Here is a 57,671-nt window from a genome sequence, read left to right on the forward strand (position 1 = left end):
GGTTGATATCTTTAGCCTTTCTACTATCCGTGGCAAGTAGTCTGTACAGTAGTTATCAACGGAGTATTGATTTATTAGAAGAACAATCCCTGGAAAAAAATCGGGTTTATGCTTTAAAGCTTTCCCAAACCGCCAATTTATTTTTGGATCATTCAATCAAGATACTTGATTATAGTGCTTCGCAAATTGCGGATCAGATGGATGATGAAGAGGCATTGAATAATGAGGTGAATCGTCTTTTCCATCAACAAAGTTCTTTTAATTCCGTCGTTATTGCCAATTCGGAAGGATTAATGCTGGCAGGAGCACCTGGTCAATACAGGCTTAAGGGAAAGACAATTACTTCCAAAGAAGGAATCGAGCAATTAAAAAAGCAACAATTAACTATTTCCGACCCTTATAGAGCTTCAACGGGAAAATTGCTTATCACGGTCAGTTACCCTGTATTTTCCAGCGATGGACAGTATAAAGGGAGTGTTATTGGCAGTATTTATATTCATGAATCCAATTTCTTTGAAGCTATATTAGGTGAACATCAATATCAGGATGGTACATATGTCTATGTAGTTGATTCAAAAGGGCGATTGATTTATCACTTTGATAAATCACGTCTAGGTGAGGACGTTTCAAAAAATAAAGTTGTACAAAGAATCGGTCAAGGGGAGAGCGGAGCACAGCCTGTCACAAATATGTTAAATGAGGAAATGCTTGCGGGTTTCAGTCCATTGGAAAAGGTGAAATGGGGAGTTGTCGTACAAACTCCGCGAGAGATAGCGATTCATTCGGTTGGTAAACAAGTGCTGACAATCTTCTACTTCGAGATACCACTTTTACTTATTTCTATTATTATCGTAATAGTGTTAGCAACAAAGATTACAAAACCTTTGCAGCAGATTGCCACACTTACAGAAAATAGTATTAAGGACAGCGAAATGGGGAATCTCAAAGGATTGAATGCTTGGTACTATGAAGCTTCTCAAATTAAAAAGGCGCTGATTCAAAGCTTGTCGTTTTTACACGGACAGGTTAGTACTTTAAAGGACGAAAATTCAACCGATCCTCTTACGAAATTGATGAATCGACGATCTTTGGATACCATATTGCAATCTTGGACTAATCAAGGGAAAATGTATGCTGTTATTATGTTGGATATAGATTATTTTAAATCGATTAATGATACTTATGGACATGCTATGGGAGATGAAGTGTTAAGATTCCTATCCCTCCAAATGAGGAATACAGTAAGAGAGCAGGATATTTGTTGTCGCTATGGTGGGGAAGAGTTTATTATCTTGCTGCCAGATACAGGTGTTAAGGATGCTTACGAGATTGCGGAGCAATTAAGAAGGAAGGTTGAAGGTACAATAAGTCCTTCAGGTAAACCTGTTACATTTTCTGGCGGAACTGCAGGATTCCCGAAACAGGCTGCAAATCCGGAAGACCTAATCGAGCTAGCGGACCGCGCTCTTTATGAAGCGAAGAGTCTAGGGCGAAATCAGGTGGTAATAGCTAATTCGAATAATCTTCTGTAGTTATATAAGAAGATAAAACAAAAATGCAATTTGCGAAGGTGCAAATTGCATTTTCATTTTGCCAAAAGACAGGTCCTTTATTGGATAAGTGCTTTAATATCTTCAATGAGCTCAATACAAACTTCTTTAGTAGTGGCCCATGAAGTTACAAATCGTATCGCGATTTTGTCTTCCATTGGTTCCCAAATCTCAAAAGCATAAAGTTCCTGCAGCTTCTTCACCTGCTCCTTACTAAAAATGGGGAAGATTTGGTTGGTAGGCGATTCACTCAAAAGGGGAATCCCTAATTCTTTTAGTTCGTTACTTAGAAAGCCTGCCAACTCATTCTCGTGCCGACCCATTTTGAAATAGAGGTCATCTTTAAAGGCCGCTTCAAATTGAATACCTACTACATATCCTTTTGCCAGCATGGCCCCTTTGTTTTTAATATGGTATCTGAAATAGGATTTTAACTGATCATTGAAGAAGACAATTGCTTCACCGCTCAACATGCCAATTTTTGTCCCGCCGATGTACATGACATCACAAAGGTCCTTCAATTGATTGAAATCCACATCACTTGCTGCCAGACCGCTTGAGAGGCGAGCTCCATCAATATATAAATATAGATGATTTTCTTTACAAAAATCATATAAAGCTTTTAATTCGGCCTTATTATAAACTGTACCTATTTCTGTAGATTGAGAAATATAAACCATCCCGATTTTTACCATATGCTCATCCTGGTGATACTTTAGAGCTGCTTCTATTTCTGCTACAGTCAACTTTCCATCTATTCCAGGAAGAGTATAGACCTTATGGCCAGTAGCTTCTATTGCGCCGGTTTCATGAACATTGATATGGCCGGTACTGCATGACAGCACCGCTTCATATGGCCGGAGAATGTGAGAAATGACAGAAGCATTCGCCTGGGTACCACCCGTTACAAAATGGATATCACATTGATCGCATTCCAGCTTTTCTTTTATTAGGTTCTTTGCAGCATCTGAATGCTTGTCCAGTCCATATCCAGCATTTTGTTCATTACTTGCTTTTTGTAAGGCATCCAGAAGTTCGGGATGGCAAAGTTCGCTATAATCATTTTTAAAACTATATTTCATTTATTGACCTTCTTTGCTGTTTTTTACTATAGTATAACATTAATTTATATTTTCGAGATGTTTAGAATATTAGATAAAAAAGAGATAGGGAAAATGAGAAGAGTTTGTATTGAAGTATTAATGGGAATCTCGAATGCTATCCCACTAGTTAATGTATGTAATATTAGAGGCAGGGTTAGGCATGAATACAATGAACAGTGTTCATGCCATCTTATTATATTGTTTTATTGAAATTAAAAGAAAAGGTTTTTCAAATTAATTGCTTTTGAGAATAATCTAGCATCTCTTCCAAGCTTATTGTCCATGGAGCTATATTGGCTTAGGCATTGTTTAAATAAATCATCACAATATCTCCTAGCACCTTTATTCCTATTATATAAATAGCATTCATCATGAAATCTACAGCAAGCGTCTACTGGGTTTATAGGGGAGCCGGGACCCGTACAGCCAGGTCCACAATAACGATATCCAGGATAGCAAAAACCAATTCTCCTATTTCTCATAAGTGAGACCTCTTTTCTGGCTTCTAGTTTTTACTATCATATGTAAGTTCAATTATTCTAGTAAGGGCTTTTCATCTTGTTTCCATAACGATGAAGTAAAAGTTTTGCAAATAAAAAAACACCTTGAATTCCTGAATAAAAGGAATCTTGGTGCTATCAGCCTAAACTTAATTTAATTACGTTGGCGAGATTAATCACCGCCACCGCCACCACCGTCGCCGCCACCGCCGTCAGCACTGCCCCCTGCGTCGGAACCAAAATCCCACCAATCAAATGCATTGCCGGAACTGGATTTTTTTCCTCTGATACGTTTTTCATAGGCACGTTCCGCGGGTGTCATCTTGCGCCATTTGAAGAAGTAAAGGATACTGGCGATGATTCGAACAACCACGAATATGGCAAAATAAATGAGAAAACAAAAGACTGCAATGGCTACGACAATTCCGAAAATATTCCCCAGTGTATCTAGCATTTTTCCACCAGCCTTTTTTGTAGAGAAGTAGGTGTAAAACTTCTATTCGCAATCAGTTCAACTTTTGGCTGATCGGAATCGATTAGAAGAAAGTAAACTTTTAAATAATTGTACCAATTTTTTACTTCTCAATACCAATGCAGAAGGACTTAAAACGATATGGTAAATAATAACCAAATTCGCCTAACGGAATGTATTTTGGAAGCTTCGAAATTATGTTCAAAAAAAGAAGAGCACATGAAGTGCCCTCCTTTTACTAACGACGATGTTCTACCAGGTCGATTGCACCTAATACAATGTGTGCCAAACCGAAACCGAAAATGGTGTTAGCCAACATCTGGTTCGATCCTTTTTGTTTCATGGCATACCCTGCAGCGGTTACAGCTGAACCAAGTACAGTAGGAATTAAGCCTTCACGAAAATTGTTCATAAAAGTTCCCTCCGCATCGAATGTTAGTAGGTGTTAAATCACCACTCCTATTATGACTTATAAACACAATGAATATTCGACAATTATCCTAGAATCTTCGGCAAGGGTTGAAGCCATGGATATTAGAAAAAATATTTATGCTTAAGAGGTTGTTCCTGTGAAGGAGATAACCCAGATTTGTGGAAGTATACTAATTAAATCCTATTTAATGGTAGGAAATCAGTTTTGGTTCAAGAATTACATAGATAAGAAAACTATAGGGAGTGTACATATGAGCAATAAAGCACGAAATTTAGGTATTGATATTGGAAAGCTTCCAACAGGCAAAAAAAATTGTATTACCGATGTAGCAGGAGTGAAGGTTGGTCATGTAACATTGGACTATGAATTGGAAAGTGAAGGGGAATATGCCTGCACCGGCGTAACTGCTATACTGCCGCATGGTGAAAACCTATTTCAAAATAAGGTCACCGCAGCAAGTTATGTAATAAATGGCTTTGGGAAATCTGCCGGGCTCGTTCAAGTAAATGAACTAGGTGTAATTGAATCACCGATTATGCTTACAAATACCTTTGGTGTGCCTCAAGTGATGCAAGGAACCCTCCAGTATATGCTAGACTCGAATGATGATATTGGCATCAAAACAGGAACCATTAATATTGTTGTGGGTGAATGTAATGATGGTTACCTGAATTCGATTAGGGCATGTCCGGTAAGGCCTGAACATGCAATAGAGGCTATTCAAAAAGCAAATAGCGATAAAGCGGAAGAGGGAGCAATTGGTGCAGGAAAAGGGATGGTTTGCTTTGGTTATAAAGGCGGGATTGGCTCCTCGTCCCGGGTGGTGAAGGTGGAGAGAGATGGAGGAGATGATATTTCCTACACTGTAGGATGCATGGTTTTAAGTAATTTTGGCACCAGTACTGAATTCTTGAAAGAACATTATAAGATATCGAGCTCGCAGAAAGAATCGATCCATAAGCCTAATGACGGTTCAATCATTATCGTTCTTGCTACAGATGCACCACTAAGCAGCAGACAATTAGCCCGTGTGATTAGACGCTGTGGTATTGGACTGGGACGCATCGGAAGTCATTTTTCTCATGGGAGTGGGGATATTGTGATTGGCTTTACAACTGCCCATAACATACCTCATACAACAAGTGAATTACTTGAAAGTCGAACACAGCTGCGTGAGGATCACCCAATAATGAACCAATTGTTTGCAGCAGCTGCAGAGACAACAGAAGAAGCAATTATTAATTCACTTTCACAGGCACGAACAACTACGGGACGTAATGGAAATACAGTTCATGCATTTGACTTTACACAATAACAATAGTAATACTCCAGTTATTTGAGGAATTAAAAAACCTTGAATAACTTTTTTTAAAATATGAATCCTCTGAAAGCCGCTCTTCAAAAGGGGCACATACAACAAACAATTGAGACAAAAAATAGTAAAAATAAATTATTACATAATAATGTTAAGGAAATAATTAATTCCCATAAATATTATTTAATACCTAGTAAAAAAATGTAAAGTATGATAGATTTGATTTTAAATACGAAATAGTCTAAATATTCATATTCTTATACTGTTTTTTTACGGAGGTGATTTCTATACAAGAAAAGATTTTTTCTTCAATACCCATGCTTGAGCTTCCTAAGGTGCAGCTCCACCCAATCATTCGCGAAAACCAGGAGCCATTGCTCAACTTAACCGATAGCCATTCAAGGATATATTCAAGATCCATATATTTTGAACAGCAAATTCCGAATAGTTTACAATCAATCTATTTAAGACAAAACGCATATGAAAGGTTGGTAGAGGCTTTAACTTTACTCCCTGTAGAATATAGTTTCATCGTGTATGATGGCTATCGTCCAATTCAGGTGCAGCAGCATTTATTCCAATTATTTTCTGAAGAGATTAAGGGGAACCATCCAGATTTTTCGGAAGAGGAAATTTTAGAAGAAACCCTGAAATATGTTGCGTTTCCAAGTGTGGATCCAACTAAAACCTCCCCCCATTTAACCGGAGGTGCTATTGATTTAACTTTGGGAGATTTGGAAGGGAACCCACTGGATCTCGGAAGTGTATTTGATGAAATGAGTGTGAAATCGGCTACCCGCTATTACGAACACCATCCTTTTGAAAATGAAGAAGCATTAAAAAATAGACGTCTTCTCTATAACTGTATGACCACTGTTGGTTTTACGAATTATTCCGAGGAGTGGTGGCATTTTGACTATGGAAATGCGACTTGGGCGAGGCGTGTAAATTCGGGGGAAGCAAAATATGGTGCTGTAGAATCGAAGATTAAGGCACATCAACTAAAGGAGTATCGATATTATGAAAGTGTATATTAGTGCAGATTTAGAAGGAATTACAGGTACAACCGCTTGGATTGAAACTGAGCTTAATACCCAGGATATCCAGCCTTTTTTGAAGCAAATGACGAAGGAAGTTGAAGCTGCAATAGAAGGTGCCATAGCAGGTGGGGCTACAGAAATATTGCTGAAGGATGCCCATGATTCTGCCCGCAATCTTGACATTTCAAACTTACCGGTAAATTGCAAGGTTATTCGAGGGTGGACTGGCGACCCGATGTGCATGGTTGCAGGACTTGATGAGAGCTTCGATCGAGCAATTTTCATTGGCTACCATAGTAAAGGGGGGAGTCATCGAAATCCATTAGCCCACACATTGGTTGTAAATGCAGATGTAAAGATAAACGGCGAATATGCAAGTGAATTTTTAATTAATACTTATGCCGCTGGTCTACATGGAGTGCCGGTTGCTTTTGTCAGTGGAGATGTAGGCCTTACAGAAGAAATACAAACAATCAATGAGAATATCATCACTTTCGCTACTAAAGAAGGTATTGGTAGTGCGACTGTGAATGTGAGTCCGAATCTTACGATAAAAGAGACGAAGATACTTGTAGAAGAAGCAATGAGGGTTGATAGAGAAGCGCTTCAAGTAAAACTGCCCGAACAGTTTGTTGTAGAAATCGTTTACCGTGACCATGCACGTGCATACCGCAACTCCTTCTACCCTGGTGCTACTTTTAAAGCACATAACACTGTAGAGTTTGTTACGGATGATTATTATGAAGTTTTACGTATCTTACAGTTTTTGACATAAATAGGTGATGGAATGAAAATAACGGATATCACGGTAGGGGTCGTGGAAGCACCCCTTATTACACCATTTAAAACAGCACTAAGGACTGTGGAAAAGATTCAGAATGTTGCAATTTATATCCATACAGATGTCGGTAAAGTGGGGGTTGGCGAAGCTGCTCCGACCGCTGTCATAACGGGTGAAACAAATGCATCCATATCCTTTGCAATCACTGAATATATAAAACCCGCGATTATGGGAATGGAAATTGAAGATTTTGCTCAAATAATGGAGCGCATCGATAAGAGTATCTATAAAAATACAAGTGCCAAAGCTGCTGTTGATATGGCGCTATATGACTTGCTGGCAAAACGTTATGAGGCTCCGCTTTATAAGCTGTTAGGCGGCTATAGAAATGAATTGATCACAGACATCACGATAAGTGTGAATGATGTGGATGAGATGGTCAAGGACAGCCTGGCAGCAGTAGCGAGAGGCTTCACCATTCTAAAGGTGAAAGTTGGTAAAGATCCTTTAGGTGATGTAGAACGTGTTACAGCGATTCGTGACGCAGTGGGACCAAATGTCACTTTGCGTGTAGACGCTAATCAAGGCTGGACACCTAAGCAAGCAGTACGAATTATCGGCGCTCTTGAGGATGCCAACACGAATATTGAGCTAGTCGAACAACCTGTTCACTATAGCGACATCGAAGGAATGCGTTATGTAACAGCCAATACGCTAACAAGTATTTTAGCTGATGAGAGTGTCTTTTCTCCTAAGGAGGCAATCACACTTATTGAAAAGCGTGCTGCTGATTTAATAAATATTAAGTTGATGAAGACGGGCGGAATTTATCAAGCCCTGAAAATCGTCCATATTGCAGAAGCAAACGGAATTGAGTGTATGGTTGGCTGCATGCTGGAAACGAAAATTAGTGTAAGTGCTGCTGCTCATTTTGCTGCATCTCAGAAAAATATCACCATGATGGATTTAGATGGACCTTTACTATGTATGAATGATCCAATGACAGGGGGCCCGACATTTGATGGGCAGGTAATAACAATGTCAAGCGAACCTGGAATCGGATTTTCATTATAAAAAAAGAGAGATTTAAGAAACGGGAGGGGTTTTATGAGAAAGTTGTGGTTATTGCTTTTGGCTGCAATGACAGCTTTAGTTTTAGCTGCTTGTAGTGAGGAAGGAGGCGAATCTTCTGGAGGAGAAGTTGCAGAATATCGCACTGTTTATTCAGGGGAAATCAAGACCTTAAATTACTTGAAAACAGCAGAAGCGAATGAGTTTGCTATGTCTGCTAACTTGATTGACGGCTTAATCGAATACGATCAATATGGAATTGTACAGCCAAGTTTAGCCGAAGAATGGTCTGTAAATGAAGACAATACAGTTTGGACATTCAAGTTGCGCGAAGGCGTGAAATGGGTGACAAATGAAGGCGAAGAGTATGCAGATGTTGTGGCGCAAGATTTTGTGGATGGCTTAAATTATGTACTTGATGCCAAAAATGAGTCTTCGACAGCTTGGATTGCAACTGTCGTTAAAAACGGCGATGCTTTCTATAATGGCGAAGTTACAGATTTCTCTGAAGTAGGCGTAAAGGCAATTGATGAGTATACAGTAGAGTATACAATGGAAAATCCCACACCTTATTTCCTATCAATGCTTAACTATGTATGTTTCTTCCCGGTTAATGGCGAGTTTTTAGCTGAGCAGGGTGAAGCATTTGGTACTACTAAAGAAACAACTCTTTATAACGGGGCGTTCATCCTTGACAAATTTGAATCTCAAAATGAGCGTGTACTTGTAAAAAATGATACGTATTGGGACAAAGAGAATGTATTCATCGACCGCATCCGCTATAAATACAATAAAGAGGCTTTAACGGTTGCACCAGAGTTATTCTTGCGCGGTGAAATCGATTCAGCAGAAATTCCAACCTCAGTCGTTGATGAATGGTTTAATGATGAAGAGAAAAAATCGCAGCTTCGTCAAATTCGAAATAACTTCTATACGTATTTCTATGCGTTAAACTTTAATCCGCAGTTTGATGCAGAATATGAACCGGAAAATTGGAAAGTTGCTGTAAACAACAAAAACTTCCGTAAATCATTGTATCATGCACTGGATCGTGTATCCGCTATGTTGACAACTGAGCCTTTCGAGCCGGAAAGTCTGCTTAACAACACGATTACACCGAAGAACTTTGTGGATGTTGATGGTGTGGATTATACACAACTTGCGCCTTTGGCAGACATTTCGAATACCGATTCATTCAATGCTGATCTAGCATTGGAGTTCAAAGAAAAAGCAATGGCCGAGCTTGATGGTAAAGCAACATTCCCTGTGAAAGTGGTAATTCCATATAACTCTGGCAGCCCGGATTGGGCAAATCGCACACAGGTTGTTGAACAACAACTTGAAAATCTATTAGGAGCAGATTATATCGACCTGATTGTAGAAGCGGGTCCTTCTACTGGCTTCTTATCAGAAGTTCGTCACCCAGGGAAGTATGCATTACTTGAAGCAAACTGGGGCCCTGACTATGCCGACCCTGCATCTTATACGGATCCGTTCTCAGAAGGTGGAACATACAACAAGCCAGAACTTGCTGAAGGTTACACAGATACAAATGGTAAATCAAAATATCAAAACTTGGTGGATGCAGCAAAAGCAGAAATGGATCCAGCCAAACGTTATGAATTATTTGCACAAGCTGAAGCATTCTTAATTGAAGAAGCATTTGTAATCCCGTATGCAGTTGGCGGTACTGGCTATATTGCTTCTAAGCTAAATCCATTTGAAGCACAGTACTCTCCTTTTGGTGTAACGTTGGAGAAATTTAAAGGGCAAAGACTTCTGGATGAGCCAATGAGCAATGATGAATTCAAGGAAGCTTTGGCAGCATGGGAACAAGAAAGAGCTGAAGCGTTAGCAAACGCAGGTGAATAGAAAGTAGCAGTTTTTCAGACAAAATGAAAGAAGGAGATGACCTGGAGCAGCATTGGCATCTCCTTCATTCATTCTTTTTTAAACTATGGGGGGTAAGAATATATGTGGTATATAGGAAAACGATTATTGCAGTCTGTGTTCACACTTTTTATTATTATCACGATTGTTTTCTCCTTACTACGCCTAATGCCTGAAGAAGGGTATCTAGGAGCTGCAGCCGAGAAGATGACACCGGAACAACAAGAAATAATTTTAACAAACTTAGGTTTGCGCGACCCTTTACTTGTTCAACTAGGTAATTTTTATATGGATCTATTTAAAGGAGATTTAGGAACTTCAGTTACATACCGTACCGATGTGCCGGTTACAACGATCATTTCCGAGAAAATTATGTATTCGCTGTTTTTTGGACTTGGCGCCGTGGCACTATCGCTTATTATCGGGGTACCATTAGGTATCTTAATGGCACATATGAAAGGACGCTGGCTTGATCGTTTGGGGACTGGATATATCGTGTTTGTTGTTGCTGTTCCAGCAGCAGTCTATTATATCTTTATTCAGATGTATGTAACAGATATATTCAATCTCCCATTATTATTTGATGAGTACAATAAAATGAGCTGGATTTTGCCGTTGACATCCATGGCACTTGCACCTACCGCCTCATACGCTATGTGGATGCGCCGTTATATGGTGGATGAATTAAACAAAGATTATATTAAACTTGCAAGAGCAAAAGGTGTTAAAGAACGTACACTAATGTTTCGGCATGTAATGCGAAATGCTTTCATCCCAATGGCACAGTACTTGCCGGCAACTATATTATTTACAATCACTGGTTCGATTTATATTGAATCATTATATTCAATCCCTGGAATGGGCGGTTTGCTTGTTGACGCTATACAAAGACAAGATAACTCAGTGGTGCAAGGGCTAGTATTAATATTCTCTTCTTTAGGGATCATAGGTCTATTTCTGGGAGATCTAGCCATGGCACTTGTCGATCCCCGAATTAAGCTAGGAAAAGGAGGGAGTACACGTTAATGGGCATCTATTCTGAAGAAATTTCGAATATTTCACAAAAATCAAACGAGAATCTATTTGATTTTGCAACGGTTGATGAACAAAAGGCAGAGCAAACAGGGTACTCGAATTATTCCTATTGGCGTTCAACTTGGCAGTTTTTTTTAAAAAATCGAATTGCTGTATTCCTATTGGTTGTCGTTGGATTAATAGTTGCATTCGTAATTATACAGCCTTATTTACCATATCAAAAATCTCCGACAGAGATTTATATTGATGAACAAACAGGTTCCCAAGCTCGGAATATTGCGCCAGGCTCAGAATTTTGGTTTGGGACGAATTCAATAGGGCAAGATTTATGGTCACGTATTTGGGAAGGAACAAGAACATCCCTGTTTATCGGGTTTGTTGTCGCTTTGGCAGAAGTTGCGGTAGGGATTTCGGTTGGGGCGCTATGGGGCTTTTCGAGAAAGCTTGAAGCACCCATTACACAGGTGTATAACATCGTCGAAAATATTCCGACAACCATTGTTTTAATCCTGATGTCCTTTATTTTACGACCAAGCATTTCGACCATCATTATTGCGATGTGTATTACCGGATGGGTAGAGATGGCAAGGTTTATTCGAAACCAAATTGTTATTTTACGAGACAGAGAATACAATCTTGCATCAAAATGTTTGGGAACACCAAGCTATCGCATTATTCTTAAAAACTTATTGCCTTATCTGATCTCCGTTATTATGCTTCGGATGAGTTTAGCCATCCCGTTTGCAATCGGGGCTGAAGTATTTTTAACGTACATCGGACTAGGGTTGCCAATCAGCGAACCATCATTAGGAAACTTGATTAATGAAGGGCGTGTATTGATGATGTCGCCGGATTTACGTTATCAGTTAATCTTCCCGAGTGTCGTATTAAGTATTATAACAATTGCTTTCTATATTATAGGAAACGCTTTTGCAGATGCAGCAGATCCAAAAAATCATGTGTAGAGGAGGATGACGATGGGGGACAACAACGAAAAGTCACGCATTTTATCCATTCAAAATTTAATCATTAAGTTTAAACTTCGTGGCCAGGTGCTAACAGCGATTCGTGATATTTCTCTTGATCTATACAAGGGTGAGAGTCTTGCGATTGTAGGTGAATCAGGTTCGGGTAAATCTGTTCTTGTGAAATCGATAATGGGTTTGCTAGATAAAAACGGTTTTATCGATCAGGGGAAAATCCTTTATAAAGATTATGATTTATCGCAGTTTAGCACGGAGAAGGATTGGCTAAAAATCCGTGGCAAGGAAATTGCCATGGTAACACAGGATCCGATGACATCCTTGAATCCCTTAAAAACGGTTGGGAAACAGATAGAAGAATGTGTCAATTTACATCAAGGCTTAAAAGGAAAAGAAGCTTATGAACGAACTTTAAAATTACTTAGAGATGTAGGTATCCACGATGTTGAAAAACGCTATAAGCAATACCCGCATGAATTTTCCGGTGGCATGCGTCAACGAATCGTAATCGCCATTGCCGTCGCTTGCAATCCAAAAATCCTTATCTGTGATGAACCGACAACCGCACTTGATGTTACGATCCAGGCGCAAATCTTGCAGCTGCTAAAAAATTTGCAAGAAATGTATGGTCTTACAACGATCTATATTACACATGATTTAGGGGTCGTTGCAAAAGTTGCAGACCGGATTGCGGTTATGTATGCAGGGGATATTATCGAAGTCGGCAAAACACATGAAGTTTTCTTTGATGGCAAGCACCCATACACATGGGCCCTTCTATCCTCCTTGCCGCAGTTGGGAGCCAAGGGAGAAGAGCTATACTCCATTAAAGGAACACCCCCTAATCTCTTTAATGAGATAAAAGGAGATGCATTTGCACCTCGTAATCCATATGCTTTGAACATCGATTTTGTGGAGCGTCCACCTTTCTTTAAAGTAACGGAAACGCACTATGCGAAAACTTGGCTACTGCATTCCGATGCACCAAAGGTAGAACCTCCGCAAAGCCTGCAAGCATTCTTCGAAGAGGGGAGACGATACGCTTATGAGCAATAGAGAAGTAGTACTGGAAGTGAAAAATTTAAATGTTACCTTTAGTAAAGGGAAGAACAAATTTCGGGCAATTAGAGATGTAAGTTTTGAAATATATAAAGGTGAAACTTTTGGACTCGTGGGAGAATCAGGTTCCGGCAAAACTACAATTGGTCGTTCGATTATGCGAATTAATGAAGTGACTGGCGGCGAAATCTTGTTTAAAGGTAAGCCGATAAATGGAAAAATCTCGAAGGATTGGGATCAGGAAATTACCCAAAAAATTCAAATGATTTTCCAAGACCCGATGGCATCACTAAATGAACGAGCAAAAGTCGACTATATTATTTCCGAAGGCTTAGTGAACACGAAAAAGTATAAAAATAATGCAGAGCGTTTGGAGAAAGTTCGTAATGCCCTGCTGGAGGTAGGGTTACTACCGGAGTTTGCGAGCCGTTTTCCCCATGAATTCTCAGGGGGACAACGCCAAAGGATCGGGATTGCCCGTGCGCTTGTTATGGAGCCTGAGTTCATAATTGCAGACGAACCGATTTCAGCTCTGGATGTTTCCATTCGGGCCCAAGTTTTAAATCTATTATCGAATCTACAAAAACAAAATGACTTAACCTATTTATTTATTGCCCATGATTTATCAATAGTTCGTTTTATTACCGACCGGACTGCAGTTATTTATAAAGGGCAGATCGTGGAGCTGGCGGAAACGGAAAAACTGTTTTCGAATCCAATACACCCCTATACAAGGGCCCTGATTTCAGCAGTTCCCGAGCCTAATCCTTATAAAGAACGTGCCAAAACCATAGAAATATATGATCCCTCGCAGCATAATTATATAAAGGATCCTCCTTCATTTGTAGAGATTGAGGATGGCCATTTTGTGCTTGCAAATGAAGAAGAATTAACACGTTACCGTACAATGTTCAAAATAGGAGTGTGACACAAATATGAAGATTCCAAAAGGGTTAAAACAGGGGGATACAATCGGTCTAATTGGTGCTTCTGCTGCTACACCTCCAGAAAGCTTGCCCAAAGCCATCGAAGCAGTCGAAAAACTGGGCTTTAAGGTTGTTGTAGGAGATTCGTGCCGAGAAAGACATGGCTATTTAGCCGGGAGCGACGGGCTGCGAGCTAACGATGTGAATCGTATGTTCCGAGATTCATCGATTGATGGTATCTTTAGCATTCGAGGAGGCTATGGAGCTACCAAAATTCTCCCTTTGCTGGATTATGAGATGATTAAAGAAAATCCCAAAGTATTTGCCGGCTATAGTGATGTGACAGCTCTGCATATCGCCTTTAACCAGCTATGCAATTTGGTGACTTACCATACCCCTATGCCATCGACGGAATTCATAAAACCAGAGATGGACGATTATACATGGTCATCGTTTATAGAAAGTGTGACCTTTACGGAAAAGACAAATTATTACTTAGCTAATCCAACAAATCAAGAAATGACGACACTTGTATCCGGAAAGGCAACGGGACAGCTTGTTGGCGGAAACTTAACGCTGGTAGCTGCTTCGCTTGGAACACCTTACGAAATTGATACAAAAGGGAAAATACTATTTTTGGAAGATATTGATGAGTATGAACGCAGTGTGGATCGAATGCTTACTCAACTTAAGTTATCCGGAAAGTTAGATGAAGCATCAGGAATTTTGTTGGGGGCATGGACAAATTGCGGGCCGCAAAATCCCGATCGTCCCGAACACAGTTTACGACTCCAAACAATTTTTGAAGAGATTTTAGTGCCATCAAATAAGCCAATCCTAATGGATATCGCCTGTGGGCATTGCCTGCCAACCATGTCGCTTCCTATGGGGAGAACGATTTCTTTTGATGCAGAAACAAAAACAATAGAAGTCGTTGAATAGGTGCTTCAATGGAAAAAGACATTCAAACACTTATACAACAGCTGCCTTACAAAATCAAACTACTAGTGAAAGAGGCAGGAACGGATCATTCCTTACTGACGAAAGATCTGGATGATGTTTTCTCTAGTGCCAGCTTGATAAAAGTGCCAATTCTATTGGCTGTGTTGGATTATGTCGAAAATGAAAATATTTCATTATATCAAATTGTGAAGATTTCGAAGGAAAACCGGGTGGAATTCAGTGTGCTAACCGAGCTCGAGGCAGAAGAATGTGCCTTAGGCGATCTGCTTTTGTGGATGATTATTATAAGTGACAACACAGCGACGAACGTATTGATCGATTTAATCGGATTAGAGAAATTGAATCAATATTTTAAAAAAATTGGTTTAACTCAAACTAGAATTCAACGGAAAATGATGGATTTTGCTCAATTGGAGAAAGGCTTCGATAATCTAACCACTGCCAGGGACATGGGAACACTTTATACAGCAATCTACCGTAAATCACTACTATCATTGGAATATAGTAATCTCGTAATCGATATTTTAAGCCGGCAACGCGTCTACGATTCCTTAAAAAGATACATAGTTGATGATGTCAAAATAGCTCATAAAACGGGTAGTCTGGATACAGTTGAACATGATGTTGGAATCGTTTTTTCCAATAAGGGTGACTATATCATCGGCGTTTTTGTCACTGATCACAGCAATAGCGAAGCAGCGAAAGGCTGCATAGGGAAAATTTCCATGATTGTATATGAGCATATGGGGAAGGGGGAGTAAATTCTTAATGAAAGCGATAATAAAATCGATGGTTGCTAACCTACATGCAGAAGCTAATGCTAATTCAGAATTGATTGATGAAGGGTTATATGGCATGGTTGTTGAAATAGTGGAACAACGAGATGATTGGTGCTATGTACGAACTCCTTATCGTTATGAAGGATTTTGCAAATCAATTGAATTAATAGTGGATTCTGCAAAAGCAACTGAGTGGCAGGAAGAAGCCAACTATATCATTTCCCAAGGATTTGCGGATGTGTTGCTGGGGCCCAAAATTCAAAATGCAAAGCTAATAACACTTGTGAGGGGTTCAATTGTCCGAGTATTGCCAAATGAAGAACTAGATCAAGAGTGGGCAATGATTGAACTGGCAACGGGTGAAGTAGGGTATACCCGTAAACAGTGGATCAGCGAGAAGGTAGAGCAAAATGTTTTAACGGAAGAGAACTTTAGGGAACAAGTCGTACAAACGGCATTAAGCTATCTCACAACACCTTATCGTTGGGGTGGGAAGTCCCCGTTAGGTATAGATTGTTCTGGTCTTTGTTCGATGGCTTATATGTTGAATGGCGTCATAATTTACCGAGATGCCAAAATTGCTGATGGCTTCCCCATTAAGGAAATCAGCATAGAACAAATTCAAAAAGGAGATCTTCTTTACTTCCCGGGACATATCGCCATGTATATGGGAGATGGTCTATATGTACATTCTTCCCTCGGGGGCAATGAGGTTAGCATCAATAGTCTAAATAAGGAACATATTCATTATCGCGACGACTTAGCAACAACCATTACGGCGGTAGGGAGTTTATTTCCTGCAAAATAGTTAAAGGCTAGAAGAGCACATCATCCGAATAAAGAGGTGGTGTGCTTTTTATTGTAAGGAAGAGTGATGAAGTTTTTCCCGGGGACTGGCCTTTTTTAAATAATAATGTGGTATGGATTGTTGGATATAGTTTTCGATTACCCAGGAGTTATATTGAAGAAATTATAAAAGACCGTTTGGATTGATTTCGGGATTCCATTAAGACTGGGACAGGAAATCGGATGAGACGGTAGCGCTGTCGGGTTATTAGTACAATTGATGAAGAGAAGTGTTTTGAATGGTAGTAAAGTCTAAGTTATTATGCCAAGTTAAAAAGAGAAGAGCATTGTGTGGTAGCAAAGCGAGCCACAACAATAAGAGTTCGCTTCAGAGATGAGCCTGATAGCCCATAAAAGTACGCTAACGTGAAACGGTATAACAGCGTTCGCTCCCTATTAGCATTAAGATGTGTGCACTCTAGTTAAGTTAATGAATCGTTTGAATGCAGTCAACTGCAGCGGCAGTTCGATGTACGGAAGAAAGTCGAACTCAATTGTCCAAGCCAATACTAAAGAGGATGGAAGAAATTTGTACAACATGGCAAGAAAAATTTAGACTATAGCATTAATTCATGCTATATGAATCATAATGGAGATATAAACACAAGCTCCTTTGTTTATTTTGGATAATAATGGGTACTATTAAGTAATGATATTATTGGAGGAAGATTATGATAAAACATTATCAAAAAATTGCAGTAGCAATTGATTTCTCAAAACAGTCGATGAAGGCTCTTGATCGCGCAATTCTTGTAGCTAAGGATAATAGTGCAAGTTTGCAATTGATTAATGTAATCGATACCAAATCATTTGGTTCTGTAGCAGCTTATGATCCTGATTATGCAGAACAACAAAAAGAAGAACATGTTACAAAAATGGATGGGTTGAAAAATGAAGTTATTGCGGCAGGAGTTCCTGTGGTAGAGGTGATCGTCAAAGAGGGATCGGCAAAGGAAGTTTTAACAGAGCTTACAGGAATAGAATTACTTATTTGTGGTGCAACAGGCGTCAGCAATATCGAAAAAATGCTCATTGGATCAGTGGCAGAGCAAATTGTGCAAAATGCGACTTGTGACGTACAAATAATACGATAACAAAAGATTCTATGGCGTTGCGTAATCGCTGTCATCCTGTATTATGGAGTGTTATTTATTCGCTAGTAAAGGGGGATTTTGCCATTGACCCGCTGAACATCTATTTCATCGTGTAAATAGATGTTTTTTGTCGTGGGGCGAAGAATAAATTTTCTCTTTTAAGAAAGATTATTCTGGATAATAACAGGATAATTTTGTTTGAGGATTTTTGAGTCAGTTAAGTTATTCTAGTATACTTTGTAACTATTATGTAATAGTGAAATACAGTATCCCTCTTCAATAAATTAAAGATATTTTGCTGTAGTAAGATGTATAATATTTATTCTATAAAATGTATGCAATTTACTATAAAATGCTAATAAATTCTAAATGAGTTAAATTGTAAAGTACCTTGCAACTAGCGTTGCACCAATATTCAAGCTGTTTTATAACAAGGAATTCCCTCCATATAATCAATTATAGAATGAAAGCAATTTATGGGAATTCAATTAACTTAATATAAGAAATGAATATGCGTTTAACTTCATATTTTCTATGAAATGCAGAAAAAATCTCTTTTACACAAATAATTTTTTTAAAAAAACTATTGCATTTCATATTTTGTAAATGTTATCTTGGGATAAGGGTTGTTCACAACTTTATCATATTTACAGAGAAAGGGGCTAAAAGAGAATTATGAAGAAAAATCGATGGTTAATCGCTCTTTCTGCCATTGCAATTCATCTATCGATTGGAGGAGCTTATGCATACAGTGTTTACAAGATTCCAATTGTAACAGAGATGGGATGGACTGAAACAAATGTTACTGTAGCCTTTACAATTATGATGGGGCTTGCTGGATTTGCAGCGGCACTATTTGGTAGTTTAGTAGAAAAAATGGGGCCTAGGAAATCAGCTATGGTCGCGGCTGTGTTATTTGGAGCTGGACAAGCAGGTGCCGGTTTAGCAATTATGATGGACTCTGTTGTACTATATTGGTTAACTTACGGGGTATTAAGTGGATTGGGTATGGGTATTGGATATATTGCTCCGGTATCGACATTGGTAAAATGGTTCCCCGATCGCCGTGGTTTAGCAACAGGGATGGCTGTATTAGGTTTTGGTTCGGGTGCGCTAATTACTGCGCCGGTTGCCGCAAACTTAATGGAAGGTGTAGGGATTCCAACTACATACTTTATCTTGGGAGTAAGTTATTTTATCTTGATGATTTTAGGAGCTTCATATATTGCACCTCCAGTTAAAGGATACATGCCTGAGGGAATGAAGAAGGCAACGGAATCAGGAGAGAAGAAAGTAAAACTGGATTTGGCTCAAATGTCAGCAAAAGAAGCTGTAAAAACAAGACAATTCTGGATGTTATGGGCTATGCACTTAGTGAACGTAACAGCAGGTATTATGATGATTTCTGTTGCTTCGCCAATGGCTCAGGAAATTGTAGGTTTATCAGTTGCCGGAGCAGCAACAATGGTTGGTGTAATGGGATTATTCAATGGTGGCGGCCGATTAATTTGGGCTGCGATTTCTGACTATATCGGTCGTACAAATATTTTTGTTATCTTCTTTACAATTCAGGTAATAACATTTGCAGTATTGCCGTTTACAACAAACGTGATTCTTTTCCAAGTATTTATCTTCTTGGTAGTAAGTTGTTATGGTGGTGGATTCTCTAACCTGCCTGCATATGCAAGTGATTTATTTGGAACAAAACAGCTTGGTGTCATCCACGGTTATTTATTAACAACATGGTCTTTAGGCGGAATTTTTGGTCCGATTATCGTAAGTACTGTAAAGAATATGTACGGTAGCTATATTCCGGTGTTCTATCTGTTTACTGGATTAATCGCTGTTTCACTTTTAATTTCACTATTACTGCGTGCAGATGTAAACAAAAAGAAAAAGTCTCTTGTGGGCAAAAAAGAGTCAGTTGGAGATCTCTCAACGACAACGTCATAAAAATTATATAAACAGTAAATTGCCGAATAAAGGACATTTCGCACATGTCCTTATTCGGTTTTTTATATTTAAGGTTGTTAAAAAACCAGAATCGATTCTTCAAAAAATGTAATATAATTCATATTTGTCGTCAACTTGATAATCAAAACCTTGCGTAATTGTGACTGAAAAGAGCATATTCTGTCATGTTTATAATAGATTTTTATCATAATGATCCATGCCCTGCACATGTTATGACAATTATCATTTGAAGAAGATTACATCTGACTCTACCCAAACAGCAACAGTATGCAATAATAATAGGGAGAGGTGAAGAATATGGCACAATTGACAGCTGTCCAAAAAAATTATAGTAAAAAAGAAGAAATTTTAAATTCAGTAAGTCATGGTCTAGGTGCCCTGCTTTCAATCCCGGCTACTTTGTTTTTAGTTCACAAGGCACGTATAGAAGGCTCTACTATTGAATTGGTGAGTTACATCATATTTGGACTTTCGATGTTCTGTTTATATGCAGCATCTACTATCTACCACGCATGGCCTACACATAAAAGTGTTTTGAAAAAGCTTGATCATAGCTCTATTTTTCTAATGATTGCCGGAACATATACGCCTGTTGCGCTAATCGCGATTGGAGGAAAATTAGGTTGGACAATCTTTTTTATAGAATGGGGATTGGCGCTATTCGGGATTCTTTTTAAGATGTATTTTGTACATCGTTTTGCAAGGTTATCGCTACTAGTTTATTTAGGGATGGGTTGGCTTGCCATTGTCTTTTATGACCCGATGTTAAGTTACATCACAATGAACGGATTTCTCCTCCTTCTAGCAGGAGGGCTAAGCTATACAATTGGTACGTTTTTTTACAAAAATAAAAAAATCCCATACAATCATGCAATTTGGCATGTGTTTGTAATGGGAGGCAGTTTATTTATGTATCTTACTATTTATCTATATATGTAGCACAAGCACAAACCTGTACATTTCTTCTTTAGAAATGTACAGGTTTTTTATTGCTGCATTTCAAAGCCGTTAATCTGTGTAACATCCACCACTAATGTATGATTGTCTGGTGTCAAAAAAATTACTGAATTTTTGGGTTCGTGAAAATCGATTAATCCACTTACTTCGATGGGGGAGCCGTTTACGTAGATTTTTTTTATGTTTTTTGAGGGTACAGTCTTTCTGATGAGTTTAAGGAATTCTTCATTCTGTATGGGTCTATTCATCAGTTCGATCATTGTGGTTTGAAGCATTTTTAAATGACTGCTCAAAACATTTGTCGAGTGTTTTGTATTTAGCATAAGGTTATTAATCACTTGATGGAATTTAAGAAGTGATTGTTCCATTATGACTTGTTTCTCGATGATTTGTTTTAAATCAGAACTTATCTTCTCATCCAAGTAGGAAATGTTGTATGATTTTTGATTTCCTTTATGATCTAGTTGAGGGTTAAAAAAGATTTTCGGATTAGAATAATTGGTTTTGGGAGGATTCATCTACAATAACTCCTTTCCCTTTATAAGCTATTTGTAGTATATGCGTTTAAGTAAATTGTTGTTATACAAAAACAGATGATATGAAAAAAATCGACCAACCTGAGTAGTCAGCCGATTTCACTATCCTTTATTCTTCGTAGAGCATTTTCTTTGTCATGCCGCCATCAACTGTTAAATTAATGCCTGTGACAAAATTATTTCTTTCATCTGTTAGATAAAAACAAGCACGTGCAATATCTTCAGGCTTTCCTACGCGACCGGAGAAATGCTGAAGATGGTCGATCTCTCTTAAACTGTCATAGTCACCGGTCTCAATCCAACCAGGTGAAATACAATTTACGCGGATGGAGTCTGTCCCAAGAGAACTTGCGAGTGCATGGGTTAGTGCTACAATCCCTCCTTTTGTGGCAGCGTATGATTCACTATGAGGTTCAGACATAAAAGCACGTGTGGAAGCCATTGATACAATAGCTCCTCCTTTGGGATTCAATCTCATAAACTTTGCAGCTTCTCTTGAACATAGGAAGACGCTTCTCAAGTTTGTATTGATAATATCATCGAAAATCTCAATTGAAAGATCGTAAGGGGAAATAGGTTTGAAAATTCCTGCGTTATTAATAAGAATATCAATCTTTTTAAAATGCAGCACAGCAGTCGTCATTAAATGAATGATAGCTTGTTCTTTGCGTACATCTGTCGGAACGAAAATGACTTTGCATCCATCTTCTGCAAGATTGGAACATACTGATTGACCTAACTCTTCATTGATATCGGCCATTACAACGCAAGCGCCTTGCTGGGCATACTGTGTAGCCACTTCTTTTCCGATTCCCTGTGCAGCACCTGTAACAATGACCGTTTTATTTTGAAACATATAATCCCTCCTGCTTTCTAATTCTTTAATATTAAAATACATGAATTTTACCAAAAAGGAAAAGTGGTTAGCTCAGGTACAAACACCCAAGCCAACCACTTAGTTTGTTTTGATTTATCTTTCGTCGTGTGGTGCTACATGCAATGGTGGAGGTACTAACCACCCTTTACTTTTGTTTAATCGCAGCAATCTGGCACCGAGTTGTGCCTTGGCCATATGCATTTGGCCATACATCATGGAGATATCTTCACGTGTAGACATACCCATTGCCGTACTGCAGGCAACTAATCCAGCAGCAAGGTTTCCTGAAATTATTGCACTGATTTCGGGGTCATTGTATCTTGCACCTACTGGAATGTCTTCAAGCCTAGCATTAGGGCGTTCAGGTGGAGCAGGAGGAAGTCCGATGCCATTCACTTTTAGAATTTCTTTCAATTGCTTATTTTCTTCCTCCATACCTGTAATGGATTCTTCAACCAACTTAGCAAGATCGCGGTCCCCGGTATGATTGTATAATGTTTGATACATTGCAATCATGCCATTATTCGTTAAAACGTTAGACCATATCGTAAAGATTTCTCCATAATGAAGCGGCTCTTCTTTTGGATTTCTACTCATGATTCCCATATATAGCACTCCTTACTGGTTCTTAAAATTTTCCTACAAAACTAGAGTAGTCAAGTTGCAAAATAATATTCAAAATTAATAAATTATCATAATATTTTTGTGACTCACTTCATTGTAAAGAAAATTTGAAGGAACTTCGTGAGCAAAGGCAGAACTTTAGTACAGGGTGTTCGAGAAGGAATTATATTTCTTGAAGGAAGGGGAGCGTTAAGAAATTTCAAATTGGGACATGGGTCAGTACCGATCCGTTTGAAAACAGATATTGGTCGCATTACGGTAGTAGCGGCAGTTTTACAGAAAGTATATAGGATGATTAGGGGGAGAGATGTTTATGAAAAAAATACTGGTTTTTGGCGGTACAAGATTTTTTGGGAAGAAGCTTGTGGAATACCTTATTGCAGAAGGACATGAAGTAACAATTGCTACTCGCGGAAAAACTGAGCATTCTTTCGGAGAAAAGGTAAACCATTCAATTGTAGACCGAACAAATAAAGATGACCTCGCATCTGCATTTGCAAATGCACAATGGGATATTATTTACGATAATATCTGTTACTCTCCTAATGATGCATTGGCTGCATGTGAGATTTTCGACGGGAAAACGAAGAAATATGTGTTTACTTCCACTATGTCAACTTATACAGATCTAGGTGCGGACCTTTCCGAAGCGGACTTCGATCCCTATACTTACGAAATTAGATTCGGAAACGATGGGGACTATTCATACGGAGAAGGCAAACGCCTAGCGGAAGCTGTATTTTTCCAAAAGGCAACTTTCCCTGTTGTTGCAGTACGCTTTCCTATTGTTCTAGGAGAAGATGATTATACAAGAAGGTTGCACTTCCATGTAGAGAGAGTTTCAGAAGAGAAAGTCATTAGCTTTTTAAATATGGATGCCCGCATGTCCTACATTTTATCGGATGATGCAGGTGATTTCTTAAAATTTGCAGGTTTCTCTGATATTGTTGGCCCATATAACGCGACTTCTTCGGGAACTTATTCATTAAAAGAATTAATGAGAATGATTGAACAGAATGTTGGGAAGAAAGCAAAGATCGCTCTTGTTGGAGACGAGGAAACGCGTTCGCCCTTCGCAGTTCCGAAAGATTGGTTTATGTCCCAGGAAAAATCAATTGAAGCAGGATTTACATGCCGACCATTGGAAAATTGGCTGCCAAACCTTATTAAAACTTTATCTCAGCAAATTAAATAAAAACTGGATATAAAACAACTCTAAAAAGTTGTAGTGAAAGCCCGAAAGACTTATAGTGAACCCATTAAAACGGTTCGCCTATCGCTAATACATCATCTAATTCTGCTGCTTTTTTAAAGGCTCCTGCTCTTTATAAAAGCAGTTTTTTGGTTCGTAGGAAATATGAAATGACACGCTTTAGTTCCTTGCGGATTCCTGATTATACTCAGTAAATATGCAACTATAGTCCCCGCATACTTTCGATTAAAATCGGGAAAATACGGTTAATACTTGTATAAATTAAATTTGATTGTTCCTACCGAAAGTAAAATGTTAAAATAAAATGGATTGACTGGTAATATTTTCACTGGAAAATACGAAAGGTAAACTTTCCTGGTCTTGCATAAGCGCAACTAAAACTTATTGCTACATATGTTTATATAGGCTAAGTTTTCAAATTGACATCAGGGAGTGAGACGTTTGAAGAGAGGACAAAAAAAATACACAACATTTGAGAATGTCGTTATATTTCCTGGTACAGTTGAAAAATTAATTGCTCGTGCCCACGAATATGTTGAAAACTATCAATATGATCTAGCCAATAACAGCTTTGAAGAAGCATTGAAGTATACAGAGGGAGATGAAGTAACGCTAAGTGTCTATGCCTATTCACTATATGAAACAAAATCATTTGAAAGAGCTAAAGAAGTTTGCGAACGATTATTGAGCATTGGTCCGACGATGTATTTAGAGGTAATGGAGTTGTACTTAACGATATGTATGCAGCTGAAACAATACAAACAAGTTGAAAGCATCATTACTTCATTACTGGAGGAGGGTGCAATCCCTCAGGAGCAAATAGATAAATTTGAACGTCTAAAGGATATAAACGCAAATATTGCGGACAATGCAAAGAAACAAGAAGATATTACTACCAGTGTAAATGAAATAGACGGCGATTTATTTAAACTTGAAAAATTTATGTCACTATCACCCAATAAGCAATTAACCCTGGTACACGAACTTACTACAATGAACATCCGACCGATCGTGCAGCACTTGAAGGCGATTGTCGAAAATGCAGAAACCCATCCTTTTATTAAAAGTATTGTATTAATCTTGCTTGTCGAACAGCAAGTGGACGTAAATGTAAAGATAAGCAAGTTCAATCAAGAAAAGTATGTGAATCCTTCTGTGTTGGAACTGCCGACGAAAATGCCTCAATTTCTGACGGTGTCCAAAATGATTTCGGATAAATTGGAAAAAGAGCCGTCTACCTTGGAAATGGTAGAATACTTACTTTCTAAACACGCAATTGTCACTTATCCTTTTGAATGGCTTCATTATGAATCGGAAGATGTAGCCCTAAGTTATATAGATTTGGTCAGAACGATGTTTGGCAGTGTGCAGGAAATGGATGATGAACTGGTAGAATTTCTGCAGATCCTCGAAAAGTTAACAGAACTACAAGAAGTATGAAAAAAGTTGAAACTGCGAGTATCTATGTTATACTAAAATGGTTGTCAAAATCGTAGATACGAGTGGTTTGTCTAACAATTGTAAACTAATTTTGGAGGTATTATATATGTCAGCTAAATGGGAAAAACAAGAAGGTAATATTGGTACATTAACAATCGAAGTACCAGCTGAAGAAGTTAACAAAGCGATCGATAAAGCTTTTGCTAAAGTGGTAAAAGAAATTAACGTACCTGGATTCCGTAAAGGGAAAATGCCGCGTCCAATGTTCGAAAAACGCTTTGGTGTAGAAGCTCTATACCAAGATGCTTTAGAAATTTTAGTTCCGGATGCATACTCGAATGCAATCGATGAAACAGGCATCACTCCTGTTGATTACCCAGAAATCGACGGTACTGAAAACTTCGCTAAAGGTGAAAACTTCACTTTCATCGCAAAAGTTACTGTTAAACCTGAGCCAAAACTTGGAGATTACAAAGGTTTAGAAGTGAAAAAGAGCGAAACAGTAGTAACTGATGAAGAAGTAGAAGCACAAATCGAGGAACAATTAGCTCGTAAGGCTGAGTTGGAAATTAAAGAAGATGAAGCAATCGTAACAGGTGACACTGCTACAATCGATTTCGAAGGTTTCTTGGGTGAAGAAGCATTCGAAGGCGGTAAAGGTGAAGACTATGCGCTAGAAATCGGTTCTGGTTCATTCATTCCAGGATTTGAAGAACAATTAGTTGGGTTAAAAGCTGGAGAATCTAAAGACGTAGTTGTAACATTCCCTGAAGAATACCATGCTGAAGAGTTAGCAGGTAAAGAAGCTACATTCAAAGTAGCAGTTAAAGAAGTAAAAACAAAAGTTCTTCCAGAATTAAACGACGAATTCGCAAAAGAAATCGACCCAGAAGTTGAATCTCTAGAAGCGTTGCGTGCGAAAATCAAAGAACAAACAGTTGAACAAAAGAAAGCAGACGCTGAAAGCACACTACGCGACGAATTAGTAGAAAAAGCGGCTGAAAATGCTGAAGTTGAAATTCCTGAAAGCATGACTCACAACGAAATTCACCGCATGATTGAAGAATTCGGTCAACGTCTACAAATGCAAGGTATGACTTTAGATCTTTACTACCAATTCTCTGGACAAGATGAGCACGCACTGCACGAACAAATGCGTCCGGAAGCTGAAAGCCGTGTTCGCGTTTCATTAGTACTTGAAGCAATCGCGAAAGCTGAGAACATCGAAGTTACTGAAGAAGACGTTAAAGCGGAGCTTGAAAAAATGTCTGGTCAATTCGGCATGACAGCTGATCAAATTTTAGCTGCATTAGGTGGAACTACTGAAATTTTAGAGAATGATATCCGTACTCAAAAAACTGTAGAATTCCTAGTTGAAAATGCGAAAATTACAGAATAATCTTCACTTTTCCAATGCAATGTAATTGCTTGAAGAAAAGTTAAATGTTAGTTTAATAATAGAAGATGAACAAGGTACGGCATATTACCGTACCTTGTTTTCAAACTAAGAAGATTCAGATATTTAGTAATTTTTACATTAACACAATAGTTCTTAGTGGAGTTAATGAATTAATTCTGACATACTGGATAATACATAGACAAAAAATGCTTATAATAAATATCTAATTATGAGCTCATACAAAACAACTTATTTGATAATGATGACAGAATCTTGTAAGATTGTTGCTTGAATAGGGGTGAAGCACATTGTTCAAATTTAATGATGAAAAAGGCAATTTAAAGTGCTCGTTCTGTGGAAAACCACAAGAACAAGTACGAAAACTAGTAGCTGGACCAGGCGTATACATTTGTGATGAATGTATCGAGCTATGTTCTGAAATCGTTGTAGAAGAATTAGGGGTTGAAGAAGAAATTGATTTTCAGGAAATCCCTAAGCCAAAAGAAATTTTATCGATTTTAGATGAATATGTTATTGGACAAGAGCGCGCCAAAAAAGCTTTAGCTGTTGCTGTGTACAATCACTATAAACGTATTAATTCGAACAGTAAGATTGATGATGTGGAATTGTCAAAATCCAACATCGTTTTAATCGGACCAACAGGTAGTGGGAAAACACTCCTTGCTCAAACACTAGCTCGAATTTTAAATGTGCCATTTGCAATTGCAGATGCGACTTCACTAACAGAAGCGGGTTATGTTGGGGAGGATGTTGAAAATATCCTTTTAAAATTGATACAAGCGGCTGATTATGATATTGAACGTGCAGAAAAAGGAATTATTTATATAGATGAGATCGACAAAGTAGCTCGCAAATCTGAAAATCCTTCCATTACACGTGATGTATCAGGCGAAGGTGTTCAACAAGCATTACTTAAAATTCTTGAGGGTACAACGGCAAGTGTTCCTCCACAAGGCGGAAGAAAACACCCACATCAAGAATTTTTACAAATAGATACTACAAATATTCTATTTATCGTAGGTGGCGCATTTGATGGAATCGAACAAATCATTAAGCGTCGTCAAGGACGAAAAGTGATAGGATTTGGCTCAGATCCAAAGAAAATGGAGGAAGACAAAGCATCCCTTCTTTCACAATTAATTCCAGAAGACTTACTGAAATTTGGTCTAATTCCGGAGTTTATTGGGCGTTTACCAGTTTTGGCTTCTCTGGAACAACTAGATGAAGAGGCGCTGGTACAAATTTTGACTGAACCAAAAAATGCTCTTGTTAAGCAGTACCAAAAAATGCTCGAGCTAGATAAGGTTGAGCTGGAATTCAATGAAGAAGCGCTTCAAGCGATTGCAAAAGAGGCAATCGAACGTAAGACAGGTGCTCGTGGATTACGTTCAATTATTGAATCGACTATGTTGGAAATGATGTTCGAGCTTCCTTCCCGTGAAGATATAGTAAAATGTATTGTAACGAAGGAAACAATCACGGACAAAGCAACACCAAAATTAATTCTTGCTGATGGCACAGAGTTAAAAAAGAACGACAAAAAAACTTCAGCTTAATTAGCTTGAGTTCAGCATACTAAGAGCGAGAGCTGACTTCGACCTTGCGTAAAAAACGCTAGTCGCAAGTCGGCTCTTTCTTCCAAAATAAACTTTATACATATGGTGTCTAATTTGAGCATCTATTTACATAATAAGTAGTAGGTTGGATAAAATGAATAAATGAGATTTTGAATTCTCTTTACAGAAATTACTACGATTATGTACGTGAAAAGTTAAGTTTTTAACACATACTAACAAAGCGGGTTGTTACGGAAAACGTGGATGGAGGTGAATACCCGCATGAGTAAAACAATCGAGAATATACCACTTTTACCATTACGTGGTCTATTAGTTTACCCTACAATGGTTTTACATATCGATGTTGGGAGAGCTCGTTCGGTAGCGGCTTTAGAGCATGCAATGTTAAATGATAATCAAATCTTCTTGGCAACACAAAGGGATTTACGTGTTGAACAACCAAAAGAGGAAGAGCTTTATTCGATTGGGACTTTAGTAAATGTAAAACAAATGCTGAAGCTTCCAAACGGTACGCTGCGCATTTTGGTGGAGGGTATTAGCCGTGCCCAGATGACTAATTATGAAGAACAAAATGACTTTACTACAGTTGACGTAGAAGTCCATGAAGATGTAAAAGAAAAAGATGCCGAGATTGAGGCATTGATGCGTACCTTGGTAAGTTATTTCGAAAAGTATGCAAAATCTTCGAATAAAATTACGACAGAAACAATCGACTCTATCTTGGATATAGAGGAACCAGGACGCTTGGCGGATATCGTAGCTTCCCATTTACCATTCAAAGTCGCGGAGAAACAAGAAGTTCTTGGGATTTTCAATGTAAAGAAACGATTGGATCACTTAATTATCAGACTTCATGACGAACAAGAAGTACTTAACCTTGAGAAAAAGATCAACTCTAAAGTGAAACAAGCGATGGAGCGTACGCAAAAAGAATACTATTTGCGTGAACAGATGAAAGCAATCCAGGCCGAGCTCGGTGACAGAGAGGGCAAAACAGGTGAAGTAGCAGAATTGCGCAAGCGTGTTGAAAATGCCGGTATGCCTGAATCGACTCTGAAGGTTGCATTAAAAGAATTGGATCGTTACGAAAAGCTGCCTGCAGCAAGTGCAGAAAGTGGCGTTATTCGAAATTATATTGAATGGCTTGTGACGATTCCATGGAAAGAAAGTACGGAAGACCGACTTGACATTAAGCATGCGGAAGAAATATTGGATCGTGACCATGATGGTTTAGAAAAAGTGAAAGAGCGTATCTTGGAATACCTATCTGTTCGTCAGTTGATGAACTCTGTTCGCGGTCCGATCTTGTGTTTGGCAGGACCTCCAGGGGTAGGTAAAACTTCGTTGGCTCGTTCAGTTGCAGAAAGCTTAAACCGTAATTTTGTACGTGCATCTCTTGGCGGTGTTCGAGATGAGTCGGAAATTCGCGGACATCGTCGAACATATGTCGGAGCGATGCCTGGTCGAATTATTCAAGGAATGAAAAAAGCGGGTACAGTTAACCCTGTCTTCTTGCTTGATGAAATTGACAAAATGTCAAACGACTTCCGTGGGGACCCTTCTGCCGCAATGTTGGAAGTATTGGATCCTGAACAAAACAGTACTTTTAGCGACCATTATATTGAAGAGTCGTATGACTTATCGCAAGTTATGTTCATTGCAACGGCAAATGATTTAAGTACAATACCTGGTCCTTTACTTGACCGTATGGAAGTTATTTCGATTGCGGGCTACACGGAAATCGAAAAAACAATGATTACGAAGAATCATTTAATTCCAAAACAAATTAGTGAGAATGGGTTGAAGAAAGCACAGCTTACTATTAAAGACGAAGCTATCGTTGATTTAATTCGTTACTATACACGTGAAGCGGGTGTGCGTAATCTTCAGAGACAAATTGCGGCTTTATGTCGCAAGGCTGCCAAAATCATCGTTTCCGGCGAGAAAAAACGTGTAACGGTAAACTCGAAGGTATTGGAAGAAATGCTTGGAAAGCACAGATACCATTATGGTCAAGCAGAAACGGAAAACCAGGTTGGTGTGGCAACAGGCCTTGCTTATACGACTGTTGGCGGAGATACTCTTCAAATTGAGGTGTCATTAACACCAGGGAAGGGTAAATTAATCCTGACAGGTAAACTTGGGGACGTAATGAAAGAGTCGGCTCAAACAGCGCTATCTTACGTTCGTTCACTATCCGATAAATTAGAAATCAACACTGATTTTTTTGACCAGAATGATATTCATATCCATGTTCCTGAAGGTGCCGTGCCAAAAGATGGTCCTTCTGCAGGGATTACAATGGCAACGGCTTTAGTATCAGCAATTTCCAATAAACCAATCAAACGCGAAGTAGGTATGACAGGCGAAATTACCTTGCGTGGCCGAGTGCTTCCGATTGGCGGGTTAAAAGAAAAATCGCTGGGTGCTCACCGGGCAGGATTAACAACAATCATTATCCCTAAAGATAATGAAAAAGATATTGATGATATTCCAGAGAGTATTCGTGAACAACTTACGTTTAAACCTGTATCATCTGCAGAAGAAGTGCTGAATATAGCGCTTGTTGGAGGTTTTTAAACAATGAAAGTCCATAATGTTGAAATGGTCATCAGTGCTGTAAAGCCGGAGCAGTATCCAGAAGATGGGCTTCCCGAATTTGCATTGGCTGGTCGATCGAATGTTGGTAAATCATCTTTTATCAACAAAATGATTGGAAGAAAAGCATTAGCCCGTATTTCATCAAAACCAGGGAAAACACAAACGTTGAACTTCTACAAAATCGAAGAGCAATTATTCTTCGTCGATGTACCTGGTTATGGCTACGCGAAAGTTTCGAAAACCGAGCGTGAAGCCTGGGGCAAAATGATTGAACGATATATAACAGCGCGTAGTGTCCTACGTGCTGTTGTATTAATCATTGATCTACGTCATCCGCCTACAAACGATGACGTGATGATGTATGATTTCTTGAAGTATTACAATATCCCTGCAATTATTATCGCTACAAAAGCGGATAAAATAAAAAAAGGGAAATGGGATCAGCATAAAAAGGTAGTGAGAGACACATTGGAAATGGACAAAAATGATCCATTAATCGTTTTCTCATCCGAAACTGGTCTTGGCTTTGAACAAGCTTGGCAAGAAATAGAAAAACGAATGTAATGCCTACATACTTTCATGCACTAGTGATGATTCGCTAGTGCATTTTGTCTAATTAAGCACAAAACTTTAGATATGGGATTGGTATTACGAGTATTCAATTGGAGAAGTGAATCGACCGCTAGCCCTTGGTATTACGACAATTCAAATGGAAATGCGTATCGACCGGCAGCAGAGCGCCTGGTATTAGAACGTTTCAATAAGAAAACTGCATCGAATGGTAGCGAAGCGACGATTAATATGACGACAATTTAGGAAAAAATTCAGTGCACGCTGGCAAAATATTTGCAATATTACTATTTAAGTCTTCATTATTGAAACATAATGTAATGTTTGTTACACTTACTTTAGAATAATTCTAATTTAAAAATGATAAATAATTTCATAACCTGTTCACAAAAAGATTAGGGATAACGCTTTCTTTATGTTAGAATAGACTCTATGAAATAGATCGTGTGAGGTGTAAAGTTCATGCATACACTTGTAGTAGGCTTGAATTATAAAACTGCGCCAGTCGAAATTCGTGAAAAATTGTCGTTTATTGAGAGTGAACTTCCGAAGGCGATGGCAGCATTAAAAAATGAAAAAAGCATATTGGAAGACGTAATTGTTTCAACTTGTAATCGAACTGAGATATATGCAGTTGTAGACCAATTGCATACAGGTCGTTATTATATTAAACAATTTCTGGCAAAGTGGTTCGACATTCCAGTGGACCAATTTGACGAGCATCTATACATTCGTGAAGATGATGACTCATTGCATCATCTTTTCCGCGTTACATCGGGAATTGACTCAATGGTGTTAGGTGAGACGCAAATTCTAGGACAAGTAAAGAAGAGCTTTTTAGACGCTCAAGAAGTAGGGACAACAGGTACTATTTATAATCAGTTGTTTAAGCAGGCTGTTACATTTGCTAAACGTGCTCATAATGAAACAACGATTAATGAAAATGCAGTATCTGTTTCTTATGCAGCAGTGGAACTTGCCAAAAAGATTTTTGGTACATTAAAAAATAAGCATGTCGCGATATTAGGGGCCGGCAAGATGGGCGAACTTGCGATTCAAAACCTATACGGCAACGGCGTAGGGAAAGTGACGGTAGTCAATCGTACTTTTGAAAAAGCAGAAAAGCTTGCATCTAAATTTAATGGGGATGCAAAATCAATACAAGAACTGCAATGTATGTTATTGGAAGCCGACATTTTAATCAGTTCAACAGGTGCTACCGAGTATGTAATCGATTTTGAATTAATGCAATTTGTCGAACGTTTACGTAAGGGCAAACCTTTATTTATGGTAGATATTGCTGTTCCACGTGATATAGATCCTCGTATTAGTGATCTGCCAAATGTTTTCTTGTATGATATTGATGACTTGCAAGGAATTGTTGAGGCAAATTTAGCGGAGCGTGAGCAAGCGGCTAAAGAAATTACGGATATGATTGGACAAGAGGTTATTCAATTCAAGGATTGGTTTGCAACTCTTGGCGTTGTTCCGGTAATCTCCGCATTACGCAAGAAAGCAAATCGTATTCAACAAGAAACGATGGCTAGTATTGAAAACAAAATGCCGAACCTAACGGAACGTGAACGCAAAATTTTAAATAAACATACGAAATCGATCATTAATCAACTTTTGAAGGATCCTATATTGCAGGCAAAAGAATTGGCTAACTCCCACAAAGCCAATCAACAACTTCAACTTTTCCAACAGATTTTTGGAATTGAAGAAGATGTTGCAGACGAAGTGAATGAACAACAGCAAAAAGAAAAAGCCTTTATCGAAAGTTCACAGAACAGCGGCGTTCTAGATGGGAAATTGTCATTCTAACTTTATTCAACCTTGACATGAAGTTTTGTTGCTAAAAGGTGTACAAGTCTTTCATAGATGAACTCTAAAATAATAAGACTACTGTCAATTTAGTCAAGGCTTAATAATGATTATGAAATTGAGGCGTTTTCGTATCTATATATCAACATTAGATACGAGGACGCCTGTTTTTACAAACTTTGCATGATTTCAACTAGTTATTTTACTGGTAAGCTATGATAACCAAAGCGTAAATGGAATTTATACATAATATTACGCAAAAATTGTAAATTCGGTATTAGCATCATAAAAGTTGTAAAAGATGAAGAAGGGTAGCGAAATGACAGAATTAGCAATGGCTAGGCTAAATGAAATAATGGTTGTCCTATATGCAATAGGCATCGTTTTTTATTTCATTGATTTTTTCTATAAACGTGTAAAAATTCGTCGAATAGGATTTTGGTTTATTTCCATCGTATGGATATTGCAGACAATTTTCTTTGTACTATTTATTATCGAAACAAAACGATTTCCAATTCTTTCATTATCGGAAGGAATTTATTTTTATGCCTGGTTGCTGGTGACACTCTCGATTCTCTTACATTGTATTGCACGTGTAGACTTACCTGTGTTTTTTATTAATGTATTAGGATTTATTTTTGTCACGATTCATTTATTTGCGCCAGCACAGGTAGAAAATCCGCTGGTAAAATCGCTTGAATCCGAAATGGTGTTCATTCATATATCCTTTGCCATACTTTCCTATGCGGCGTTTTCTCTATCATTTGTTTTTTCCGTCTTATATTTAATACTATATAGATTATTAAAAGAGAAAAAATATACGAAATTATGGTCAAGGCTTCCAGATCTACATCAAACGAGCAGATGGATGCTTTATTCAATCTTGGTTGGTGTACCAATCATTTTTATTAGTTTAATTTTGGGACTTGAATGGGCATTTTTAAAACTGGATGCACTGTCCATATTTGATGTGAAGATTTTAGGGTCCTTTGTGATCACACTGATTTATCTGTTGATTTTGGTATTGCATCATAGTGGAAGATTAACAGGGTTGAATTTTGCTTGGGCTCAAATTTATACTTTTTTACTAGTTGTCATCAATTTCTTTTTAGGAAGTAAATTATCCGACTTCCACATTTGGTATTAGCTATAGAATGCAGGTTTTTTAGAGGAAAGGTAGGCTCATCATGAGAAAAATTATAGTAGGTTCAAGAAGAAGTAAGTTAGCTCTAACGCAAACAAACTGGTTTATCAACGAATTAAAAAATGCAGGGGTTCCTTTTGAATTTGAGGTAAAAGAAATTGTAACAAAAGGAGATCGTATTTTGGACGTTCAATTATCCAAGGTTGGCGGTAAAGGCTTATTTGTGAAAGAAATTGAGCAAGCTCTTTTTGATAAAGAAATTGACTTTGCCGTCCATTCAATGAAGGATATGCCAGCTGTATTGCCGGAAGGCTTAGTAATCGGCTGTATCCCTCCTCGCGAAGACGCAAGAGATGCATTTATTTCTAACGGGCATGTAAAGTTCGCAGACCTTCCAAAAGGCGCCGTCGTTGGGACGAGCTCATTACGTCGAGGTGCACAGCTGCTTCAAGCAAGACCCGACCTGGAAATAAAGTGGATCCGCGGAAACGTAGAAACACGCCTGGCTAAATTAGAAAGTGAAGGCTTTGATGCAATTATTTTAGCAGCTGCCGGATTGAAACGTCTCGGTTGGAATGATGAGGTTGTAACTGAATACTTGGATACGGATATTTGCTTGCCGGCTGTTGCACAGGGGACACTTGGTATTGAGTGCCGTGGGGATGATGAAGAACTTCTATCGGAATTAGCAAAACTGACAGATCGAATCACATGGAACGAAGCACATACAGAACGAGCATTTTTAGCTGCTATGGACGGGGGCTGCCAGGTACCGATTGCAGGCTATGCAACTACTGAAGGGGAAACAATCACTTTTACTGGCTTAGTAGCAGCACCTGACTCATCTGTGATCTATAAGGAAACAGTAACGGGAACAAACCCGGAAGAGCTTGGGAAAGAAGCAGCGAAAATTTTAACAGAGCAAGGGGCCTTTGATTTAATTCAAAAAGTGAAGGCTGAGCTGGATGCTTAAACCACTTGAAGGGAAAACAGTCGTTGTGACAGGTTCTTCCAAAACTTCGGCTGTTCTTTTTGAAATAGAGGCATTGGGTGGAGAAGCAGAATTTTATCCTCTCATTGAAACTACCGAAAAAATTCAGCCGGATGACAAGCTGAAATTGGAACAGGCTCAAAATTTTGATTGGCTAATATTTACGAGTCAAAATGCCGTAGAAGCTTTTTTAAACAAAATTAAGCGTCATCAGTTGAAACGTTCCGATTTTGGTGGGAAAATTGCTGCAGTGGGTTCTAAAACTGCAGATTTACTGAAGGAACATCATTTCGAGGTGAACTTTACACCGACTGTTTATAGTGCAGATGTGTTTGTAAGTGAGTTTCCTCAGGTAGCAGGCGACAACCCGGGATGTTTGTTTTTAAGAGGAAGTAAGGCAAAAGAAACTTTGAAGAATGGGTTGCCTTTTGAACTAACGGAATGGACGGTCTATGAGACGCATGAAAAACTGTCTACAGTAGAACCATTGATCCGCCTTATCCAATCCAGAAAGCAACCGATTGTTATTTTTGCTAGTCCATCTGCAGTGGATGTTTTTGCAAAAAACATCGTTCCTATTGTGGGATGGCAAAACGCAAAATACGCAAGTATTGGTCATATTACAGCAGCTAGAATTGAGCATTATGGAGCTCAAGTTACATATAAACCAACAAATTATACAATGCTAGCGGTTATAGAAGAAATACGAATGAGAGAGGAAATTAGACATGACAGAACTTAATTTCAGAAGACATCGCCGTCTTCGTTCATCACAAGCAATGCGCTCAATGGTTAAAGAAACTTATTTACACAAAGAAGATTTAATTTATCCGATTTTTGTAATGGAAGGGGAAAACATTAAGAATCCAGTAAATTCTATGCCGGGTGTTTTCCAATTTTCTTTAGATACTTTAAATGCGGAAGTAGATGAAGTGGTTGAGTTTGGTATTCCTGCGGTGATTCTATTTGGTTTACCAGCCCAAAAAGATGCAGAAGGAACAGGCGCTTTCCATGATCATGGCATTGTTCAGGAAGCGACTCGCCAAATTAAGGAGCGTCATCCTGAATTAATCGTAATTGCAGATACATGTCTATGTGAATTCACGGACCATGGCCACTGTGGAGTTGTAGAGGGAGAGAAAATTTTAAACGATGCTTCTCTTGATGTGCTGGGCCGTACTGCTGTTTCCCAAGCTAAAGCTGGTGCAGATATTATTGCACCTTCCAATATGATGGACGGTTTCGTTGCCGCCATTCGTGTTGCATTGGATGAAGCTGGATTCGAAGATGTACCGATTATGTCCTACGCTGTAAAATATGCATCTGCATACTACGGACCGTTCCGTGAAGCAGCTGATGGTGCTCCTCAATTCGGTGACCGCAAAACCTATCAAATGGACCCGGCCAATCGTTTAGAAGCTTTCCGTGAGGCAGAATCGGATATTGAAGAAGGAGCAGATTTCCTGATCATCAAACCTGCTTTATCTTACTTGGATATCATCCGTGATGTTCGAAATAATTACACTTTGCCAATCGTTGCCTATAACGTATCAGGTGAATATGCGATGATTAAAGCAGCTGCCCAAAATGGATGGATCGAAGAAAAGCCTGTAGTAATGGAAACTTTACTAGGTATGAAGCGTGCTGGAGCAGACATGATTTTAACTTATCATGCAAAAGACGTTGCTCGCTGGTTGGAGGGAAAATAATATGACTTATGAAAAATCAATCCAAGCTTTCTCTGAAGCGGTTCATCTAATGCCAGGCGGGGTAAATAGCCCGGTTCGTGCATTTAAATCGGTGAATACCGACCCAATTTTCATGGAATCAGGTAAGGGAGCCATCATAAAAGACATCGATGGCAATGAATACATTGACTATGTATTAAGCTGGGGTCCACTTATTCTAGGCCATTCACATCCTGAAGTTGTAGAAGCAATTCAAGAACAGGTTGCAAAAGGAGCATCATTTGGTGCACCAACTTTATTGGAAAATAAATTGGCACAAATCGTAATAGACCGAGTTCCTTCTGTTGAGATGGTTCGTTTTGTGTCATCAGGAACAGAAGCTACTATGGCAGCATTACGTCTTGCACGCGGATATACTGGAAGAGACATCATTTTAAAATTTGAAGGTTCTTATCATGGTCATGGCGATTCTTTGTTAATTAAAGCAGGCTCTGGGGTAGCGACCCTTGGATTGCCGGATAGCCCTGGAGTACCTGCCGATATCGCAAAAAACACAATGACTGTTGCTTATAACGACTTAGAAGCTGTTCAAGTTGTTTTTGAAACATATGGTCAACAAATTGCTGGGGTCATTGTAGAACCGGTTGCCGGCAACATGGGAGTTGTGCCTCCTAAACCGGGTTTCTTGGAAGGACTGCGTAAAGTAACAGAAGAGAATGGTGCTCTCCTGATTTTTGATGAAGTAATGACAGGTTTCCGTGTTGATTACAATTGTGCACAAGGCTACTTTGGTGTTAACCCGGATTTAACTTGCCTTGGTAAGGTGGTAGGTGGAGGTCTGCCAGTAGGGGCTTTCGCTGGTAAACGTGAGATTATGGAACACATTGCCCCAGCTGGTTCGGTATACCAAGCTGGTACATTATCGGGTAATCCGCTTGCCATGACAGCAGGTATTGAAACATTATCTCGTTTAACTCCAGAGTCCTATGAGCATTTCAAAAAGCTTGGAGACCAATTGGAAGCAGGAATTCGTGAAGCAGCAACGAAATATAATATTCCACATACAGTCAACCGTGCCGGTTCAATGATTGGTTTATTCCTGACGAACGAGGAAGTAGTAGACTTTGCATCTGCGAAAACAGCGGATTTAGAGATGTTTGCTGAATACTTCAGATTAATGGCCGAAGAAGGAATTTATTTACCACCTTCCCAGTTTGAAGGATTATTTATTTCAACAGCACATACTGAAGAGCATATTGCCAAAACAGTACAAGCATTCCACAATGTATTTGCTAAACTAGCTAAATAATTATGATCTGTAATAAAGCATCTTTTTCGTTATGGAAAAGATGCTTATTTTTTTATGGGAAACGATACCTTTCATTTTATTGTGCTAAGAATTTTATTCAGAAATACTTTCAATGCATATACAATAGATTGCAAACTAAAAGATTAACGGAATGAATTAGCATACTTACAATCTTCATGCATATGGTAGTTACGGGAGGGATGCCAAGTGCAAAAAATTAACTGGGATATGATGACGCAGTTTGTTTTTCCAGAGCAATTAGGCCTTGTAGAAGAAATAGTTTCGGTAAATATTAAACCAATTTGGCAGCAGATTGAAACGGAAGACTCTGTGCGTTTAGTTGGAATCTATCATATTGCTGCAGTTGCGCGCTTTAATCCGGATGAACTGCCAGAATATAGCGATGGTACTTTAATTGAGGAACTTGAGTTTGAAGGAAATAATGGCTACTTCGAATATGCATTGCCATTAGAGATCGACTTACCTAGAGAAAAGGTAGCTTATGAAAGTTCACCAGAGGTATATGTGAATGAAGTTGCCCATTTTGTATACGATGGCACGAATTGTACATTTAAATGGGATGTAGATTGCCAATTTGATGAAGCAGTTGAAGGTGCATTGTTTCAATACCAGCAGGCACCTATTGAATTAGAACAAATTCCACTACCGCAAAAACCTGTACTTCAAGAGGTAGAATCAGTTGTTGAGGTAAATTTGGAAGAATCGTTGCTTCAGGAGACAGCTCCAGTAGCTGAACGACCACCAGAAGAATCGGTGCTTCAAAAGACAGCTCCAGTAACTGAACAACCACCAGAAGAATCGGTGCTTCAAAAGACAGCTCTAGTAGCCGAACAACCAGCGGAGGAACCGGTAGTTCAAGAGACAGCTTCAATAGCTGAAGAACCACCACAAGAACAAGTGCTCCTAGAGACTACTCCAGTAGCTGAGGAACCACCAGAAGAATCAGTAGTTCAAGAGACAGCTTCGGTAGCTGAGGAACCCCAAAAAGTATCGGTACAAGAGCAACAAGAAGTACCTCTAATAGAAGTTGCTCCTTCCTACGAGGATTTTCAACAGAATGAAGAAGCCTCCAATAGCGAAGAAATACGTTTCGGTGGAGAAGATGGGATTTTCCCGGAAGAATCGGCACTTAGTGAAGGACAAACACCTTTGGAAGCAGTTCAAGAAGTAGAGAATTCCAATATGCCATTAGAGCCTAAGTTGGATAAAACGAATGAAAGCCCGAATTTGATAACACAACCGAAGTATGAAGTTAGCGATGGTACAATAGTAGATAATATTGCTGAACAAAGTATAGAGGAACCACAATTAGCAATAAACGAAAAGGAAAAAGTCGTAGAAGCCAGAAATCAATACTTCCCTACAGATACGGATGATTTTTATAATGAGCTTACTGAATCTTATACGATACTAACTGTATCTAATAAGACTTATCGCGAATAAAAAGCTTACGAATACTAAAATGGCCCGTGGAACAAAATCCAGGGGAGTTTACAAAGCAGCCATAGTTTGCTGCTTCTTTTGTGCAAAATTTTTCTTCCTTTCATTAAAATTGTTGTCACTTCAAAACTGTTGATGGTATATTATACTGTAAGAACAGTAATACTTTGTTATAAAGCGTCTTCCTTTCGGTTTTCGGATTTCAAGACGATTGCAAGGTATATAAGTGAATAATGTTAGATGCGTTGAAAAGGAAGAGTAAAATGTCCTTGCTTACTATAGAGAGGAAACGGCAGCTGAAAAGTTTCTGTGAGCATTCATTTGAAGGTAGCCTTGGAGCAGCTTTTGTGAACTAGTAGTAGCAAAATGCCGGGTAAACCCCGTTAGCTAATTGAGAGCCGAGAATTTGGTGAAAATTTGTTGCGAATAATGAATGACACTGACTCGGAACTAAAGGTGGTACCGCGAATCTAAACTCCTTCGTCCTTTTATTAGGGCGAAAGGAGTTTTTTTATTTTTATTTCGCCACTAGCCAAAACACTATATAAGGAGGAGTCAATATGACCGAACAACAAAACCTATCGATGCCAACCAAATATGATCCGCAAAGTATTGAAACTGGACGCTATGAATGGTGGCTGCAAGGAAAATTTTTCGAAGCAGAACCTGAAAGTGGGAAACAACCTTATTCCATCGTGATTCCCCCTCCGAACGTAACGGGTAAATTGCACTTGGGTCATGCTTGGGACACAACATTGCAAGATATTTTAATTCGCATGAAACGTATGCAAGGTTATGATGCCCTTTGGTTGCCGGGCATGGACCATGCGGGAATTGCAACACAAGCAAAAGTAGAAGAAAAATTGCGAGCAGACGGAATTTCAAGATATGATCTTGGCCGTGAGAAATTCCTTGAAAAAACATGGGAATGGAAGGATGAATATGCCAGTCATATCCGTGCACAATGGGCAAAGCTTGGTTTAGCACTGGATTATTCACGCGAACGTTTCACTTTGGATGAGGGCTTATCCGATGCAGTAAAAGAAGTATTCGTTAAATTATACGAAAAAGGTTTAATTTACCGCGGCGAGCGTATTATCAACTGGGACCCAGCAGCAAAAACGGCTTTATCAGACATCGAAGTTATCCATAAAGAAGTAGAAGGTGCTTTCTACCATATGGAGTATCCATTAACAGATGGTTCTGGTAAATTGCGTGTGGCTACAACTCGACCAGAAACGATGCTTGGGGATTCTGGGGTTGCTGTACATCCTGAAGATGAAAGATATAAACATTTAATCGGGAAAACCGTAATTCTTCCTATCGTGGGTCGTGAAATTCCAATCGTAGCTGATACTTATGTAGATATGGAATTTGGAACAGGGGTTGTTAAAATGACACCTGCCCATGATCCAAACGATTTTGAGGTTGGTAACCGCCATAACTTGGAACGTATTCTTGTTATGAATGAAGATGGTTCCATGAATGATCTTGCTGGAAAATATGCCGGAATGGATCGCTTCGACTGTCGTAAACAAATCGTTGCAGACTTGCAAGAAGCTGGCGTTTTAGTTGAAATTGAACCGCATGTCCACCAAGTTGGCCACTCTGAACGTTCAGGTGCTGTAGTGGAACCTTACCTTTCTGCACAATGGTTTGTTAAAATGGGGCCACTTGCAGAAGAAGCTTTGGCTATTCAAAAACAAGAGGATGAAAAAGTAAACTTCATACCAAATCGTTTCGAAAACACATATAACCGTTGGATGGAAAATATCCATGACTGGTGTATTTCACGTCAATTATGGTGGGGTCATCAAATTCCTGCTTGGTACCATAATGAAACAGGTGAAATCTATGTTGGTAAAGATGCTCCTAGTGATGCAAATAATTGGACGCAAGATGAAGATGTATTAGACACTTGGTTCTCTTCCGCATTATGGCCGTTTTCGACAATGGGCTGGCCAGATACCGAAAATGAAGAATTCAAGCGATACTACCCAACAAGCACTTTGGTAACGGGTTACGATATCATTTTCTTCTGGGTTTCCCGAATGATCTTCCAAGGAAAAGAATTTACCGGCGAGCGTCCATTTAAAGATGTATTAATCCATGGTTTAGTTCGTGATGGGGAAGGACGCAAAATGAGTAAGTCTCTTGGAAATGGTGTCGACCCAATGGATGTCATCGACCAGTACGGTGCAGATGCACTTCGCTACTTCTTGGCAACAGGCTCATCACCAGGCCAGGATTTGCGTTATACAACTGAAAAAGTAGAATCTGTTTGGAACTTTGCCAATAAGATCTGGAATGCTTCCCGCTTTGCCCTCATGAACATGGAAGGCATGACATACGAAGAAATCGATTTAACGGGTAATCTAAATGTTGCCGATAAGTGGATTTTAAACCGCTTGAACGAAACAATTGAACGTGTTACTGCTTTATCCGATAAATACGAGTTCGGTGAAGTTGGCCGTGAGCTTTATAACTTTATCTGGGATGACTTCTGTTCTTGGTATATTGAAATGGCAAAACTCCCTCTTTATAGCGAAGATGAAGCGGCGAAGAAGACAACTCGCTCTGTATTAGCATATGTTCTAGATAACACAATGCGACTGCTTCACCCGTTAATGCCGTTCATTACGGAAGAAATTTGGCAGCACCTTCCTCATGAAGGGGAATCCATTACAGTGGCGGCATGGCCAACTGTAAAAGAAGAATTCAATTTTGCCCAGGATGCAGAAAGCATGAAGCTTCTGACAGAAATTATCCGTTCAGTACGTAATGTCCGTGCTGAAGTGAACACGCCTATGAGCAAGAAAGTACCTTTAACTATTTCAGCGAATGATGAAGAGATTGCTGGCATTCTTCAAACAAATAAGGCGTATATTGAAAAATTCTGTAACCCAGAAACGCTATCAATTGGCGTAGCGCTTGAAGCACCTGCTCAATCGATGACTGCGGTTGTAACTGGGGCAGAAATCTACTTGCCGCTTGCAGGTTTAATCAACCTTGAAGAGGAAATTGCCCGTCTGGAAAAAGAACTAGAGAAATGGGCTAAAGAAGTAAAATTAGTAAATGGCAAGCTGAATAACGAAAAATTCGTTTCAAAAGCACCTGAAAGCTTGGTTGCAAAAGAACGTGAAAAATTGGCGGAGTACCAAGAAAAACACGAAGCTGTAGAAAAACGTTTAGCAGAATTAAGAAATATGTAACCTCCTAATAGGTGTCCTAGAGCTCCTCTAGCAGACTGCAGTCAAACTTGGAATACCCGAGTTTGCTGCAGTCTTATTTCTTATAAACCATAGTTGAGGAAGTTGGGTACTTGGTTTTGGCTGAATTGTCCAATAGAGGCTGTCTATGGGACAAAATAAAGGTTGAAGCAGGCTGAATTGTCCGATAGAAGCTGTCTATGGGACAAAGAGAAGGTTCAAGCAGGCTGAATTGTCCAATAGAGGCTGTCTATGGGACAAAGCAAAGGTTCAAGCAGCCTGCATTGTCCAATAGAGGCTGTCTATGGGACAAAGAGAAGGTTCAAGCAGACTAATTGTCCAATAGAGGCTGTCTATGGGACAAAATAAAGGTTCAAGCAGCCTGCATTGTCCAATAGAGGCTGTCTATGGGACAAAGAGAAGGTTCAAGCAGACTAATTGTTCAATAGAGGCTGTCTATGGGACAAAATAAAGGTTGAAGCAGGCTGAATTGTCCGATAGAAGCTGTCTATAAGACAAAGAAAAGATTAGATTAAGCTGAAGTGTCCAAAAGAAGTTGTCTACAAAACGAGGAAGCCAACGAGCCAAAGTGTCCAAAAGTAGCAGTCTACAAGACAAAAAGAAGAATCAAGCAAGCGAATGTGTCCAATAGGAGCTTCTTAAAGACAAATGCATCTTTTGACAATCCAAAAGGGCTAAAAATTCCCCATTAATTTAATTCAAAATTTAAAACTGTCTCTAGCTCCATACTTTCCATTATCCAGTACAGTTTGAAAAACTCTGTTTAATTAATTTCCTGTGCTTATGTTTGTTATTTTACAATTACAGCAGAGTATGCGACAGTTTAAACATATAAATATTTTTGATGCTAGGAGAAATCAACATGTTTCATTCTATCGAGGAATGTACCGATTTTATTTTTAAATTAAGGGCAAGTACATATAAAGGCAAACCGCTTGAAGCAGTACGAAAAATTCTGTTTGAATTGGGCAATCCCCATGAAAAAGTTAAATTTATTCATTTTGCTGGTTCTAATGGGAAGGGGTCTACACTAAATGCTACTAGGGAAATTTTAATGGAGCATGGTTTACGTGTGGGTGCTTTTATATCGCCACACTTGGAACGAGTGAATGAACGAATCACAATCAACCGTGAACAAATCAAAGATGGAGATTTTCTACATTATGCAAACATGGTGGATAGCATTATCCGGAAGAAATTAGACTGTCAGTATCCAAGCTTTTTTGAAATTATTACGGTGATTGCATGCCTACACTTTGCAAATGAACCAATTGATGTTGCTTTAATGGAAACGGGAATTGGGGGACGAATCGATTCAACGAATGTAATTACCCCTGAAGTTTCAGTGATTACCACAATATCCTTGGAACATACCGAGATATTGGGAGATACAATTGAAAAAATAGCTTTCGAGAAAGCGGGAATCGTGAAAACAGGGAAGCCGGTTGTTGTAGGGGCTAAGCAAATAGAAGCGCGGGAAGTTATTAAAGAAAAAGCAGCCCAAAATCTGTCTGATTGCTTCTGTTTGGATGAAGAAATCATTATTAAAAATGCAACGAAAGGATACCCTCAAGTTTTCGACTTTTCCTTTGGAAACTATGAAATAAATAATATTCCCTTGGCAATGCAAGGAGACCATCAAGTGAATAATGCAGCTCTTGCAGTAACGGCTTCTTTATTGTTTGACCGGGCGATAACCGAAACAACGATTCGTGAAGCTTTAAAGAAGGCACGATGGGAAGGGCGATTCGAGCGGCTAAGTGAACAAATCATCATTGATGGGGCTCATAATTCGGAAGGGACAGAAGCTTTAATACAGACCCTAAAAGAGGCGTTCCCTACAAAGAAATATAGATTCGTCTATGCTGCTCTACAAGATAAGGATCATGAAGCTAGTATTGCCATGATGGACCTTGTCGCATCTTCAATGGGCTTTACAGAGATTGAGCTGCCAAGAGCCGCCAAAGCCGCCGTCCTTGCTGCAAAATCAAATCACCCAAAAATCCGGATTAGTGATAATTGGAAACGGTTCATACAAGAAGAGTTGAAGTCCTTGAAAGAAGATGAATTATTGATTATTACAGGATCTTTATATTTCATTGCAGATGTACGTAAATTTTTAATAGAGAAGGTTGAACAAAATGATACCGAGATTGGATGACTATAAGAAAAAATGGGAAGTAGCAAGTGATCAATCCATAAAACCTGGTTTAGATGCAATGAAGGAAGCCTTAAGGTTGTTAAATAACCCCGAAAAAAACCTCGCATTTGTTCATGTAGCAGGTACCAATGGAAAGGGTTCAACGATTACCTTTTTAGAAGGTATTTCCAGAAGGCATGGATTAAACGTTGGTAAGTTTATGTCTCCATGTATAGTCGATGTCCATGATCAGCTTCAAATAAATGGTATCCCGATTTCTGAAAAAGAGATGGATGATGTTTTCAGTCGGCTAAAAAACGCTGGACTTAGTGGGAAATTAACAGATTTTGAGCTGTTAACATGTGCGGCATTCCTTTATTTCTCCCAGCAGGAGCTAGATTTTGTCCTTCTGGAAGCTGGGATGGGGGGACTTGAGGACAGTACGAACGTCATCACGCCGATTGTTTCGATTATCACAAGTATTGCACTGGAGCATACGAAATTTCTTGGAACAACCATCGAAAGTATTGCTGTGCATAAAGCTGGGATTATAAAACAGAATACCCCGGTTGTTGTCGGAAGATTACCTATAGAGGCATCTGCCGTAGTTGACAATGCAGCCTTTGATAAACGTGCCTCTCTAATTGAACTTGGGGATCATTTTGAAGTATCGATTGATGGTTCCTCCGAAGTTTATACGAATGATGAAAAGGGATTACAGATTAAGAACATAGTCCGTGCTTTACCCGGAAAACATCAAGCTGACAATATGGCGATAGCAATCACTGCATTTTTTGAAGTTGCAGAGTTTTTGGATATAACAGCAGACCTGGATAAAATCCGAAAAGGCATATATGGGGCGTGTTTACCCGGACGGTTTGAGGAAGTTTTACCGAATGTTTATTTCGATGGGGCCCATAATCCTGCAAGCGCGGAGAAACTTGTTCAAACCATAAAGGGAGAATTTTCTGACGAAAAAATTCGATTTGTCGTAGGAATGCTGGGAGATAAAGATGTTAGGGCCGTATTACACCTACTGGAACAAGTGAGTGACGAATTTTACTTTGTTGATTTTGCAAATGACCGGGCGATGACAGCAAAGGAAATGCTTTCGCTTTCAAATGCATCACATGCATCCTCGTTAAAAGACTATACTTCATTCCTTGAAGCAGCATCAACAAGTGAGGGGAAAACCTTTGTTACAGGATCACTTTATTTATTAACAGAAATCAGAGGGTCATTAATAAAAAACAAAATTTAATCGGTATTTGTTTTAAATGCGTATCATTTGTAAATAGTACTAGTAAGTCGTGTTGAAACATATCGTTTAATGGCATTTAATGCGAAATATTTTTTTAGTGAGACGACAAATGTCTCGCTTTTTTTTAACTTATTTTTGTTACCGTTAAAATATGAGGTGATGCGTATGAAATTTCCAAATGCAATCGGAAGGCGAGAGCTTAAAAATGCAGCAGTGATCGGTTCCATTGCGGGCCTTGCTGGTGTCGTGTTTTTTATACTTTTACTTAGTTCCATGAATTCTTCTACAAGCCAACCACAGCAACAGGCAAGTTCTGGTGAAGGTGAAGAGGAAATCATCCCTGTACAATCATCAAATGAATCAAATGAATCGAATGAAGTAATTGAAGATGGTTCTTCAGTAGACTTTTTCGCTAATCAATATGGAGTGTTTCAAAGTAAAGAATCTGCATCAGACTTTATTTCGGAATACCCCGTTCTAAATACAAGTGCAACAGTTGAAGTGGATGGGAAATTCTATGTTTGGTCTTCTATTACACCTATTAGAGAAGAACTAATTTTATCGGATACTCCAACCTCTTTTGCAAAGTCTTTTAAGTTTTCGGCAGCTGCTTGCACTGAAGAAACGTTAAAAGGTTTGCCTACGATTTTAGAAAGCAACGACCCCTCAAAATTTTATTTTCAGGATGGCAATGTTCCAGACAATATTCCACAGGACTGGCAATCAATAACTTCGGCATTATCAAGCTTTTCACAGGATTTAGGTACCGCCCGACTACATTTAATCGCTCATTATTATGACCAAAATGACTGTATGAAAATTGAATTTTAAGCCGAATTGGAGTGCGAAAATATAATTTTAGGATTTGTATAAGATTTTTCAAAATTCCATTCCTCGGCTATCATTGGAGTAGGAGGAATGGATATGAATTTTAAAACGAATCATCGCCTTGTTTTGGCATCAGCATCACCTAGAAGAAGGGAGCTTTTTTCAAAATTGGGTGTCCCTTTCGAGGTGGTTTCAAGCAATGTAGAGGAAACGTCAGTGCAAGCCGAGACAATGGACGCCTATGTACGTGAAGTTGCGTTATTGAAAGCACGCGATATAGCAAAAAGAGAGAAGGGCAAAACAATTATTGGTGCAGATACGGTAGTTGTCTTCCAGGATACATTGCTACATAAACCAAATGATGCAGAAGAAGCAATCTCTCATTTAACTAGATTATCGGAGAATCTTCATCAGGTAATGACGGCGGTTGTCATTATACAACCAGATGGGGTAGAAGAAGTATTTGTAGAACAAACCAAAGTTTATTTTAAAAAATTATCCAGAGAGCTTATTGAAAGGTACGTTGAGACCGGTGATCCGTTTGACAAAGCGGGCGGTTATGGCATTCAAACAGATGGCGTACTCTTTGTGGATCGTATTGTGGGGGATTATAACAATGTGGTGGGCCTGCCGTTAGCAAGCCTATTCGAAAAACTGATCTCCTTAAACATTCTAGAACTATAGGAAGTGATAAATGAATGACGATTGCCCCATTTCCCGAGCTTAAAATACGTGATGTTCATGTAGAAGACCGGCCGAGGGAGAGGTTGATTCGACAAGGAGCCCAAAGTTTATCGAACCAAGAATTGATCGCAATTTTATTGCGCACAGGTACAAAGCAAGAGTCGGTATTGACTCTTTCGAATCGTGTTCTAAATTATTTCGAAAAGCTTCATGAATTGAAACATGCCACTATTGAAGAGATCATATCGATTAAAGGAATTGGGGAAGCGAAAGCTGTTCAACTTTTAGCAGCGATTGAGCTAGGCAGAAGATTATCTCAAAAGCAAGTAGATGATCGGTTTACCATTCGTTCTCCGCAGGATGCTGCTACTTTCCTGATGCCGGAAATGTCTTCGCTTCAGCAGGAACATTTTGTCGTATTATTTCTGAACGTAAAAAATCAGGTAATGCATAAACAAACCATTTTCATAGGAAGTTTGAATTCTAGCATTGTTCATCCACGCGAGATTTTTCGTGAAGCAGTAAAGCGTTCAGCAGCTTCAATCATTTGTTCGCATAATCATCCATCAGGAAATGCCACACCAAGTCCAGAGGATATAGAAGTAACCAAACGGCTGCAGGAAGCAGGATATATCATTGGGATTGAATTAATTGATCATGTCATTATTGGCGACCATCAGTATATTAGCCTAAAAGAAAAAGGCTATATGTAACTTTAATAAAAAAAATTTAGTCGAATGTCCAGTTTTTTCGGATGTTCGACTTTTTTTGGGGCAAATTAAATTAAACTGGATAACAAGGTAATGACAATTTCGTTACAAACGAAAGAAGAAATGCGTCAAAATTGTTAATTGTACGGTTTTTTTATTTCATTTTCATTTCAAAGAACCTATTCTGTTCTTTTTCGTCATTTCAATGGAGTACTTGTTACGTGAATGTAAAAACTTACATAATTATTTTATTTGTTTCATTGACAAATTCGAAATAAAATGAAGAATGTCGATTAATAATGAATCATTAGAGAAATGTAGTAGAACAGTACATGTGACACTATAAATTCTCGATCTTTTCAGCTATAATAATTCTTATGATTTTAAGCACTTTTAATAGATTGCTTAAAGAAGAAAGGGAGTACTAAATTTGTTTGGATTAGGAAATAAGGATGTCGGGATAGATCTTGGCACAGCGAATACACTAGTTTTCATTAAAGGAAAAGGGATTGTATTAAGAGAACCTTCTGTAGTAGCAAAAAATACAAAAACAGGGGATATAGTTGCCGTTGGTAATGATGCGAAAAATATGATTGGTCGTACACCGGGGTCCATTGTGGCCATTAGACCGATGAAAGATGGGGTTATTGCGGATTTCGATATTACTACATCGATGATTCAATACTATCTGAAACAAGCTTTGAAAAATTCAGGTTCCAATTTAAAAAAACCAAATGTTATGATCTGTGTTCCATACGGAATTACATCGGTGGAGCAGCGTGCAGTCATTGATGCATCTCGACAAGCAGGTGCAAAAGAAGCCTTTACTATTGAAGAACCGTTTGCAGCTGCAATCGGTGCAGACCTGCCCGTTTGGGATCCAACTGGTTCAATGGTTGTCGATATCGGTGGTGGTACAACGGAAGTTGCTGTTATTTCACTGGGCGGCATTGTAACAAGTGAATCGGTTCGTATGGGTGGAGATGCAATGGACCAATCCATTATCAGCTATATTCGCAAAACGTATAACCTGACTATTGGTGAGCGTACTGCAGAAAAAATCAAGATTGAAATTGGTACAGCGCGAGTAGACGACATCAATGAAAAAATGGAGATCCGTGGACGTGACCTACTAACGGGACTCCCAAAAACAATTGAAATTACGGCAGAAGAAATTTCTGATTCGTTAAAAGAAGCGATTTCAGTTATAATTGATGGAGTGAAGAAAACGCTGGAGCAGACACCTCCAGAGCTTTCCGCAGACGTTATGGAAAGAGGAATCGTACTAACTGGCGGTGGGGCGCTTTTACGCAACCTTGATAAAGTCATCAGTGACGAAACGAATATGCCGGTGTTTATCGCAGAAAATCCACTTGATTGCGTGGCTATTGGTACAGGTAAAGCACTAGACCATATTGACTTAGTTCGTTCTCAACAGATGAAAGGGTAAGGAGGATTCGCAATGCCACATTTTACGAACAAGAAATTAATACTGCTGCTAGTAGGCACAATTTTCCTTGTGGCATTGATTAGCTTCTCTTTACGAGATCGACAAAACGCAAGCGTTCCGGAACAATTTATTAAAGACACTGTTGGTTTTGCACAATCCATTGTTGCAAAACCAGCAAATTACATAACAGGTATTTTTAATGATATTAATTCTTTATTAAATACGTACGAAGAAAATAAACGTCTAAAAATGCGTTTGGAAGATTTTGCTGTACTTCAAGCAGAAGTTAATACTTTGCAGTCTGAAAATGAATCTTTAAAAGAACTAGTAGACAAAGAGGATAGTTTAAAAGATTTTGATCCGTTAAAAGCCACTGTTATTGCCAGAAATCCTGATCAATGGGAAGAAAAAATCATTCTGAACAAAGGTTCATCTCATGGTGTTAAACTAAATATGGCAGTTATGACAGCAAATGGCTTAATAGGTAAAATTAGTTTAGTCACACCTTTCACATCCGAAGTTGAGCTGCTATATTCGAACAACCCCAATTATCGTGTATCTGCCATCGTTCAGGGAGAAAAATCGGATGTTTTTGGTTTAATAGAAGGATATGACACGGAGCGTAATGAATTAATATTAAAGAGAATCGATTCTAGCTTCAAAGTGAAGAAGGGCGAACAGGTCGTAACGTCAGGTTTAGGCGGTATTTACCCTAAAGGGATCTTGATCGGGGAAGTAACAGAAGTAACAACTGATGATTATGGTCTTACGAGCATGGCTTATGTGAAACCAGCAACAAACTTTTCAATGCTGGAGGATGTTGTTATTGCCTTAAGAACTTCCATCTCGGTTGACGGTTCAGATGGCACAGGTACTAACGCTGATTTGACAAATGGTTCCGATGAAAGTGAAACTACTGATACTATAGAAGGTGAAGAATAGATGATACGTTTCTTGATTCCCTTTGTAGCAGTCGTTTTATTTTTGTTGGAGCCAGAGTTTGCCTTGTTTTCTCCGATTAGTTGGGGAGAGCACACACTTACCTTGGTGCCTCGATTTGTGATTCTTTATTTAATATTTATTTCCATCTATTATAGTAAAAAGAGAGCATGTCTATATGGTTTAATTTTTGGACTCTTGTATGATGTGTTCTACATTGATATTATTGGATTATATTCCTTTTTATATCCACTTCTTTGTTTTGTTGCTGGCTCAACTGTAAAATTTATCCACCAAAACTTGAGCATCACAACAATATTATCCGTCGTGCTAGTAGCTTTAATGGAAGTTTTTTTGTATTATTTCTTTAATTTTATTCAGTTTACAACAATTCCGGTAAGCGATTTTTTAAGCAACCGATTACTACCTACTATAATCGCAAACCTATTATTTTTAATAATGCTTGGTTGGGCATTTAAATACTTAATCAATGCGCGTTTGTTACAGCGTGCCCGAGATAATTCTTAAATTGACTAGGCGTGAGGTGTCGCTTTTTTATGAATAAACAGCTTGTCCATATAAAGGGGACTAAAGCGGGATTGGTACTTCGGCTTGATGATCAGTGCGCCTACGCAGAACTTGTAGAAGAACTTGAACGTAAAGTTTCAGAAGGTGGAATCGATGGAAAAGTTGATGTGCAATTGCATCTGGGAAATCGCTACCTGCTGAGTGCACAGCAAAAAGAGCTCATCGAAATTGTACAGGGCCCGGGAAATATGCACGTTTCGAAGGTGCACAGTGATGTTATAACAATTGAAGAAAGTAATGAGAAAGTGCTTACAGAACAGAGCGAGACCTATATCGGGATTATTCGCTCCGGACAAATAATAAAAACTGATGGGGATATTGTTGTTATTGGTGATGTAAATCCAAATGGGAAAATTGAAGCTGGTGGAAGTATATTTGTTCTTGGAAATCTAAGAGGAATTGCACATGCAGGAGTAAATGGAAATAAAGAGGCAATTATCGTTGCGTCTCATTTTGAACCTACCCACGTTTTAATTGACGACCAAATCGAAACTATGTCGAACGAAAAACCATTTGTTAAAGAAAATGCAGAACAAATCTTTGCATATATTAATAGAGATGGCATAATTTCATATGAACGAGTACAGGAAGTAAGAAAAATACGTCCATTATTAAGTACGATTAAAGGGGGAAGCTAATGTGGGTGTAGCAATAGTAATAACTTCAGGTAAAGGCGGCGTAGGTAAAACAACAACAACTGCCAATCTGGGAACTGCATTGGCTCTTCAAGGGAAAAAAGTATGTTTAGTAGATACAGATATTGGCTTACGTAACTTAGACTTAGTATTAGGTTTGGATAATCGCATTATTTATGACCTGGTCGATGTCGTAGAAGGTCGCTGTAAAATTCATCAAGCGTTGGTTAAGGACAAACGTGTCGATGAAAAACTATTTTTATTGCCTGCCGCTCAAACAACGGACAAGAATGCCGTTACGCCAGAGCAAATGAAGAGTTTAATAGACGAGTTAAAGCGTGAATATGATTATGTTTTAATTGACTGCCCTGCTGGGATTGAACAGGGGTATAAAAATGCGGTAGCGGGTGCCGACCGTGCTATTGTTGTTACAACACCTGAAATCTCAGCTGTTCGAGATGCCGACCGCATTATCGGATTATTGGAGCAGGAAGCAATTGAACCGCCAAAATTGATCATTAATCGTATTCGCAAAGACTTAATGAAAAATGGTGACTCTTTGGATATCAATGAAATTACGACACATTTATCAATCGATCTATTGGGGATTGTGATTGATAGTGAAGACGTAATCAGTTCATCCAACAAGGGTGAACCTATTGTCATGGATCCTAATAGCAAGGCTTCACTGGGTTATCGAAATATAGCCAGAAGAATTTTAGGCGAATCTGTTCCTTTAATGTCCATTGAAGACAGCTCTAAAGGGATGTTCAAAAAATTAATATCTATTTTCTCGAAATAGAGACAAAAGGTTATTGGTGAAAATCAATAGCCTTTTTTTGTAGGGAATATTGGAAAATTGATTCAACACCTGTATAACAAAGTAATTCTTGTGAGTATAATTTTACTTAGAAAGATACTAATAAAATTGTTGCTTAGGTGAGCGGTCTAAGCACACAAGCCGCAGAGCCAACTTGTAGTTGTCTCTGCGACTTGTCTTCGGGGCCAACACGGCGTTGGTCATGGTGACAATGCAGCAGGACGTTGCGTTTTTGTCACCGGCTTATGTAAAGGCCCGCTCAAGGAAAGTTGTACAAAGAAAACTTTCAGCTTGGGAGTTGAAGTATCACAATATAGACTCTAATTTGACAAACCAGAGATGGTTGAAAGTAGAAGTGTCACAATACAAGCACTAATTAGACAAGTCAAAGAAGAACGAGTTTGGTTGTGTCATAATGATCACCCAAAATAGAAAAAATTACTTCTTACAAGCTTTGCTGCAATCCCGACTTGTCTTTTATGCGAACAAGTATGAACCAAGCTAATCTTCTTAAACGATTGTTTAAACTCATTTCCAGTATTACCTTATTTCAATCTTGCTCACCCCTTTTAAAAACGAAAAAATTATTTTAATTTGCATTCGACGTAATCGGACAGTATCTTTTCATTTCCACTAGAATCCTAATTTCATATTTTTCATATACTATGAAAAAGAGAATGGGATGAGGTAGTGAACAAGAAATGGAAATGGATTGCGGCAATTGTTCTCTGCGGGGTCGTCATATTAGGTACTCAACTTCAAGAAAGAGGTCAATTAGCGGTAGACGTAAAAAAAATTGTTTATAGCTCTGAAGATCTGACAGTAATGCGGAATTTGCTGCAAGAAGTATTTGGTCAAGAATCAGATGAGACGATTACGGTTTCAACTGAAAATGTAAATTCAGAGCTACTATCATTTGTCTCTGTAAAACCGTATGATCAAGGCTATCTGTTAACATTTGAAGAAGCCATTCCAATACTTGCAATTGAAAATGGACTTGTTGTGTATACAGGCCATGACAAAAACACCGGCAAAACCATATCAGTGTTTTATGAGGGGGATACCACTGTTACTTATGGAAATGTGGATTCGTTTTCATTATTGCCATATACATCAATTGAACGGGGAGGTACCCTTGCGAATAAAGAACCTGGGGATCTTTATATCAAGATTGAAGAGGGCGGGAAAGTATTAAACCTGGAGGAGACTTTAGAATGGATGAAAGAGCATACGCAATCATGATGCGTATGACCATTCATCCATTATTTTTGCCGATTCTGTTCAGTATTGTGTTATATGGAAATATATCTTATTACGCACTTATTTTATCTTCTTTAATTATTCATGAAGTAGGGCATATCCTGGCAGCCTATTTTTGTAAAGTGAAGGTGGAAAGGTGTGTCATCATGCCCTATGGTGGAGAGATTCAATTAAAGGGCGGGAATTCGATAGCTCCGAAAAAGCAATTGATTATTGCACTGGGTGGACCGATTGCCACAATTTGTTGTATGGCTGCAACGCCGTTTCTTGACCCATTAATAGCGGACCCATTATTAAAAATTCAAATTATCTTGCTGGCTGTCAATATTATTCCTATATGGCCATTGGACGGCGGCCGGATCATCATGTCCCTTATCCATATATTTTATCCGAGGATTCGGGTAGTAGAATTATATTTAGCCATTTCACTCGTATTGATTACGGGTACTGTCTTAATAACATTTATTTTATTGCCAAAATCTTCATTTTTGCTCGTTTTGAGTATCTTTTTATTTATACAAATAGTGAATGAGTGGAGATATCGAAAATATCGTCTTGCATTTGAGAAACATGTAATTAAACGGTTGACTTAAAATGCTGTGCTATGATAGTATTGTAATGTTATTGTTTGTAGCACCCGTGCTACAACCGCTCTGGGAAGGTCTTAAGCATCGAAAGATCACCTTTCACTACAGGCGAGTCTGAGTCTAAGAGGAGGTGCATTTTAATGTACGCAATTATCGAAACTGGTGGAAAACAAATCAAAGTAGAAGCTGGACAAGAGATCTATGTTGAAAAACTAGGTGTTGAAGCTGATGAAGTAGTTACTTTTGATAAAGTTTTATTCGTAGGTGGAGAAACAGTTAAAGTTGGAGCTCCAACTGTTGCAGGTGCTACTGTTACAGCGAAAGTTGTAAAAGAAGGACGCGCGAAAAAAATTACTGTATTCAAATACAAAGCGAAGAAAAACTACCGTCGTAAACAAGGTCATCGTCAACCTTACACAAAATTAGTTGTTGAAGCAATCAACGCTTAAGAGTCGAGGTGAGTGGAATGATTACTGTTACAATCCATCACGATGAAAATAGACATGTCTCTGCATTCGAGTTTTCAGGTCATGCCGAATATGATCAAACTGGTAAGGATTTAGTATGTGCAGGTGCGTCTACAATTGCCATTGGTACTGTAAATGCCATTTATGCATTATTGCAAATCGAACCTAAAATTGATCAGGCAACAGAAGGTGGAGGCTACCTGCGTGTAGATCTTCCTACTGATATTGACGCGGAAGTCGATGCAAAATTACAGCTTATTGTCCAAGTTATGACTGCTCAAGTTTACTCGATGGTCCAAACTTACGGACAATATATTAAAATCAACTACAACCAAGTAGCCTAGTAGGAGGTGGAACGAAATGAAATTGTTACTTTCTTTAGACCTTCAATTTTTCGCTTCGAAAAAAGGGGTAGGTTCTACAAAGAACGGACGTGACTCTGAGTCAAAACGCCTTGGTGCTAAACGTGCTGATGGTCAATTCGTATCTGGTGGTTCAATTCTTTACCGTCAACGCGGTACAAAAATTTACCCTGGTACAAACGTAGGCCGTGGTGGAGATGACACACTTTATGCTAAAGTTGACGGTGTTGTTAAATTCGAACGTTTAGGTCGCGACAAGAAAAAAGTTAGTGTATACCCTGTAGCTCAAGAAGCTTAATCGTATATATTATAAAAAAAGGACTGCTAGCCAGCAGTCCTTTTTCATGTATAAGGAAAGTTATCTTTATCTAATAACTAGTAAACAATAATAAATGTTCTTAATGGATATCTGAAATTTTCTTATAGTATTCCTACACACTTTAGGGCAAAGAAAGGCGAAAAATAGAAAAACTTGCTATACTAATAAAGATATTGGTAGGATTTTTTCTATTACGTTTGGAGGATTAATATGAAAACTTCTACACTTTCGATTAATGATGTTTTACGATTTGCTAATCATGATTTCATGAATCAAATTCAATTAATTAAAATGTACCTAGACCTGGATAGGGTTGAAGATGCAAAAACGATGATTGAAAAAATTTCAGAGCAAAGTAAAAGCCTTTCAAATATCAACAAATTAAAATTACCCAAGACGGTGGAATGGTTGCAAACGATCCAGTGGAGATATCCTGCGTTTGAACTTACTTTGAATAGTAACGTAACTTTTCCGGTTGATCTGAAAAAAGATGGACAAATTGTAGAATACTTAGAAAAGACAGTTATTCATGTTTATGATACTCTAGATCCTTTTACTGAACAGCAACTAGATATCTCAATTGAAACAAACGAGGCACAATTCACTTTGCTCTTTGACTTAAAGGGTAAGTGGGAAACTGATTTGTTCAATTATGAAGAGAATAACAATATAAAGGTTCAAACATATGAGCAAACTACGAAAGAGTGGAAGTATGCTTTGAGCATAGAACAGGAGTGAATGAAATGTTTGTCGATCACGTAAAGATTTATGTGAAAGGTGGAGACGGCGGAGATGGTATGGTGGCCTTTCGCCGTGAAAAGTATGTACCGAATGGTGGGCCAGCCGGTGGAGATGGCGGTAATGGAGGAAATGTTGTTTTCCTGGTAGAAGAAGGATTGCGAACACTTATGGACTTCCGTTACCAACGCCATTTTAAAGCTGACCGTGGTGAACACGGCATGAGCAAAGGGATGCATGGAAGAAACTCGGGTGACTTAGTTGTAAAAGTCCCACCTGGTACAGTTGTTATGAACGAAGAAACAGGAGCAGTACTGGCTGATCTGGTGGAACATGGCCAAACAGCAGTCATTGCTCGCGGTGGACGTGGAGGACGGGGAAACAGCCGTTTTGCTACACCTGCAAATCCAGCGCCTGAACTTGCGGAAAAAGGTGAGCCAGGGCAGGAATTAAATGTTATATTAGAGTTAAAAGTGTTGGCAGACGTTGGTTTGGTTGGTTTCCCAAGCGTAGGTAAATCAACTTTGCTTTCTGTTGTGTCAGCTGCAAAACCAAAAATCGGTGCTTACCACTTCACAACGATTGTTCCTAATCTCGGAATGGTTGA

Annotated in this window: 56 protein-coding genes and 2 other annotated features (1 of these 58 running past the window's edge); of the genes, 49 read left to right on the forward strand and 7 right to left on the reverse strand. The window is 38.7% G+C overall.

Going from position 1 to position 57,671, the window contains the following annotated elements:
• The coding region (locus QYB95_RS13160) for a sensor domain-containing diguanylate cyclase (RefSeq protein ID WP_301138796.1) at nucleotides 1–1,532 on the forward strand (1,532 nt) is incomplete at its 5' end.
• Between the two features lie 77 nt (nucleotides 1,533–1,609).
• Here QYB95_RS13160 and QYB95_RS13165 read toward each other — a convergent pair.
• The 4 genes from QYB95_RS13165 to QYB95_RS13180 all read right to left on the reverse strand — a co-directional run bounded on the left by QYB95_RS13165 (nucleotide 1,610) and on the right by QYB95_RS13180 (nucleotide 4,037).
• On the reverse strand, nucleotides 1,610–2,632 hold the full coding sequence (locus QYB95_RS13165; protein WP_301138797.1) for a threonine aldolase family protein: 1,023 nt from the start codon (nucleotides 2,630–2,632) through the stop codon (nucleotides 1,610–1,612).
• A 233-nt stretch (nucleotides 2,633–2,865) separates the two neighbouring features.
• Complete coding sequence (locus QYB95_RS13170; protein ID WP_301138798.1) at nucleotides 2,866–3,135, reverse strand: Parvovirus coat protein VP1-like protein; 270 nt, start codon at nucleotides 3,133–3,135, stop codon at nucleotides 2,866–2,868.
• A 190-nt stretch (nucleotides 3,136–3,325) separates the two neighbouring features.
• Entirely contained in the window at nucleotides 3,326–3,607 is a 282-nt protein-coding gene (locus QYB95_RS13175) for a hypothetical protein (RefSeq protein WP_301138799.1), read from the reverse strand.
• A 256-nt stretch (nucleotides 3,608–3,863) separates the two neighbouring features.
• Complete coding sequence (locus QYB95_RS13180) at nucleotides 3,864–4,037, reverse strand: hypothetical protein (RefSeq protein ID WP_036201682.1); 174 nt, start codon at nucleotides 4,035–4,037, stop codon at nucleotides 3,864–3,866.
• A gap of 271 nt (nucleotides 4,038–4,308) precedes the next feature.
• Between QYB95_RS13180 and QYB95_RS13185 the strand changes: the two genes are divergently transcribed.
• The 15 genes from QYB95_RS13185 to trhA all read left to right on the forward strand — a co-directional run bounded on the left by QYB95_RS13185 (nucleotide 4,309) and on the right by trhA (nucleotide 20,753).
• Complete coding sequence (locus tag QYB95_RS13185; RefSeq protein WP_301138800.1) at nucleotides 4,309–5,373, forward strand: DmpA family aminopeptidase; 1,065 nt, start codon at nucleotides 4,309–4,311, stop codon at nucleotides 5,371–5,373.
• A 335-nt stretch (nucleotides 5,374–5,708) separates the two neighbouring features.
• Nucleotides 5,709–6,410, forward strand: a complete 702-nt coding sequence (locus tag QYB95_RS13190) for a M15 family metallopeptidase (protein ID WP_301138801.1) — start codon at nucleotides 5,709–5,711, stop codon at nucleotides 6,408–6,410.
• Entirely contained in the window at nucleotides 6,394–7,188 is a 795-nt protein-coding gene (locus QYB95_RS13195) for a M55 family metallopeptidase (protein ID WP_301138802.1), read from the forward strand. Before QYB95_RS13190 ends, QYB95_RS13195 begins: the two co-directional genes overlap by 17 nt.
• 12 nt (nucleotides 7,189–7,200) lie before the next feature.
• The gene (locus QYB95_RS13200) at nucleotides 7,201–8,268 is read left to right on the forward strand and encodes a dipeptide epimerase (RefSeq protein WP_301138803.1); all 1,068 of its coding nucleotides are present in this window, start codon (nucleotides 7,201–7,203) and stop codon (nucleotides 8,266–8,268) included.
• A 33-nt stretch (nucleotides 8,269–8,301) separates the two neighbouring features.
• Entirely contained in the window at nucleotides 8,302–10,137 is a 1,836-nt protein-coding gene (locus tag QYB95_RS13205; protein ID WP_301138804.1) for a peptide ABC transporter substrate-binding protein, read from the forward strand.
• Nucleotides 10,138–10,239: 102 nt separating this feature from the next.
• Entirely contained in the window at nucleotides 10,240–11,181 is a 942-nt protein-coding gene (locus QYB95_RS13210) for an ABC transporter permease (RefSeq protein WP_301138805.1), read from the forward strand.
• Nucleotides 11,181–12,155: an ABC transporter permease gene (locus QYB95_RS13215; RefSeq protein ID WP_301138806.1), complete on the forward strand. Its 975-nt coding sequence runs from the start codon at nucleotides 11,181–11,183 to the stop codon at nucleotides 12,153–12,155. The genes QYB95_RS13210 and QYB95_RS13215 overlap by 1 nt, the downstream gene beginning before the upstream one ends.
• 12 nt (nucleotides 12,156–12,167) lie before the next feature.
• Nucleotides 12,168–13,229, forward strand: coding sequence for an ABC transporter ATP-binding protein (locus QYB95_RS13220; protein ID WP_425609206.1), 1,062 nt, complete (start codon nucleotides 12,168–12,170; stop codon nucleotides 13,227–13,229).
• A complete protein-coding gene (locus QYB95_RS13225) occupies nucleotides 13,219–14,160 on the forward strand; it encodes an ATP-binding cassette domain-containing protein (RefSeq protein WP_301138808.1) in 942 nt (313 codons plus the stop codon). The genes QYB95_RS13220 and QYB95_RS13225 overlap by 11 nt, the downstream gene beginning before the upstream one ends.
• A gap of 7 nt (nucleotides 14,161–14,167) precedes the next feature.
• Nucleotides 14,168–15,100 carry a S66 peptidase family protein gene (locus tag QYB95_RS13230; RefSeq protein WP_301138809.1) on the forward strand — a complete coding sequence of 311 codons (933 nt, stop codon included), beginning with the start codon at nucleotides 14,168–14,170 and terminating at the stop codon, nucleotides 15,098–15,100.
• A gap of 8 nt (nucleotides 15,101–15,108) precedes the next feature.
• A complete protein-coding gene (locus tag QYB95_RS13235; protein WP_301138810.1) occupies nucleotides 15,109–15,882 on the forward strand; it encodes a serine hydrolase in 774 nt (257 codons plus the stop codon).
• Between the two features lie 7 nt (nucleotides 15,883–15,889).
• Nucleotides 15,890–16,708 carry a C40 family peptidase gene (locus QYB95_RS13240; protein ID WP_301138811.1) on the forward strand — a complete coding sequence of 273 codons (819 nt, stop codon included), beginning with the start codon at nucleotides 15,890–15,892 and terminating at the stop codon, nucleotides 16,706–16,708.
• A 709-nt stretch (nucleotides 16,709–17,417) separates the two neighbouring features.
• The gene (locus QYB95_RS13245) at nucleotides 17,418–17,840 is read left to right on the forward strand and encodes a universal stress protein (RefSeq protein ID WP_301138812.1); all 423 of its coding nucleotides are present in this window, start codon (nucleotides 17,418–17,420) and stop codon (nucleotides 17,838–17,840) included.
• Nucleotides 17,841–18,515: 675 nt separating this feature from the next.
• Nucleotides 18,516–19,793 (forward strand): L-lactate MFS transporter, encoded by a 1,278-nt coding sequence (locus QYB95_RS13250; RefSeq protein ID WP_301138813.1) that lies wholly within the window; start codon nucleotides 18,516–18,518, stop codon nucleotides 19,791–19,793.
• Between the two features lie 318 nt (nucleotides 19,794–20,111).
• Nucleotides 20,112–20,753, forward strand: coding sequence for a PAQR family membrane homeostasis protein TrhA (trhA, locus tag QYB95_RS13255; RefSeq protein ID WP_301138814.1), 642 nt, complete (start codon nucleotides 20,112–20,114; stop codon nucleotides 20,751–20,753).
• Nucleotides 20,754–20,800: 47 nt separating this feature from the next.
• Here the strand turns inward: trhA and QYB95_RS13260 are convergent, their stop codons facing one another.
• From QYB95_RS13260 to QYB95_RS13270, 3 genes are all read right to left on the reverse strand, one after another.
• Nucleotides 20,801–21,289, reverse strand: coding sequence for a hypothetical protein (locus QYB95_RS13260; RefSeq protein ID WP_301138815.1), 489 nt, complete (start codon nucleotides 21,287–21,289; stop codon nucleotides 20,801–20,803).
• Nucleotides 21,290–21,416: 127 nt separating this feature from the next.
• On the reverse strand, nucleotides 21,417–22,163 hold the full coding sequence (locus QYB95_RS13265; RefSeq protein ID WP_301138816.1) for an SDR family NAD(P)-dependent oxidoreductase: 747 nt from the start codon (nucleotides 22,161–22,163) through the stop codon (nucleotides 21,417–21,419).
• A gap of 114 nt (nucleotides 22,164–22,277) precedes the next feature.
• On the reverse strand, nucleotides 22,278–22,790 hold the full coding sequence (locus QYB95_RS13270; RefSeq protein ID WP_301138817.1) for a DUF3231 family protein: 513 nt from the start codon (nucleotides 22,788–22,790) through the stop codon (nucleotides 22,278–22,280).
• A 331-nt stretch (nucleotides 22,791–23,121) separates the two neighbouring features.
• Here QYB95_RS13270 and QYB95_RS13275 point away from each other — a divergent pair, with 331 nt between their 5' ends.
• The 33 genes from QYB95_RS13275 to obgE all read left to right on the forward strand — a co-directional run.
• Nucleotides 23,122–24,003, forward strand: coding sequence for an NAD-dependent epimerase/dehydratase family protein (locus QYB95_RS13275; RefSeq protein ID WP_301138818.1), 882 nt, complete (start codon nucleotides 23,122–23,124; stop codon nucleotides 24,001–24,003).
• 459 nt (nucleotides 24,004–24,462) lie between these two features.
• Complete coding sequence (locus tag QYB95_RS13280; RefSeq protein WP_301138819.1) at nucleotides 24,463–25,461, forward strand: tetratricopeptide repeat protein; 999 nt, start codon at nucleotides 24,463–24,465, stop codon at nucleotides 25,459–25,461.
• A gap of 106 nt (nucleotides 25,462–25,567) precedes the next feature.
• Nucleotides 25,568–26,860, forward strand: a complete 1,293-nt coding sequence (tig, locus tag QYB95_RS13285) for a trigger factor (protein ID WP_301138820.1) — start codon at nucleotides 25,568–25,570, stop codon at nucleotides 26,858–26,860.
• A gap of 308 nt (nucleotides 26,861–27,168) precedes the next feature.
• Entirely contained in the window at nucleotides 27,169–28,437 is a 1,269-nt protein-coding gene (clpX, locus tag QYB95_RS13290) for an ATP-dependent protease ATP-binding subunit ClpX (RefSeq protein ID WP_301138821.1), read from the forward strand.
• A 282-nt stretch (nucleotides 28,438–28,719) separates the two neighbouring features.
• On the forward strand, nucleotides 28,720–31,038 hold the full coding sequence (lon, locus tag QYB95_RS13295; protein ID WP_301138822.1) for an endopeptidase La: 2,319 nt from the start codon (nucleotides 28,720–28,722) through the stop codon (nucleotides 31,036–31,038).
• 3 nt (nucleotides 31,039–31,041) lie between these two features.
• Nucleotides 31,042–31,623 (forward strand): ribosome biogenesis GTP-binding protein YihA/YsxC, encoded by a 582-nt coding sequence (gene yihA, locus QYB95_RS13300; RefSeq protein WP_301138823.1) that lies wholly within the window; start codon nucleotides 31,042–31,044, stop codon nucleotides 31,621–31,623.
• A 78-nt stretch (nucleotides 31,624–31,701) separates the two neighbouring features.
• On the forward strand, nucleotides 31,702–31,875 hold the full coding sequence (locus QYB95_RS13305) for a hypothetical protein (RefSeq protein ID WP_301138824.1): 174 nt from the start codon (nucleotides 31,702–31,704) through the stop codon (nucleotides 31,873–31,875).
• Nucleotides 31,876–32,091: 216 nt separating this feature from the next.
• Nucleotides 32,092–33,453: a glutamyl-tRNA reductase gene (hemA, locus tag QYB95_RS13310; RefSeq protein ID WP_301138825.1), complete on the forward strand. Its 1,362-nt coding sequence runs from the start codon at nucleotides 32,092–32,094 to the stop codon at nucleotides 33,451–33,453.
• A gap of 319 nt (nucleotides 33,454–33,772) precedes the next feature.
• Entirely contained in the window at nucleotides 33,773–34,600 is an 828-nt protein-coding gene (ccsA, locus tag QYB95_RS13315; RefSeq protein ID WP_301138826.1) for a cytochrome c biogenesis protein CcsA, read from the forward strand.
• A 40-nt stretch (nucleotides 34,601–34,640) separates the two neighbouring features.
• A complete protein-coding gene (hemC, locus tag QYB95_RS13320) occupies nucleotides 34,641–35,570 on the forward strand; it encodes a hydroxymethylbilane synthase (RefSeq protein WP_301138827.1) in 930 nt (309 codons plus the stop codon).
• A complete protein-coding gene (locus QYB95_RS13325) occupies nucleotides 35,563–36,330 on the forward strand; it encodes a uroporphyrinogen-III synthase (protein WP_301138828.1) in 768 nt (255 codons plus the stop codon). Before hemC ends, QYB95_RS13325 begins: the two co-directional genes overlap by 8 nt.
• The gene (hemB, locus tag QYB95_RS13330) at nucleotides 36,317–37,297 is read left to right on the forward strand and encodes a porphobilinogen synthase (RefSeq protein ID WP_301138829.1); all 981 of its coding nucleotides are present in this window, start codon (nucleotides 36,317–36,319) and stop codon (nucleotides 37,295–37,297) included. Before QYB95_RS13325 ends, hemB begins: the two co-directional genes overlap by 14 nt.
• Nucleotide 37,298: 1 nt before the next feature.
• Nucleotides 37,299–38,585 (forward strand): glutamate-1-semialdehyde 2,1-aminomutase, encoded by a 1,287-nt coding sequence (gene hemL, locus QYB95_RS13335; RefSeq protein ID WP_301138830.1) that lies wholly within the window; start codon nucleotides 37,299–37,301, stop codon nucleotides 38,583–38,585.
• Between the two features lie 207 nt (nucleotides 38,586–38,792).
• Nucleotides 38,793–40,049 (forward strand): hypothetical protein, encoded by a 1,257-nt coding sequence (locus tag QYB95_RS13340; protein ID WP_301138831.1) that lies wholly within the window; start codon nucleotides 38,793–38,795, stop codon nucleotides 40,047–40,049.
• A 233-nt stretch (nucleotides 40,050–40,282) separates the two neighbouring features.
• Nucleotides 40,283–40,537, forward strand: a binding site (T-box leader).
• A 69-nt stretch (nucleotides 40,538–40,606) separates the two neighbouring features.
• Nucleotides 40,607–43,258 carry a valine--tRNA ligase gene (locus QYB95_RS13345; RefSeq protein ID WP_301138832.1) on the forward strand — a complete coding sequence of 884 codons (2,652 nt, stop codon included), beginning with the start codon at nucleotides 40,607–40,609 and terminating at the stop codon, nucleotides 43,256–43,258.
• Between the two features lie 197 nt (nucleotides 43,259–43,455).
• Nucleotides 43,456–43,590: a hypothetical protein gene (locus tag QYB95_RS13350; protein ID WP_301138833.1), complete on the forward strand. Its 135-nt coding sequence runs from the start codon at nucleotides 43,456–43,458 to the stop codon at nucleotides 43,588–43,590.
• A gap of 548 nt (nucleotides 43,591–44,138) precedes the next feature.
• On the forward strand, nucleotides 44,139–45,437 hold the full coding sequence (locus tag QYB95_RS13355; RefSeq protein WP_301138834.1) for a bifunctional folylpolyglutamate synthase/dihydrofolate synthase: 1,299 nt from the start codon (nucleotides 44,139–44,141) through the stop codon (nucleotides 45,435–45,437).
• On the forward strand, nucleotides 45,418–46,677 hold the full coding sequence (locus tag QYB95_RS13360; protein ID WP_301138835.1) for a bifunctional folylpolyglutamate synthase/dihydrofolate synthase: 1,260 nt from the start codon (nucleotides 45,418–45,420) through the stop codon (nucleotides 46,675–46,677). Before QYB95_RS13355 ends, QYB95_RS13360 begins: the two co-directional genes overlap by 20 nt.
• A gap of 165 nt (nucleotides 46,678–46,842) precedes the next feature.
• Entirely contained in the window at nucleotides 46,843–47,508 is a 666-nt protein-coding gene (locus tag QYB95_RS13365) for a hypothetical protein (RefSeq protein WP_301138836.1), read from the forward strand.
• A gap of 93 nt (nucleotides 47,509–47,601) precedes the next feature.
• On the forward strand, nucleotides 47,602–48,189 hold the full coding sequence (locus QYB95_RS13370; RefSeq protein ID WP_301138837.1) for a Maf family protein: 588 nt from the start codon (nucleotides 47,602–47,604) through the stop codon (nucleotides 48,187–48,189).
• A 14-nt stretch (nucleotides 48,190–48,203) separates the two neighbouring features.
• On the forward strand, nucleotides 48,204–48,902 hold the full coding sequence (gene radC / locus QYB95_RS13375; RefSeq protein ID WP_301138838.1) for a RadC family protein: 699 nt from the start codon (nucleotides 48,204–48,206) through the stop codon (nucleotides 48,900–48,902).
• Nucleotides 48,903–49,329: 427 nt separating this feature from the next.
• Nucleotides 49,330–50,349, forward strand: coding sequence for a rod shape-determining protein (locus QYB95_RS13380; RefSeq protein ID WP_301138840.1), 1,020 nt, complete (start codon nucleotides 49,330–49,332; stop codon nucleotides 50,347–50,349).
• Nucleotides 50,350–50,361: 12 nt separating this feature from the next.
• A complete protein-coding gene (gene mreC, locus QYB95_RS13385) occupies nucleotides 50,362–51,291 on the forward strand; it encodes a rod shape-determining protein MreC (protein WP_301138841.1) in 930 nt (309 codons plus the stop codon).
• A complete protein-coding gene (gene mreD, locus QYB95_RS13390; protein WP_301138842.1) occupies nucleotides 51,292–51,816 on the forward strand; it encodes a rod shape-determining protein MreD in 525 nt (174 codons plus the stop codon). It abuts the gene before it with no gap.
• 29 nt (nucleotides 51,817–51,845) lie between these two features.
• On the forward strand, nucleotides 51,846–52,514 hold the full coding sequence (locus QYB95_RS13395) for a septum site-determining protein MinC (protein WP_301138843.1): 669 nt from the start codon (nucleotides 51,846–51,848) through the stop codon (nucleotides 52,512–52,514).
• 1 nt (nucleotide 52,515) lies between these two features.
• Nucleotides 52,516–53,313 carry a septum site-determining protein MinD gene (gene minD / locus QYB95_RS13400; protein ID WP_301138844.1) on the forward strand — a complete coding sequence of 266 codons (798 nt, stop codon included), beginning with the start codon at nucleotides 52,516–52,518 and terminating at the stop codon, nucleotides 53,311–53,313.
• A 708-nt stretch (nucleotides 53,314–54,021) separates the two neighbouring features.
• A complete protein-coding gene (locus QYB95_RS13405; RefSeq protein ID WP_301138845.1) occupies nucleotides 54,022–54,573 on the forward strand; it encodes a M23 family peptidase in 552 nt (183 codons plus the stop codon).
• Nucleotides 54,546–55,184 carry a site-2 protease family protein gene (locus QYB95_RS13410; RefSeq protein ID WP_301138846.1) on the forward strand — a complete coding sequence of 213 codons (639 nt, stop codon included), beginning with the start codon at nucleotides 54,546–54,548 and terminating at the stop codon, nucleotides 55,182–55,184. The genes QYB95_RS13405 and QYB95_RS13410 overlap by 28 nt, the downstream gene beginning before the upstream one ends.
• 43 nt (nucleotides 55,185–55,227) lie before the next feature.
• Nucleotides 55,228–55,304 (forward strand) — a sequence feature (ribosomal protein L21 leader region).
• A gap of 14 nt (nucleotides 55,305–55,318) precedes the next feature.
• On the forward strand, nucleotides 55,319–55,627 hold the full coding sequence (gene rplU, locus QYB95_RS13415) for a 50S ribosomal protein L21 (RefSeq protein WP_282988791.1): 309 nt from the start codon (nucleotides 55,319–55,321) through the stop codon (nucleotides 55,625–55,627).
• 17 nt (nucleotides 55,628–55,644) lie between these two features.
• Nucleotides 55,645–55,989 (forward strand): ribosomal-processing cysteine protease Prp, encoded by a 345-nt coding sequence (locus tag QYB95_RS13420; RefSeq protein ID WP_107934609.1) that lies wholly within the window; start codon nucleotides 55,645–55,647, stop codon nucleotides 55,987–55,989.
• Between the two features lie 16 nt (nucleotides 55,990–56,005).
• Nucleotides 56,006–56,305 (forward strand): 50S ribosomal protein L27, encoded by a 300-nt coding sequence (rpmA, locus tag QYB95_RS13425; RefSeq protein ID WP_036201727.1) that lies wholly within the window; start codon nucleotides 56,006–56,008, stop codon nucleotides 56,303–56,305.
• Nucleotides 56,306–56,536: 231 nt separating this feature from the next.
• Nucleotides 56,537–57,064 carry a Spo0B domain-containing protein gene (locus QYB95_RS13430; RefSeq protein ID WP_301138847.1) on the forward strand — a complete coding sequence of 176 codons (528 nt, stop codon included), beginning with the start codon at nucleotides 56,537–56,539 and terminating at the stop codon, nucleotides 57,062–57,064.
• Nucleotides 57,065–57,069: 5 nt separating this feature from the next.
• Nucleotides 57,070–57,671, forward strand: partial view of a GTPase ObgE gene (obgE, locus tag QYB95_RS13435; RefSeq protein WP_301138848.1) — the 5' portion only. It continues 688 nt past the right edge of the window; 602 of the gene's 1,290 nt are visible here — the first part of the coding sequence; the start codon lies at nucleotides 57,070–57,072; the stop codon falls past the right edge of the window.

The organism is Ureibacillus aquaedulcis (assembly GCF_030418165.1).
GTDB lineage: Bacteria > Bacillota > Bacilli > Bacillales_A > Planococcaceae > Ureibacillus > Ureibacillus aquaedulcis.

Excerpts from the sequence above, each read along its gene's own strand:
- radC (WP_301138838.1), top strand. The coding sequence starts at position 48,204 with ATGACGATTGCCCCATTTCCCGAGCTTAAAATACGTGATGTTCATGTA.
- rpmA (WP_036201727.1), top strand. The coding sequence starts at position 56,006 with ATGAAATTGTTACTTTCTTTAGACCTTCAATTTTTCGCTTCGAAAAAA.
- hemB (WP_301138829.1), top strand. The coding sequence starts at position 36,317 with ATGACAGAACTTAATTTCAGAAGACATCGCCGTCTTCGTTCATCACAA.
- mreD (WP_301138842.1), top strand. The coding sequence starts at position 51,292 with ATGATACGTTTCTTGATTCCCTTTGTAGCAGTCGTTTTATTTTTGTTG.
- QYB95_RS13365 (WP_301138836.1), top strand. The coding sequence starts at position 46,843 with ATGAAATTTCCAAATGCAATCGGAAGGCGAGAGCTTAAAAATGCAGCA.
- lon (WP_301138822.1), top strand. The coding sequence starts at position 28,720 with ATGAGTAAAACAATCGAGAATATACCACTTTTACCATTACGTGGTCTA.
- QYB95_RS13165 (WP_301138797.1), bottom strand. The coding sequence starts at position 2,632 with ATGAAATATAGTTTTAAAAATGATTATAGCGAACTTTGCCATCCCGAA.
- QYB95_RS13215 (WP_301138806.1), top strand. The coding sequence starts at position 11,181 with ATGGGCATCTATTCTGAAGAAATTTCGAATATTTCACAAAAATCAAAC.
- QYB95_RS13345 (WP_301138832.1), top strand. The coding sequence starts at position 40,607 with ATGACCGAACAACAAAACCTATCGATGCCAACCAAATATGATCCGCAA.
- QYB95_RS13370 (WP_301138837.1), top strand. The coding sequence starts at position 47,602 with ATGAATTTTAAAACGAATCATCGCCTTGTTTTGGCATCAGCATCACCT.
- QYB95_RS13265 (WP_301138816.1), bottom strand. The coding sequence starts at position 22,163 with ATGTTTCAAAATAAAACGGTCATTGTTACAGGTGCTGCACAGGGAATC.
- tig (WP_301138820.1), top strand. The coding sequence starts at position 25,568 with ATGTCAGCTAAATGGGAAAAACAAGAAGGTAATATTGGTACATTAACA.
- QYB95_RS13325 (WP_301138828.1), top strand. The coding sequence starts at position 35,563 with ATGCTTAAACCACTTGAAGGGAAAACAGTCGTTGTGACAGGTTCTTCC.
- hemL (WP_301138830.1), top strand. The coding sequence starts at position 37,299 with ATGACTTATGAAAAATCAATCCAAGCTTTCTCTGAAGCGGTTCATCTA.
- QYB95_RS13250 (WP_301138813.1), top strand. The coding sequence starts at position 18,516 with ATGAAGAAAAATCGATGGTTAATCGCTCTTTCTGCCATTGCAATTCAT.
- hemC (WP_301138827.1), top strand. The coding sequence starts at position 34,641 with ATGAGAAAAATTATAGTAGGTTCAAGAAGAAGTAAGTTAGCTCTAACG.
- QYB95_RS13355 (WP_301138834.1), top strand. The coding sequence starts at position 44,139 with ATGTTTCATTCTATCGAGGAATGTACCGATTTTATTTTTAAATTAAGG.
- QYB95_RS13240 (WP_301138811.1), top strand. The coding sequence starts at position 15,890 with ATGAAAGCGATAATAAAATCGATGGTTGCTAACCTACATGCAGAAGCT.
- QYB95_RS13395 (WP_301138843.1), top strand. The coding sequence starts at position 51,846 with ATGAATAAACAGCTTGTCCATATAAAGGGGACTAAAGCGGGATTGGTA.
- QYB95_RS13260 (WP_301138815.1), bottom strand. The coding sequence starts at position 21,289 with ATGAATCCTCCCAAAACCAATTATTCTAATCCGAAAATCTTTTTTAAC.
- QYB95_RS13270 (WP_301138817.1), bottom strand. The coding sequence starts at position 22,790 with ATGGGAATCATGAGTAGAAATCCAAAAGAAGAGCCGCTTCATTATGGA.
- ccsA (WP_301138826.1), top strand. The coding sequence starts at position 33,773 with ATGACAGAATTAGCAATGGCTAGGCTAAATGAAATAATGGTTGTCCTA.
- QYB95_RS13180 (WP_036201682.1), bottom strand. The coding sequence starts at position 4,037 with ATGAACAATTTTCGTGAAGGCTTAATTCCTACTGTACTTGGTTCAGCT.
- QYB95_RS13185 (WP_301138800.1), top strand. The coding sequence starts at position 4,309 with ATGAGCAATAAAGCACGAAATTTAGGTATTGATATTGGAAAGCTTCCA.
- QYB95_RS13195 (WP_301138802.1), top strand. The coding sequence starts at position 6,394 with ATGAAAGTGTATATTAGTGCAGATTTAGAAGGAATTACAGGTACAACC.
- QYB95_RS13245 (WP_301138812.1), top strand. The coding sequence starts at position 17,418 with ATGATAAAACATTATCAAAAAATTGCAGTAGCAATTGATTTCTCAAAA.
- QYB95_RS13430 (WP_301138847.1), top strand. The coding sequence starts at position 56,537 with ATGAAAACTTCTACACTTTCGATTAATGATGTTTTACGATTTGCTAAT.
- mreC (WP_301138841.1), top strand. The coding sequence starts at position 50,362 with ATGCCACATTTTACGAACAAGAAATTAATACTGCTGCTAGTAGGCACA.
- trhA (WP_301138814.1), top strand. The coding sequence starts at position 20,112 with ATGGCACAATTGACAGCTGTCCAAAAAAATTATAGTAAAAAAGAAGAA.
- QYB95_RS13205 (WP_301138804.1), top strand. The coding sequence starts at position 8,302 with ATGAGAAAGTTGTGGTTATTGCTTTTGGCTGCAATGACAGCTTTAGTT.
- QYB95_RS13170 (WP_301138798.1), bottom strand. The coding sequence starts at position 3,135 with ATGAGAAATAGGAGAATTGGTTTTTGCTATCCTGGATATCGTTATTGT.
- QYB95_RS13230 (WP_301138809.1), top strand. The coding sequence starts at position 14,168 with ATGAAGATTCCAAAAGGGTTAAAACAGGGGGATACAATCGGTCTAATT.
- QYB95_RS13225 (WP_301138808.1), top strand. The coding sequence starts at position 13,219 with ATGAGCAATAGAGAAGTAGTACTGGAAGTGAAAAATTTAAATGTTACC.
- rplU (WP_282988791.1), top strand. The coding sequence starts at position 55,319 with ATGTACGCAATTATCGAAACTGGTGGAAAACAAATCAAAGTAGAAGCT.
- hemA (WP_301138825.1), top strand. The coding sequence starts at position 32,092 with ATGCATACACTTGTAGTAGGCTTGAATTATAAAACTGCGCCAGTCGAA.
- QYB95_RS13350 (WP_301138833.1), top strand. The coding sequence starts at position 43,456 with ATGGGACAAAGAGAAGGTTCAAGCAGGCTGAATTGTCCAATAGAGGCT.
- QYB95_RS13235 (WP_301138810.1), top strand. The coding sequence starts at position 15,109 with ATGGAAAAAGACATTCAAACACTTATACAACAGCTGCCTTACAAAATC.
- QYB95_RS13210 (WP_301138805.1), top strand. The coding sequence starts at position 10,240 with ATGTGGTATATAGGAAAACGATTATTGCAGTCTGTGTTCACACTTTTT.
- yihA (WP_301138823.1), top strand. The coding sequence starts at position 31,042 with ATGAAAGTCCATAATGTTGAAATGGTCATCAGTGCTGTAAAGCCGGAG.
- QYB95_RS13410 (WP_301138846.1), top strand. The coding sequence starts at position 54,546 with ATGGATGAAAGAGCATACGCAATCATGATGCGTATGACCATTCATCCA.
- QYB95_RS13420 (WP_107934609.1), top strand. The coding sequence starts at position 55,645 with ATGATTACTGTTACAATCCATCACGATGAAAATAGACATGTCTCTGCA.
- QYB95_RS13200 (WP_301138803.1), top strand. The coding sequence starts at position 7,201 with ATGAAAATAACGGATATCACGGTAGGGGTCGTGGAAGCACCCCTTATT.
- QYB95_RS13360 (WP_301138835.1), top strand. The coding sequence starts at position 45,418 with ATGATACCGAGATTGGATGACTATAAGAAAAAATGGGAAGTAGCAAGT.
- QYB95_RS13220 (WP_425609206.1), top strand. The coding sequence starts at position 12,168 with ATGGGGGACAACAACGAAAAGTCACGCATTTTATCCATTCAAAATTTA.
- QYB95_RS13275 (WP_301138818.1), top strand. The coding sequence starts at position 23,122 with ATGAAAAAAATACTGGTTTTTGGCGGTACAAGATTTTTTGGGAAGAAG.
- QYB95_RS13175 (WP_301138799.1), bottom strand. The coding sequence starts at position 3,607 with ATGCTAGATACACTGGGGAATATTTTCGGAATTGTCGTAGCCATTGCA.